This window comes from Cognatiyoonia sp. IB215446 (genome assembly GCF_033963825.1).
Lineage (GTDB): Bacteria > Pseudomonadota > Alphaproteobacteria > Rhodobacterales > Rhodobacteraceae > Yoonia.
In genome coordinates this window covers 618,401-674,258 of record NZ_JAXBMD010000002.1, presented here as the reverse complement: position 1 = coordinate 674,258, position 55,858 = coordinate 618,401, and the positions used below count along the sequence as shown (strand labels likewise).

The following is a 55,858-nucleotide window of genomic DNA, read 5'->3' as shown; positions in this document are numbered from 1 at the left end:
CTGGGCAGCGGCAAAGTCAGGCGCAGGCGCGGGAGGCGGGCTGAGCCGCTCTAGCGCCTCTGCGATCCGTTCGGCGGTCTTCTTTTTCACGTCTTGGTGCCCGCCTCATCGGTCACATCCGCGGCGACTTCATCATCTACATCGACGTCAAACAGGCTCTCATCCTCGCCAATCACACCTTCTGCGCGGGCGACGCGGTCTTTCTTGCGCTCGACCGCTGCGACCAGATGGATCGACACCTCATAAAGGCCATAGACGACCACAAACAGGATCAGCTGCGTGGTGACATCAGGTGGGGTCACAAGGGCCGCGACAACCAGAATGCCGACAATCGCGTATTTGCGTGTCCCCCGCAGACCGCGCGAACTGGCAAGGCCTGCAGTGCCCAGCAAGGTCAACAGAACGGGCAGTTGGAAGCAAAGACCAAAGGCCACGATCATTTTGAGCGTGATATCGAGCGTCTCATTCACCTTCCCATTAAAGACGATATCGACGCCGGTATCCGGCAGGGCAACCCCACCAGCCGCGCTCGGCAAAAGCGACGCGCCCACATCATCAGGGGCAAAATCAGCCATCAGCGCCGAGACGTATGAGGGCAGATCGGCGAAGCCCAGAAAGAATGCCATCGCCAAAGGCACGACGATGTAATGGGCGAAAGATGCGCCGAGGATAAAGAGAAACGGCGACGCGATGATAAAGGGCAGAAACGCGTTCTTTTCATTGCGATAAAGACCAGGCGCGACAAAGCGCCAAAGCTGGTAGGCGATGATTGGAAAGGCCAGTGTCAGACCGCCCACGACCGAGATGCGGATCAGTGTGAAAAAGTATTCCTGCGGCGCGGTGTACTGCATAACCGGGTTTGGGTCGCCCAGATCACGCATCGTGCGTTCAATCGGGCTCAGTAGGAAATCCAGCAGCATGCCGCCAAAGGAAAAGCAGAAAATCATTGCGACCAGAAAGGCCGAGACCGAATAGATCAGCCGCTGGCGCAGCTCGATCAGGTGCTCCATCAGTGGGGCAGAGCTATCGTCAATCTCGTCTGCGGCGCTCATTCTTCAGCCTTTGGTATTTTGGGTGGCGGCGGTGGCGGCGGGGCGCCTGCGGCAATTGCGGCGTCCTCGGCCTCGCGCGCCTTGCGCTCAATGGCGGCGTTGGCCATCGCCTCGCTCAGCTTTTCCTTTTGCGCCTGGCGTTCCGCCGATAACGCCTGTGTCGCGGGGCCCTTGGTTGCACCCGCCGCTTCCTTGATCTTGTCGACGCCGAATTGCTGCGGGTTGGCGGCGGCCTTCAGCGTGTTGGAGACGTCTTTGACCCCGGATTCATTGGCCGCCTGCTCCATCGCACGCGAAAACTCGCGCGCCATCATCCGCGCCTTTCCTGTGAACTGACCGATGGAACGAAAAAGGCCCGGCAGATCCTTTGGCCCGATCACGATCAGTGCCACGATGCCAATCACCAACATCTCGCTCCAGCCAAGGCCAAACATCGCGCGCGTCCGCCCTGATCAGACTTTGTCTTTGTCTTCTTCGGGCGTCACATCGCGCGCCTCGGCCATGCTGTCTTCCAGCTCTTTCTTGCCATCATCCACGCCCTTCTTGAACGCGGTGATGCCTTTGCCCACCTCGCCCATCAGGCCGGAAATCTTACCGCGCCCGAACAGGACAAGCACGACGACTGCGATCAAAAGAAGGCCGGGAAGGCCGATATTGTTGAGCATGATAGTCTCCTCTGCCAGGCATCATCTGCCCGATACGTCATTAACTTGCTCAGGACAAATAGGCTGCGTTCGCGCACAAGGGAAGCGTCTAAGGCGGTTTTTCATGTCCATGAAGGCCTATTTTTCAAAGGTTTTTCCAATTTTGTGACAATTAATTGTCAGTTGTCAAAAAATTGGCAAAATGAACCAGACTAAAGGAGGAAACCCATGCGCCGCGCCGACAGATTGATGCAACTCGTTCAGATCCTGCGAGACGGCACCCTGCACCGTGCGGGTGACCTTGCGGCAGCGACCAATGTGTCACTGCGAACCATTTATCGCGATATGGAGACCCTGGCCGCCTCTGGCGTGCCAATCGAAGGTGAGCGCGGGATCGGTTACCGCGTGACGGCGGCGATCACCCTGCCCCCGCTGAATCTAACCATGACCGAACTTGAGGCGCTGCATCTTGGATTGCTCGCCGTCGGTCAGGGCCAAGATGCAGAACTGTCCGCAGCGGCTGAAACTTTGTCAAACAAGCTTGATGCGGTCATGCCCGAAGATCGCAGCAGCGCACCTCCGGGATACAGCTTTGCCGTTTACCCATTTGCGGATGCTGCGCGCGGTTTTCAGTATTTGCCACAAATGCGACAAGCGATCCGCACGCGCCAAAAGCTTGCACTAATTCTGGATGATGAAGAGCGGATCGTGCGGCCATTGCAACTGGACTATTGGGGGCGACTTTGGACTTGCGTTGTCTGGTGTGAGACGGGCAAAGACTTCGATGCGCTACGCGTGGATCAGATTACCGATCTGCGCGTGCTGCCGAGCCTTTTTGTTGATGAAGCCGACAAATCGCTCAGCGCTTTCAATGCGCAACGTCACAGCCAGTCAGAAAATGCGACTAGCGGTCGGAAGTAAGCAATCATGCGCGGACGGGTTTCTGCGCTCTCACCCCAGGGCGCGACCCCGTGCAGCAAATGGCGATGGAGCAGGATCACCTCACCCGGCTGCGCGCGGATTGGTATGCGAGGACACCTTTCGAAGATGTCGCGGCGAGCTGCCTGATAGATTGACGTGACATCCTCATCGGCCCATCTGTCCACCGGAAGACCTGCAAAAGCCTTAACAAATGTCGCCCCGATCATGAGATGGCTGCCCGGCCAAACCACCAGGGGGCTAGCGTCAACATCATCCAATGGGATCCCCGCGACAAACCCGTGTGGCTCGCGCAGATGGCGATGTCTGCGCCGACCTTCGGGCAGCAATCCGTCCACATGAGCAGCATCCCGGTCGCGCCGAAACCGATGCGATGCCGCGCTTTCATCAGAACCCTCGCGCGGATAGCCCGGATAAATGATGGAAAGCTGCGCACGATGCCAACGCGTCGGTGCTGAAACAAGGTCGCGGCAAGCGCCGTCCAAAAGCGCGCCAGAGATACTTCCGTCATGGTCGTTAGGCAAAGCATCGACGCCAACAAACCATGTATTGCCATGACGTCGTTCAGGGTTTTGCGCAACAATGTTGGCCGCAATGGGGTTCGCCGCACTGGCCCAAGCAAGGACCGACGGATCGTTTGGTACAATCACATAGCCATCTCGGGCCAGCGCCAGCGAGCGCGCTCTTGATGCGATCATCCCGGACGCGACTTACGCAACACGCGCGACGACATGGTCAAGTGCAGCCAAAACAATCTCCGGACCGGCACCTTCTATATGCGCATTTTCCGACAAATGCCGCCGCCAACCTCGCGCGCCGGGCCGTCCCTGAAAAAGGCCCAACATGTGACGTGTCACCTGCCCCAGCTTGCCCCCTGTTCGGATATGCGCCTCAATGTAAGACAGCATCGCCATCACAACATCTTCCGCGCTGCGTGTATGCCCATCGCGAAAGATGCGCGCATCCGCGTCTAACAAAATGTCGCTCGGATTGTGGTAAGCCGCACGCCCGATCATGACGCCATCCAAGCCCTGCTCAAGGAAGTGCTCGGCCTGGTCCAGGCTTTCAATTCCTCCATTGATTGATATGTGCAGATGCGGAAATTCCGCTTTCATCTTCAGAACCAGATCGTAGTCAAGCGGGGGCACATCGCGGTTCTCTTTCGGACTGAGCCCTTGGAGCCACGCTTTGCGCGCGTGGATCGCAAAGCGTTCTACTCCGGCGGCGGAAACACGCTCCAGAAAGTCAGGCAAAACTTCAGATGGCTCTTGATCGTCCACACCGATCCGGCATTTGACCGTGACCGGTACATCAACTGCTTCGCGCATCGCGGCAACGCATTTGGCCACCAGTTGTGGATCCTCCATCAATACAGCTCCAAAGCGACCGGATTGGACACGGTCGGACGGGCAACCACAGTTAAGGTTGATTTCATCATAGCAATCGGCGGCTGCAATACGCGCCGCCGCGGCCAGTTCAGCCGGATCCGAGCCGCCCAATTGCAAAGCCACCGGATGTTCAGCCTCGTCAAAGCCCAGCAGCCGATCCCGATCACCATGAATAATCGCGGGTGCCGTCACCATCTCGGTGTATAACAGGGCATGCCACGACATCTGCCGATGCAGATACCGGCAATGGCGGTCTGTCCAATCCATCATAGGCGCGACAGACAATCTAGCGTTTTGGTTTATTTCCATTTTTTCAACTTCAAACTGTTGACGGCAGTTACTTCTGCGTTGGAATACGCCGCAAAATCCTTGAATTTATCCTCTACGACGACTCATTGCGCACACAGCACACACGAAAATGGCCTCCGCCACAAAGCTTACTTACGGCCTTTGGACTGAGATAAGACGAAAGGCCACTACACGAACGAGATGTTACTTCACCGTAACGACGCCCATCGCTGGGCTCGTCAGGCGGTGATGCGGCGGATCATGGGTTAGTGCCTAACAAGTCTTTCCGTCTCCCGCCTCAAGACCTTTAGTAACATCATCGATCTTCATATAGCCATCATAGGCGAGGTAGGGAAACCGCAGCGGCGCAGCAAGGTCGCGACGCTGACCACGATCAAGCATAGTCTCTGCAAACAACGGGTCGGCCACCTCTAATGGTCACTTAGTACGCCCCATTCCCGTCCGGGAACCTTGCGGTCGACTGATCAGAGGGTCAGAGGGCCGCCGTCCGGGCCCGTAATGTGTTTTGAGGTCGAGAGAGTGGCTCCCGGCCGCCCATCGCCGCGGTTTCTCCATGAACACCAAAACCAAAGATGTCGGGCGATACACTATGAGACCCTCTGCCGCCAATGCAACATAAGGCAAGCGTCCTCGCGATCAACTGCTTGGCGACTACTGACGAACGAATTCGAACAGGTCTTCGTCAGGACAATCAAACTGCCCGTTACCGAAGTCCGGAACCTGGCGACGCACCCGCTAAGGCATAGGAGTTTTGGCTGTCGGCGCCTAGGACGCCTTCACAATTGCGAAAAGACTGTAACTCCTTCAATCTGCGCATAGCTCATTACGCCAACTGCTGAGCTTGCCCATAGAGTTCATTCGTGGCTCAGCAACAAGAATAATCTCGGAAGGCCTCGCTACGGGCTCCAGATCACTATTTATTCGCGAGCGTATTGCTTCTTGTAGATGTTGCGGCTCTGTCGTTGCACTTTGTGGCACAACGAAAGCAACAATACGCCCATCACAAAGTCTTACATGGGCCTGCTTCACGCCCACGACATCACTGATCTTGCCGGATATGTAAGCTAGTGATACATTAACTCCGGCAATCTGCACCACTTTATCAAGTCGACCTCGACATTGAAAAGTTCTTTTCGCTGTCCAATCAAGTCGGTCCTGCAAATTGAGATATGAACGCTCAGAAGTAAGACGCCTCACATGAGAACCGTCTCGAACAAGGTGTGGCAGTAACTCAAAGTCGTCGTAGACAGACTTGCGGTATCCAATTCCACCAGTTTCGGTAGCGCCGAATACTTCAGTTAACGACGCCAAATCCATTTTTTCAATAACGGACCAGGTTTCGAGAGAGGAGGGGCCCGCGGCAGTTACACCATGTACCCCTGCCAACTGTTCCTGCGATAAGCGCGCGAATTCGTTCCAGTGAAACGGCGTGGCAACTATTACATCGCCCATACTTGCATAGCGCAGTACGCTTGTGATTGGCTTGTAATGCAAATCAATCACATCCAAATCCACTGTTGACGGCAACAAACAGGAGAAAATAAATCCATAAATGTGATGTGGGGGGACCAGAGTTAAAATATGCGAAGGCCGTTCCAATGAGACAACTTCACCACTTAGAATTGATTCAACTTCAGACTGAAGTTCAGTAGATTCGTGATTGATCAGCTTTGGATCTCCCGTTGAACCAGAAGTTTGAAACGAAAAAGTGGCGCTGCGCCCGCTTAGCTCAAAATGATGTGAAATACATTTAACCCATTCACCTAGGGTCCGATATATAAGTAAATAGTCATCGATACCCGTTTTGTGCAGGTTGAAAAAAGTGCTTACCTTCGACACCAAATCTAAACGCGAAAGGCTATCAAATCCCAAACCGGCTTCATCTATCAAAAGTTCGTCCAGTTCAGGAATAGTCATCGCAGTGCGATAGCGTGCAACAGCGACATTACTTCCAACAACGCCCTTGTTAATCAGATGACCTTGGGCCATAGAGAAAAAACTTAGAAGCAGTCGCCTAATAGAGTCTTGATTTAGAATCTGTGACTTAGGTCTTTCCATTTCCTAAACTACTAATTGTTGTAAGACTAGCTTTCATTTTCAAGATCGTAGAGGAACTCACCAACTAGGCTTTTGAAGTGATGGCGGGAATCCTCAATTTGAGCACAAAGCTGCATCCCAAGAGTCGCGACTTCGGCGGCATGTGCATTTAACTTCTGAAAATCAAAACTTAACGGAACATCGACAGACGCGTCATACGCCAATAGTAGATCGATAGCATCCTCCAGCGAGCCTACTTCCCAAGCTTGCGTAGTATCTAGCACATCTTCGGACTGATGAAAACGCCGAATGGCAACAACAAATGATTGATGATTTGTCCGGTAAATATTGATTTCATACCAGTAAGGGATATTGGGCGTGAAACTCATCGCCATTGCCAACTCTATACCCTGAAATCTCAGGGGTCGAGCTCCCGTACGTTTAATCTGAAATGGCGTGTCATTGGGTGTCAATTGGGTAACGCCAGCCTGTAGAGCTGCATCACCGTGCGGCACTTCCATAATAGTGGTCATTTGCTTTCCCTTTATGTGCTAGAATTGCGCACTGCGCAACGTATGTTTAGACAAGCCTACAAGCTCATCGTATATCTCTGTAGAAGATGGCCCACCTAAGCCACCATATAGTGAAGTTCCGATCTTCAAAGATAAGTCCCTTAACCACATTTCGAACTTCGACCTAATTGCGGCGACATCCACTGCACATGCACGATACCATGATCGGATTGGCGTCCCGGAAAGAGCACTTGACCGCATGGCAAAATAGAATTCGCCATTTTCGTCTATATACAATGCCATATCTAGCTCATATCTTAGATCTCCAAGCATGGCTTCCCCGCGGAATGCGATCACCTCTTCACCAAAAAGAGAAATTGGTCTATTACCATCCCGCCGAAGTCTGACGTGCTTGCAGTCAAGCCTACGTGAACTATCTATATGGCGCTGTTCTGCCGGTCTCGGCTCACTTAAGCGAAGGTCAACTTTATGATATTCCCGCTGACGGCTACGGCCAGCGAAGATGCCTCGCATTTCCGATGCAATTGCGATGCTCGCATCAATATCCGCGGTCCAAGTCATTGCTATTTCGCCTGAAAGTGCCTAGGTACGTTTCACAAACATCCAGCAGTTCTGTCCGTCTGGCTGTGCTTTGAGATGAATCTTCACTCCAACGTCAGTACCTTTGTAGGCGAACTTATAGTCGAACATGACATTTAGCTGACCTGTTCGATTGAACTTCAGAAATTCCCCATGAAAACGTTTTCCTTTTGCACACGGTGCAACTTCATTGAAGAAGTCCTTACCTATCATTTCTTCAGGTGTTCGGCTTGCGATTAGACCCTCCGCCTTATTATATTTTACAATTTTGCCATTGCGATCCAACATGACGGCGCCAAACGGCAGATATTCGGCACGTTGCGGCTCTCGGTTAAGAATATTGTCCAGGTCTTGGCTGCCGAAGGGGATGATTTCCATTATATTGTCCTTGCTTTAGACTGATGTTTCATTGCTCGTGTCTATGCCGCCTTCGTTCGTGAGGAACGTATCAGAGCGGGTCAAAGACATGTCGTGAACGCGCTTAAGTGCTTGACTGCCAAACTCATCTTGTTTCTTGGCCCGACCTTCAGGCGCAGCCCATTTGTAGTCCATCTTGCCCACTGTCACGATGCATTGCGGGATCAGCTCAAATCGCTCTTTCATTGCGTACTTTGCTGAGTCGACTTCAATTGGCTCCACGACCTCAAATTCAACCATGGCATTTAGTTCCTCAACGACGCTCTCCGCTTCGAGACGCGCCGTATTTCCAATGACTTCTGCGGCAGCCATCAGGACCCACTCCGGATGTTCACCTCGAATGATGAGGCCACGGCTTGGGTCACGGAATTCGTACTGCCCATCCGTCTCATTCAGGCATCCAACTTCACTCATATGCTTTGCTCCTTTCGCTGCCATTCGGCCATGTGTACGGCGATGCATTGCAGATGAAGTTCTGGATCGACTCGAATGATGAAGATTTCGCAAATTCGTTCGAGAAAAAACTCAGCATTTTTCATTGCCGTTAACAGATGGGTAAGACGTTACGCAGTAATCCTCTTTCATGCTGCAGATCCGACATGTATCATGGTAGAAGACTCTCCCGATGGCGCAATGAGGCATATGGGTGATCTTTGGGAGATCGTCTCGCTGACTCGATGCAAGGGCCCACCCCTTCGATTTCGTGGACGGCGCATCGCGCACCATCAGCGGGAAGTTACAAGCGAGACAGCTATTTTTGTGGACGTTTGGGCACGACGGAAGGGTGACTACGTTGTAGCACACAGTAATCTGCGGTCCAACGCGGCACCGTCCGATGCTTATGTTATGACTGAAATTGATGATGTGTATGAGTATCTCGAAAGCCGCTGCAGAGAGTCGTATAAACTATCTGAATTGACGGATGCCGCTTCAGCTGTCGCCGGCATGCTGCGAAATTTGGCAATACGACAGCAATTTGCAATTCTTGTCGGAGAATTTCTTGATGCTTTCGAAACCTATCATGCTCGAAATGGTATGGTGAGAAATGTACAACATGAGGTATGAATGCAGGTAAAAAACTACAGAAAACGCTCTATCGATATTAGGCAAAAAGCACGATCAAACCTGATGGAAATCAGGGAAGCCAGACTTGCAAAACGCGCAAGAAATATCGAATCATTGAAAGGAAATCCACCTTCAGCTGAAGCATTGAAATTTGCGACCTCGGCGGTCGAAAGGAGCTTTCCGGCGGGCGATGATGGAAATAAAGATTATGCGACTGAACCTACTCTAGATTGTAATGCGGAAAGTTTGGAAGTAAGAGATGCGATGGGCACATCGCGTGGCGACATAACGGATCAACTGGCGTTTGAGAATGCATCGATAGCAGTGGAGCCAGAGGCCCTTGAAGAGCAGAACGCCTCAACTCCTGAAAATATTGTCCGCAGATGCTCGCGGGAAACTGATGTTCAAGACGGCGCACAAAGCGATCTGGCGGCGCTGCCAGGTGCCGGGGTGGGACTAATTTGGATGATGGAGCAGTGCGAAATATCTACTCTTCAGGATTTGGCTCGCCAAAATGCAGACGAGCTTGCTTTACGCCTTGGCGTCGTTGGCGAAATAATCGACGTTGGCCAATGGATTGCTTTTGCTCAAGCCGAAACGCAGCGGGAATCAACGCGAGAGTCGTGCTAATTGTATGCTCTTTGTTTTCGTGTTTTAGGGAGCGTTTCTCGGTTAACTTTGGTACTGAGACTTGAACTTCTGTGGTGTTACAATCATTCAAGCTCCATTCTTTCATTTCCTAAATGGTAGCGCTGCTAGAGCCTACCTGGAGACAGAACACCAAAGCTAAGCACTGCTCAATTAGTGCCTTGCACTGTGAGTGTTCCACTTTAGGAGAGGGCACTGGACTTTCGAGTCCTTTGCATCTTGAGTATCGGGTTTGGCTTTGCGTCTTCCGCAGGCAGATCATTTGCCCGACGCCATTAATGAAAATTTCACCTTAATCGCGGAACGTGATCCATAAAAGTAGCACCTCAATAGGACACCGGATAGAAATTGGTTAAACATCTGTCACCTTTGCAAGATGCCGCGATGACTTGCTCACTAAACGGCACAGAGATGCCGCACAATCCCTGGCTGGGTCTTCGCAGGAAGGACCGTTTCTTCGAAAGCGAAGAGATTTCCGCGTTAGTCCAAAGAGCTCTATTTTACGCACGTGCAGGTGTCCCGATACACTTTCAAGGGACCGCCGGCCGTGGAAAGACTGCAGTTGCGCTGGAGATTGCTACACGCATTGGTAGATCCGTGCGAGTGATAACCGGAAATGAATGGCTGGATGTCGAAGACCTCATCGGGAAACAGGTTGGACATACATCAAATTCTGTTGTTGACAAATACGTGCAACGTGTCCGCCGAAGTGAAGCGACGATCCGGTATGATTGGAAGAATTCGATACTAGCAGAAGCAATGCTGCAAGGCCATACGCTCATATATGACGAGTTCACCCGTGCCAGCGCACAGGCAAACGGAATATTGCTCAGCGTACTCGAAGAGGGTGTGCTTATAGCCACTGACCCGGTTTCAATGGGCGATCATATTCAGGCCCATCGAGACTTCAGAATCATTCTGACTTCCAATCCAGACGACTATTCCGGTGTGAATAAGATGCCGGATGCGCTGCTCGATAGAATGATCACATTTCAGATGCCACTTTACTCATTGGAAACCGAAAGCGGTGTTGTTGCAACACGAACTGGCATCTCCGCAAATCTCAGTACCCGCATTGTTCGTTTAGTCAATGAACTAACAGGACCGGAACGGGTCTGTTCAATGCGCGCATCCATAATGATCGCTCAGATCGCTGCGCTCCGCCTAAGATCCAGCAAATTATCGGACGCGCTTCTAGCGCAAATCGCGACAGACGTGCTGATGGGACGTGGCATCGCTGTTAGCGCAGCACAAGTCGCGCAATCTCTCAGTCAAATGCACAAGCAGGAAACGGTAACATGAAAAGGCCTAGGACACAGTTGCAGCGCCGCTCTAAGGCAGCGAACGGAGCGGTCGCACGTACAGCAAAAGAGGCCGCGATCCATCTGGTTCGGCTAGAATTTGACGTAGCACGCCTGAAATTGGGTATCGAACAAGCGCAAAACCGGGTCGACAGCTACGCTCACGAGCTAGCGCGCAATCAGGAGCAGCGCCAGCATCTTCTTAGTCTCCTGGATGGACGAAACGTCTAGAGGAAGTGGCGCATGAAACACGAGGCGAATGTTCAATTTAAAACGGCGCAAAAAGAGGTTGATGCGCCAAGCATGTTAGAGGCAATCTCAGCTGCAAAGTCTGCGGTCAGTTCCATGACAGGACAATCTGTCGATGCAATTGTTGAATGCAAGCGGCGTGATGGCAATGATTGGTCGGTGTCGATTGATGTAATCGAGAGCCATGCTAGATTGGGCGACAATGATCTTCTTGCAACCTATCTGGTGGAGATCGGATCGAGTGGTGAAGTTGTCGGATTCTGCCGCCTGCGCCGCTATCACCGCGAGGATCGGGACGGCTAATGGGGTACGAGATCCAGGGCCCCGCTCAAGCGGACGGGCTCGCTGACGTTTTAGAGCGCATACTTGATAAGGGAGTTGTCATCGCGGGTGATGTTTCCGTCTCACTAGTGGGGATCGAACTGCTGACGATACGTCTGCGACTCTTGATTGCCACCGTGGATAAGGCAAAGGAAATGGGTATTAACTGGTGGGAAAACGATCCGCGCCTGACCGCGCAAGCAAGTACACTCGAAGCGCAAAACTCAACTCTTTTAGAACGTATTAGTGCGTTAGAAGCCAAACTGGCTGTGCAAAAAGAAGATGAGAGGCCAGAACTAATATGAATGACCCCCGCAAAAAGGGTTTCGAACGAGCCGGAAGTAGCATTGATGACGGCCTAAACACTCTGTTCGAGACTTTGAATGATGCTTTGACAGCGATGCTCAGCCGCATTGAAGAAGGCCAAACCGGAGCCATACATCGCGACCAGGTGTTTGAGACAAGCAAGGGACCGATCCGGGCACATGCAGGGATCAAACTGCGGATGGGGGGAATGGATACAATAGATACACCCGATCAGCCACATCCGATCAATCCTGATCGAGGATCTTCAAAGCAAGATGGGCCAAAGGCCAAGCCAATTGTCTACGATGTTATGGACGATAACGATGAGTGGGTCATTACAGCCGACCTGCCTGGTGTCACCACAGAAGAGCTTAAGCTGAGCAAGGAAGACGCAACACTATGTATCGCGACGACTGGTGTGCGTTCATATAGCGGCCGGGTCGATCTCAACGGCCCTTTTTCTCTTTCGAATGTCTCGAGCGGCATACGCAACGGCATCCTGATGCTGCGGGTAAATAAAGGGTAACATTAATGATTTATCTTTACGGGCTTGCCAACGCGTCTTGCGCCTCACTGGCGGATTGCCTCAACGAGATTGATGGGCTTCAAGGGCCACTGCAACAAACTCGAATCGGTCCTTGGACGCTGGTCCACTCCGAACATGATCAGGAAGAGATCATGCCGCGAAGGCGACTGCTACTGGCCCATACCAAAGTCCTTGAAGCAATGTTGACAACAGGTACGGTATTGCCTGCCCGCTTTGGGCTGGTCGCTCACGAGATGTCCCAGATTGAGCGTTTGATTCATTCCGTTTACGACAAAATAAATGCAGAGTTCGAGAAGGTGAGTGGAGCGGTAGAGCTTGGCGTGCGCGTGTCTTTCCCACGTCAAGCGGCGCTAGCTGCAACCCTCGATGCGCATTCACTTTTGCGCCAAGAACGTGAAGCGCTTCAGAGGAAGGGCACAAAGGCCCACTTTGAGATCGCTGCTTTCGGTGGAAAGCTGGCCGAGGAAATGGACCGGCGCCGTGGTGCTGCCCAAACGACGCTTCTCAATGCGATAAGGCCGTTGGTGCGCGATCATGTGCTCCGCAAACCTGAAGATGATACCGAAGTTTTGCGGGCGGAGTTTCTAGTAGATGCTGAGGCACAGCGCAGTTTTGAGGAAGCGATCGCCAACGCGGCCGCTGCATTAGATTTTGCAGCTGGAGAAGGCCCAAAGATAAACATCATTGGCCCGGTGCCCTTATGCAACTTTGTAAACCTCAACCTCTCCTTTGACTTGGATCAGGAGGCGGCGTAATGGGCGTCCTTCGCGGCTTACTTGCGCTTCCAATTGCCGGCCCAATTAATGGGGGCATCTGGGTCGCACGGAAAATTTATGAAACTGCTGAGGCCGAATTAAATGACCCTGCCGTTCTCCGTAAAGAATTGGTCAATCTCGAACAAGAATTACTGGATGGCACTATTAGCGAAGCTGATTACGACCTTGCTGAGGCAGACATTCTGCTTCGCATTAAGGCAATACAGTGAAGATTGCATTGGCCTTGCAGCAGGGGCAATCGGCTCATCAACACCGTGCAATCGTCCGGATACCAATTGGCCGGATGCGCGCTCTTAATTTGCAGCCGGGCGACATTGTCGCCATTAGGGGGAGGCGGAAAACGCACGTTAGGGCCATGCCGTTTCCAAACAATGACGATTGGCTCGAAGCTGATGCCGAGCTTCCTGTCAACGTCGGTTGCCAGTGGGGTGATGAGGTCGAATTAACTTCCGCGCAACTGCCGACCTTACAAACAGTTGTCGTAAAGATCCGAAACGATATCGGATATGCAAATACCGATCTTGCCGAGTGTCTATACGATCTCCCGCTGACGGAGGGAGACAGACTGTCGGTTACACTACCCATGGGACGCACCGCACAGATTGAAATTGTCGCACTTGCTCCGGGTCCAGCTGGGCTTTTTCGTGAAACGACCAGTCTATCTTTGGCTGAAAACCCAGCGGCAACGCATCCTTACAATGATATTGGTGGCCTCGATGGGCAAATTGCGCGCGTGCATGAAATGGTTGCAGTCCCTTTGTTACGCCCCGAACTCTTTGAAAGGTTAGGGGTTGCCGCGCCGCGCGGTGTGCTCTTCACCGGTCCCCCCGGATCTGGCAAGACGCTTCTCGCGCGCAGCATCGCGGCAAGAACGTCCGCCGCTTTCTTTCAAATCAACGGTCCCGAAATCATCTCAAAGCACTACGGCGAAAGTGAAGCCGCCTTGCGCAAGGTTTTCCAAGCCGCGCAAAAAGAAGCGCCAGCAATTATTTTTATCGACGAGATCGACGCAATTGCACCCAAACGCGAAGCTTTGTCGGGCGAAAAACAGTTGGAACGACGAGTTGTCGCGCAGCTGCTAACACTGATGGACGGGCTCACAGAACGCGGTCGTGTCATCCTAATGGCAGCTACGAATCTGCCTGACAGTCTCGACCCAGCCCTGCGGCGACCTGGCCGTTTTGATCGCGAAATCGTGTTTGCGCCACCATCTGCAGCCCAGCGCAAAGAAATTCTACGCATTCATCTGCGCAAGGCGCCACTAGCCGAGAATATCGACTTGGCAAGAATTGCCAATGAAAGCCATGGCTATGTCGGTGCCGATCTCGCCGCCTTGGCTCGGGAGGCTTCTTTGGCGGCACTTGAGCGAACTGTCAGTGAGGCGGGCGGCGAAAAAAATGTTAAACTGGATGGCCTTTTCATTACGCAGGCGGACCTGATACGCGGCTTGGAGGCGACAAGCCCAAGCATTTTGCGCGAAACAATTGTTGAAAGCCCAACAGTGACCTTTGCGGATGTGGGTGGCCTAGACACAATCAAGGCGGCGTTGACCGAAGCTGTTATCTGGCCGCAACATCACAAAGCCACGTTCGCCAAATTGAATCTGAAACCCGTCTCAGGCGTGCTTCTTTCCGGTCCACCTGGCAGCGGCAAAACACTGATTGCACGCGCCCTCGCCACCGAAAGCGGCATGAACTTTATCCCGGTCCGCCCGGGCCGGATAATGTCGCAGTTCCTGGGCGATGCCGAACGTGCTGTAGCAGATGTATTTGCCAAGGCACGCCAAGCCGCACCATGCATCGTCTTCTTCGATGAACTTGACGCGCTTGCGCCACGCAGAACGGGAAAAGACCCTGTTGTCGACCGTGTTGTGGCACAATTACTGACAGAAATGGACGGTTTATCGCGCAATACAGATGTCGTTGTTCTGGCCGCAACAAACAGGGCGGCGACCCTTGATCCAGCGCTAACCAGACCCGGACGGTTTGATAGCGCAATCCAGATTCCCCTGCCGGGTCAAACCGGTCGTAGGGCAGTACTGGCCGTGCACACAGCAGATTTGCCGTTGTCTGACGATGTCGACCTTGACTTCATTGCCCGAACGACAGCTGGCAAATCCGGTGCAACGCTTGCAGCATTGGCTCGCGCCGCTGGACGATCTGCGATGCGTAAAGCGATCCAGAGTAAGCGGCATGATCCCCTCATCAAGCAAGACGACTTTACCGAAGCACTCACCGAACTCGAAAATGCTGACCGGTCGCTCAGCCAAGACTTTATCCAAGAACGTAGGGAAGCTTATGAAGAACTTTGAACTCTATGCTCTGACACCAAGAACCTCAAAGCTACCCAAAGTCGACGGCCTACAATACTTGCACATGTCGACTTACAGCGCCATCATGTCAGTCAAAGCACAAAAAGCGATGGCACTGCCAAAAAGCCGTCAACAGATTTTGAGCGCTGCAGCAATGCGTCAGGCACAGCTTGAAAAGTGCATGGAGGCCGACCCCCTTATTATCTGTCGACCGCAATTCTTCATCTCGCAAGAGCATCTTCCTGGACTGGTTAGCGCTAATCGCCCCTTGCTGGATCGGTTGGGCGCACGTCTCAAAGGCAAGGTGCAATATCAGATCACTGTCAACTGGAACGAGGAAGCCGTCCTAGACAAGTTTCGCGATAGTCCAGAACTCAGAGGACTTTTCAAGAAACGCCAAGTCACACCAACAACCCTCGCTCGCAGTACATCAGAGCTCAGAAAGCGACTGGTCAGTCAGATCGAGACACAACTCTCGAGATTATCTGATCAGGTGATCGACCTTCCAGCAATGCCAGACATGCTTTTCAATGCTGTGATTTTACTGGCACGTGCGCAGATTCCTGAACTCGACGCGGCGGTGGAGGCCGTAGATGATATTTGGACCGAGGGCTTCCAGATCAAACAGATCGGCCCGGCACCAGCAGCATCCTTTGCCCTGCTCGATCCCAAGCCTATAGATGCTGGAGAGATTGACGCCGCCTTAAAACATCTCGATCTACAAAGGCCCTTGGATGAAAGCACAGTTGCGCGCGCAAGGCGCGAAACCTTGCTAAATGTCCCCCAACAGGCCGATTACACAAAGCGTTGCGCAGAGATCGCCGCAGCCATGGCTAGGGCTGGAAACGGACCCCGTCTGTTCCTCTGTGACGTCAGCGCAGAAGATCAAGCCGCTTTGACAAACCTGCGAAAGGTAGCTTAACAGAATGACCTTACTTCAGTTGCACGGGTTGGTACCAAGCACGTCAGCGCGCAATGCTGATGCACCTGCGCATCGGCTTTTTCGTTGCGACAGTCTGGGGGCATTGGTTAGTGGTCTGTGCGCAGACTTCGACTTTGACAATCCTGATGACTTAGAGAGTTATGCGAAACTGCACCACAATATCCTGCTCGCCTATTGCGCGCAGGGTCCGGTCTTGCCTATGGCGATTGGCTCCGTTTTCTCGAGCGAACATGCGCTAAGCGCAGCGCTCGCACAACGCCAGCCCGAACATCTTCGCGCTCTGGATGCAATTTCCAAGATGGGAGAATACGCGGTGCAGGTCGTTCCCAAAGAGCAGTTCGTCAGCAGTAACCATGTTCCGCTCACGGGCCGCGAATTCCTAAGAGCGCGTAAGGTCAAACGTGACGAACGACGGGACCTCAAGGTAAGGCAAATCGTTTTCACACGTGACCTGATGGCCCAGCTGCAGAAGCTGTCCTTGAAAGAGTGCCCCGCTACCGCAAAACCAGGAAGACTTCTCGATCAAACCATATTGATCGGGAATGACGCTGTCTCCAAATTACGGGAATTGGCAACCGTTTCGCATCAATCAGCCTGTGATTTATCATTGGAGTTCAAGGTCACGGGCCCTTGGCCGCCGTACTCTTTTGATCCTTCGGATGTAAGCGTCATGGAGAGTCGCAGTGCCGGTTGAGATGCAGTTAGCCAGCGCCACAGAGACATTGGCCTCAAACGATAGCCGTCTGGTCGATGTGGTTGACGGACTCCTCGGCCACGGCGTTGTTGTTAGGGGCGAACTCTGGTTGACTGTGGCGGATGTCGAACTTGTGTTCTTGGGCCTCGACGTTCTGCTTGCTGCACCAGATCGCGTACGACCCAATGGTGCTGCGCAATGATCGCCTTAGGGTGGACAGCAGCGGAGAAAGTCTTGCCGGATGATGTGACATATCACGGTCGCGGCACAATCCGCACATTGGCGATGAAAGAACGGTTCAAGGTCGATGCACGCAGCAAGCTGCGGGCGCAAGTATGCTGTTTTGAGGCGGGAATTGATCTTTTACCAATCGCACCATCCCAAAACCTATCGCCAGCTGCGGCACAGATGCTTTTGGCCGAAGCCGATTTAAGGGACACTGTGATGGAATTACGGGGCAAAGCACAATTAAAACTTCTCGTTCAAATGCCAAAACAGCCAAAGGTCGATCAAACGAGTGGCCGCGCGTGGCTCGCAGCGCGACGACTTCATCTTTCGATAAAAGAGCAGCTTGTCTTGCAGTTATCCCAACTTGCGCGGCATCTTGCATTAGAAGTTGCGCCTATTCGCCAATCCGAGTGTCGCATGCAATGCGATATGCTGATACCCCGCGACAAAACCCATGAAGTGACAGAGGCGCTTATGAGAGGCTTGGATCACCTTCCTGAATTTGATGCGGCAAAACTGACGGTTACAGGTCCGTGGCCTCCTTACGGTTTTGCAATGATAAGACAGACGTCAAGGCAAGTTGCATGACACAACATCTTGAAATCACGACAGAAGGTGTACGGGAAGCTTTGTCGGGCCTGACAGGCAAAACCGGACGATTAGAAATTGATCCAGAAACGGTTGAACAGGATCTGGCGCGGCTCGTTCTCGGGCTTATCGCCTTCTTACGCCAATTGATGGAGTTGCAAGCTATTCGCCAGATTGAAAATGACAGTCTTACCGAGCAACAACAAGAACAATTAGGCACAACGCTGATGCGGGCTGAGGAAGCAATTCACAACGTGGCAGGGCAGTTTAATCTCACGCCAGAAGATCTATCGCTCGATCTCGGCCCACTCGGAAAAACGATTTGATGCACCGGTAACGTCCTGTCAATGACTGTGCGCTAACTAAAGTAAGAGATGGATAAGTGCTTCGGACGACCGGTCCCCGATGATGACGGTAAAGCAGTGCAACACGTGATGGGCAAATCGGTTCAGCTGCATATCCAACGGCTCGCGCAGGCGAAGCTTGTGACACATATTGTTAAAAACGCGGATTCTGTCGACCCGTTGTTTGCTCTGTCAAAGGTACAAGACTTTCCACAGGTGAGCTTTGCCGCAGTTTTCGAAGATGGCTCGTTGGTCTTCGGTTGCCAAGGCGAACTACCGCCAGAAATTGCACAATTTGCGCAACCACTTGCAACTTACGAGGACCCCTCACAGCATGCAATTCCTGAAAAGACTAACGCTACGACCACAGCGCTAACACAACAATATGCAGAGACTCCGACCTCGAACCAAACCAATCGGATTGCTGCGCTGCAGGCGGCAATAACCCGGCAGGCCGAAACCAGCGCATCCATTCTTGATCGTCTAACGGAGTTCGAAACGAGGATAACCGCACACCAAGAAACAATCGTTGCATGTTTACCGGAAACCACAGAACAATTGTCGCTGATACGCGAGCATCTGAAGGATGATCAAAGCGTAACAGAACTGCGCACTGCGATTGCGGCACTGCAAGATCAGCGATCGCGCGATGATGCAGCCGATTTGGCGGTCATGCGTGCAAAGATCGAGGAGATAAGCTCTCGGTCTTTGAGCGATGATCAGCGGTCTGACAAAGAAGAAGCCTACATAGCGCGGCTCTCTGAAATGCTTGCGCAAATGCAAGTCGACCTGACTACAGCGCTTTGTGATCTTCTTCCCGAAAACGAAACTTGCTCGACACAACCACAAACGCAAGCGATTTTGGCTGACATGCTGGCAAGCCTACCACAAGCTGATGAGCTTAACGAAAAGCTAGCTGGTCTCTCTAGAGAAATCATTGGCCTGGGTGAAAACGTAGTTGCCGCGAGCGCTCACCAATATGATCCCGTGGCCGACCGGCTAGATCACCTGGCCGAGCAAATCGCAGCTCTCGCAAAACGGCCCGACCCGACGCTAAACTTGACGGAGCAGAGGCAGATGATGGCGCGCTTCCAAACAGCTATGGGTCAAGTCATGACCAGGCTGGAGGCCGAAATTGCACGAATCGAGACAATTGGACATGCCGAGGAACAAAGCGAGACTGCGGTCGCAAAGCTCGACAGCTCTATGCAAACGCTCACTGCTCAGTTTGAATCCATGAATGCGATGCCTAGCCAGTTGGCCGACATTGCTACTTACATTGAAAAACTTCCGGAACATCAAAATACAATCGTAGCGGCACTGAAATCACTTAAGGATCGGCCTGCCCCAGTCAACGATCTGACTGAGCAGCGCAAGAGTCTTGCGCAATTTGCGGTAGCGATTGGTACTGCCATCAAAAGGCTCGAAGTGGTGACAAAACAAATCGGATCCAATGATACAGGGCAAGATCTCAATGAATCAATGCGGCGCATCGAAAGTTTGGTCCACAATCATTTTGCCGAAGATACGAAACACGATGACGGTCACGCAATTGCTTCGCTTCGCGATGCTGTTGGCACGTTGCAAAGCAACATATCGACACTGTTAGATCGCCCACCACCAGTTCCCGACATGAGTTTGCAGCGCGCCAGCCTTGCGCGTTTTGCGACGGCCATGAGTACGATTCTTGCCCGTTTAGAGAAGGTCGCCGATCAAATCGACCCGTCGACAAAGAAGCCTCTGGCCTCTCAAGAAGAGCCCGACACCACGCCGGACCAACTAGACGTTCCTGCCCTGATTAGCCCATTTGCAAATACGGAAGTCTCGTTCGACACTCTGCTCTTCAGCTTTGGAGAGTTCATCGCACAACAAATCATGAAAAAATCGCAGAAAGATGGAGCGAATTTGCACGTTGCACGTCAGAAAAATTCGTAGAGTTGTCCATATCTTTCTGGCAAGATCAATACATTATTATGGTCTTCCAGGTAACTATTGCTAAGGCTTCTAACCCATGGGGCTGAAATCGTTGTCAAATGATGGAGAAAAGAATGGCAATCGAAAAAAACATTGCGTCGGCCTCAATCGCTGAAGTTGTCGACCGCATCTTGGATAAAGGAATTGTAATTGATGCCTTCGTCCGAATCTCACTTGTTGGGATCGAACTCATTGCAATTGAAGTGCGCGCCGTCGTTTCTTCAGTTGAAACATGGCTAAAATATGCAGAAGCCGTCGGCCTGACGGTAGACCCTGCTACTGCGTAATTCTTGGATCACACATTGGGTGGGGCGTTGGTGGCCATCACATCTGCGATAGCTTCGATTTCCCCCCCAAGTGGCCTGTCTTTCGTCAAACGCGGGCTTCGCTGTCGCATAAAATCACGTAGCGCAATTGCATGAACTGAAAAAGCCAATTTGGGATTCTCGGAGCTACGCAAATCAATTGCCTGGGCAACTGCGAGTCCAAGAATTGCTTGGATTCGCATCAGCTTCTGCAATTTATCCCTAACAGCGCGAGCGCTGATTGTTCCCATGGAGACCACATCCTGATTAGCCCCGTTGGTAGAGATGGATTGAATACCGGCCGCTCCCACCGTCCGCATCTCAGCCAATAGCGCTGTAGCTGTCACCTGCGCGCCCATGAGACCCGAATTCAAACCGGGCGCGCCTTCATGCAGGAATGCAGGTAGACCGTTGTTGAGCGTTTCGTCAGTGAGCCGAGCGAGCTGACGCTCTGCAAGGCCTGCAAGTACACAAACTGCATTAGCCAACGCATCTGAAGCCAACCCCACATGCTGACCCATGAAGTTCCCGCCATGAAGGACCAAGACATGGTCACCTTCTTGGGGCGGAAAAATCGGGTTGTCCGTCACAGAGGACAACTCGGTCTCGACAACGCGGTCATGCCAGTCAAGCATATCCCAAACAGCGCCAATCACCTGAGGAGCGCAGCGGAGCGTGTAGGCATCCTGCCCCGCGCGCGCCTCCAAGACGTTGGCGTGCATTGTCAGCTGGCGATCAGCCAGATGCGTACGCACGATCCTGTGACTGTCTACCAGGCGTTTCAGGAGTTCACTCGCCGCGTCCGCTTGTCGCTCATGCGGGCGCAATTCCGAAAATGCTGGATGCCAAGCCTCCACCCGCGCCATTTGTGTTTCTGCCAAAGCAGCCGTTAAGGCAATTGACCAACCTATCGAGCGCGTTGTCAGATCGGCGTTGAGCACCGCAAGCCCTGTCATTGCAGAGGTCCCGTTAACCAGTGCCAGCCCGTCACGGCGCGCGAGATCAAAAGGTCGGACACCGATCCTCGTGAGCCCGGTCAAGCCGTTCAACCGATCACCAGCGCGGTTGCGAAACGCACCACGTCCTTGGAAACAAAGCACCATGTGCGCTAAGGGAGTCAGATCGCCCGATGCTCCAACCGTCCCTTGGCTTGGCAAGCAAGGCGAGAATTCGGAGTTCATAAGAGTCACGAGGCCGCTGATCACAGCCTCCGACGCCCCAGAAGCGCCTTGCAGGATCGACATCAGCCGTGCAAACACGACCGCCCTACCGCTTAACCAGTCAAATTCCGGCCCGACCCCGCTGGCCAAATGATACACTAGGTTTTGCTGCAGCGCTGCGCCATCAATCTTATCGACCAAACGATTTGCGAGCGGTCCGAAACCAGTTGTCAATCCATATACGTGCCGATCTTCGGCTATGACCTGCTGAAGCCGCGCATGCGAAGCGGCGCAGCGGGCAAGCGCTTCAGGATGCAAAGCAATTTTTGTGGCACCATCTATCACCAGCTTAGCGTCAGGCAACGATATCGTACGATCCAGAACTATATGCGCTTTTGGTGCGCTTTCAGCACGGCCCATAACTCCCCCGTCAACTATTTCGAAAGACAAGTTAGACCTTACACGGTTAAAGAATGACTAATGCGGCCTGTGAAGAAATGATCGCGACCGGCACGTGATTGGCAAGAAATCCTTAAACAAACGGGCGTAAAAGCGCTCCTAAAACAAGGGATCGCCATGACTGAACAACCGCTTAGTATTGACTCCGGAACTCCGGCTGACCTTCTAACCGAAATGATTGGCGATGTTGCAGCCAAGATGCTGGCCACGGAAATCGTTATTCTGTTTGACCGCAAAACCGGTACCTTGGTTGCCGCAAACGACGCGGCACAAACTCAGCTTGGCCTTGATCTTAGCAACGCGGTTCAACCCACGTTTTCTGAGATGGTCGGGGCTGAATTGGCCCAGAAACACTGGGACACTGTTATTGAAACGGCTGATTGCCAATGGTTAGGCGCAATCGAAGGCGCATTGGGTCTCTCGGCCGTTGGGGATGTACATGTCGCATTATGTGGCAAAACCACTGATAAGACACACGTTCTGATGAAGGTCGGCGCTGGAACGCCTGACCAGCAGAACGTTGAGACGGGTGTCTCCAATCCACTGTTTTCATGTATGAACGCAGCGGTAGGGACAATTCAATTTGACCTTGATGGCAACATCCTTGCTCTAAACGAGCGCGCTATGACTGCCATGGAGGACTATGGCGAAGAATTGGTGGGATCTAATCATGACAAGATCTGGCCTAAATCCATTTGCGAGTCTGAGGAATACTTCGACTTTTGGGAAAAGCTCCGTCAGGGAAGGACAATTGAGGGGCGCTACAAACACATCACCGCAGTTGGTACCGAGGTCTGGTTCCACAGCATCTACTCGCCGATCGAGTTAGATGGCGGGCAGCCAACTCAGATCATGCAGTGCTTGGTTGACGTGTCCGAAAGCACCTACGCATCTGAAAAAGCGATTGAACAAAGCGACGGACTTTGGCGCAATCTGCCGATGTGCGAGTTTGACAAGGACGGGCATGTCTCAACGATGAACGACCTCATGGCCAACACTCTTGGCTACAATAAAGAAGAGGCGATCGGTAGACATGACCATGACTTCTGCGACAAGGGTTTTGCGCGAGGCACCGTCTATGCAAAAGCTTGGGAGGAACTAGCAGAAGGCAAAACACAGCACCTGCGTATCCGACAAGTCTCTAAGGATCGCGCCCTGATCTGGATGTCTGCAACACTGATACCGATCGTGGACAGGTCCGGTCAGCTAGTAAAAGTGATTAAGGTCGCCGAAGACATAACGGATGAATATGAAGACTACATCGATTGCAGTACTATGCTTGCTGCATCGGAGGAAATGATCGGGCGCGCCGAATTTGATGGTTCGGGCGCGCTTTTGCGCGGTAACAAGACCTTCCGTAAGCTTTTCAAGCTTGAAGCTGATGAGCTTGATAATAAGCGTCTGATTGACTTCTTCTCTGGCGCAATGGCAGCTGAGCACAAATACCGCGGCTTCTGGGATCGTTTGCATGAAGGCAAAGCGATCAAGAAAACCGATGAAATGCAGACCAGCGAAGGTGAAACGGTCTACGTCAAATCCAATTATGTTCCACTATTCACGCCCAATGGAAGCTTCTGGAAAATGGCAATGTTCTTTGTGGACGTCACAGCCAGCACGCTTCGCGAAATGAAGCTTGATGAAAGGATGCGTGCGATTAACTTAACGCAGATGATGGTAGAATACGCCCCTGACGGAACCGTCATTGATCTCAACGACAAATTTGCGGCGGCATTCGGATTTACTGAACACGAAGCAAAGGGGCAAAAACTCAACACACTTTATGCGAGAGACACCAAGGAAAGTGAAGGGCACCGCAAAATGTGGGAGCGCGTGACGAGTGGTGACAGTCAGACTGGCGATTTCAGACATCGTGACAACAACGGTAAGGATGTTTGGCTACACGGTGCCTATAGCCCGATTCTTGATCCAAAACATAAGGTGTCTAGCATCATATTTTTTGGCAGCAATATCACAGATGACAAATTGGCGCGGCTTGCAACAAATTATAAGCTTGACGCTCTGAATGCACTTCAATCAGTAGTTGAGTATGATACTGCTGGAAATGTTCTAAGAGCCAACGACATATTCCTAAAGACATTTGGGTATTCCTTGCGCGAAATTGTTGGACAGCATCATTCGATGTTCTGTTCACCAGACTATGTTCAGACCGATGAATACAGAACGCTTTGGTTCAATCTAAGCAAAGGCGATGGCCACACCGGCCGTGTACGTCGCGTGGCACGCTTTAACCGAGACGTCCACTTACTTGCAAACTATCATCCCGTTCGTGACATCGATGGCGAAGTGACAAAAGTTATCAAATGCGCAATCGAAATCTCGCCTCTCATTAACTTGGAAAAAATTGTAAATGACGGGGGCGGTAAAATTATGTCGATGATTGCTGATGGCTGTAGCGCTAATCATAAAATCAAGCAGCAAGCCGAAAAACTCTCAAACGTAACTGTATCATCGCGAGAAGTTAACGAGCAAAATGAATCGAATATCGAAACGACTCTAGATAAGCTGGCATGTGTTTCATCTGAAGTCTCTGAATTGGCAGAGATCGTAGAAGTCGTCGGAGAAATCGCCGTACAAACAAATCTCTTGGCCTTCAATGCCGCAATTGAGGCAGCGCGGGCGGGTGAACACGGAGTGGGATTCTCAATCGTTGCTGATGAGGTTCGTAAACTGGCAGAGCGGAACGGAGAAGCTGCCCGTGGTATTAGCCGACATGTAGAACAGGCCGTCAGCCATATCAAAGCCGGTACTGACAATGCACATACGATTTTGGGAGATCTTAATGGACAGAGGCAAATGCTGACAAACAGCGCTGAACTCATCGCGACAATTCTGTCCGATAGCCAGCACCAAACCGAGCAGATGCAAGCGGCGGTCGAAGTCGCTAAAGGTCTGCAAAGCATAACAACAGACTAGGCACTGGTTCTTGGTCAACATGGTAAAGACTTCATGCACGCAATTCGGCGTCATTCAGATTGGAGCGGCATTGATCGCGGTCCCGATCCAAAATCTTTCAGAAGTTTTACATATCCAAAAGCAGGAGCCACTGGCACAAAATGGTGCTTTGCTGCGCGGAGGCATAGCTCTACGCGGAAAAATTGTCCCCGTCCTTGACATACAGTCATTGGCAGGTTTGCCTGAACCCGTTTCCACAACAAAGCTAGGTGTCGTTTTGGAGCACCAAGCTCATCAGATCGCAGTCTTCGCCGACCGTATTATCGGCATCGCTAGCGTTGCGTCAGATGACATTCATGAAATCACAGAAACCGCCAGCAGCCGGTCTTCGCTATTCTCCAAACTCTTTTCCTATGATGGCTCCTTTGCATCAGTATTGAATGTGCCAGCGACATTCGAGACACCCAACATTTTTACAGCAAGACGTTCAGATAAGTTGAAAACCGGCGTCCTGCGATCACAGGTTCCAATGCTTACCTTTGAAGCAGGAACGGTTCGCTTTTCCGTGCCCGCCATAGAAGTCTATGCAGCGATCCCACGTCAAAAAATTGATAGGACGGCTATTGCTATTGGGCCGGTATTAGGTGAGATCGCCTATCATGGTCGCCGCATTCCAGTAGTTTGTGCGTCAAGCATTCTAGGTTTGGGTAATGGAGAAAGACCATCACGCCCAGAAATTGTAGCCTTGCGCTTCCCGGGCGATTTGGTTTTGGGGTTCGCAGTGGACGCAATCCATCAAATCGGAACTTTCTTTGGTGTTAAGGAAACAACGATACCTCTGTGGCAATCCGGGCGAAACTTCATTGACAAAGTTATGATCGGCGAGGATCAATTGCAAACCTATGTTCTAGATCTCGATGGGCTGCATCGGGCTGAAGATCTCCTTAAAATAGCAGAACTCTCCAAAACAGAAGAAGACGTAAAGGTGCAATCAAAACCCGAAACTACAAAAGAGCGCAACGTGAGCCGAAAAAGGCAACGTTATCTTGTAGTGGACGCCGACGTCCGGTTTGCAATCCCTCTGTCACAGGTGAACCGTATCGTTGAACCACCAGCACGCCTAGCCTGCACGACTGTTTCAATACCCGGATTTCGAGGATACTTCTCACGATTTGACGAAAGTATTGCACTTTTTGATCTGGCTACTTGCCGCGGCGGCAAATCCAGCCCTGAGTCGAAAGGAAAGGTGTTGCTCACAGGACCTACCGGGCGTCAAATCGGGTTTAGTGTTGAGAATGTAGTCAGCATCGAAATGTCCGAATGGTGCGAAAAACCAACGAATCCCGTTCAGCGAGGATCTACAACACTGGTTCAATTGGGAGATGGAGAACATGCAAAGGTGCTGCCAGCACTAGATTTGAACGAAGCGATCAGCGCAACTTTTGACGCGGAAAGTCAGAATTGAGATAGGCACCTTATGACCATCAAAAGCTCGACAAACGGGGCAAGTTCAGACTGAAGTGGGGCCACCGCGACCTTTTCCTAGTGTGAGGATACATAGCCATAAAACGACGATTTCGGTTGGAGCGATTGTTGAGAGGAAGACGGATGGGCATCTGCTATATCGGGCTGCGACCCGTCGCCAATCTTTAAGCCTACCGAGCAGAACCTTAGTCCTGTAGCGACACTTGTCGTATTTAACGGACTTCTTGCGTTGTTTTCAGTAAGAGATACAAGGCCTTATGCCGCCGGGTGATCTGCCCGATTTTCCCCATATCGACATGCGATCCATGTCGGGCCAAGTCCTGTAAACCGTAAAGGAGTTCGTTGCGACCGTGCGCGAGATGCCGAAACTGATGGAGTTCTGGGCAGACACAGAGAACGACATGCCGAAATCGAAGGGTTGCTGTCGTGGCCAACGCTACCGCTGCCCTGGCCCTTGCACAGGAACAACCAAGAGAAACCGGACGACTGCGTCGGATTCTACTACATTTGCTATTTGATAGTGATGGAGTGCGATGGCTCTTGCTTTGAATACATCGGCTGTTGCAACACCAACTTACCTGGTTTTGAACCTAGCTGATACCTGGCACTCAGACATTGATGTTTGGTGGATGGAGCTTTGGGAACGTCCCTTCAATCGTCCAATCGAACATAATCGCTGGCGGCACTGTCTGCTGCGTCGAACCCCGCCGCGTTTAGGCCGTAATAGGCGCCCACCGAAATCACGGCCGTGACGGCAAAGGCGGTCAGCATGACTTTCATTGCGTGCTCCTACTCTGCCGGGGTCGCGCCGGTGGGGGCCTGCGCCTCTTTGGCCTTCACCTCTTCCACCCACAGGCTGTGGTGTTCGCGGGCCCACTGTTCCTCGACCTCGCCGGTGCCCATCGCGTCATAAGCCCCCTCCATCCCGACCGAACCGATATAGATATGGGCGATGATGATGGCCATCAGAACAAAAGAGACCAAAGCGTGCCATAGCTGGGCATATTGCATCTCGGCATGGGGCGTCAGCTCGGTCGGCAAAACGCCGAAGCCAATGAACTGCGGGATGCCGGTGGCGTTAAGCGCGGCGAAGGTCTTGGCAAACATCGGCAGCTCAAACGGGAAGAGCAGCGACAGACCAGAGGCCGAAATCGAACCACCCAGAATGATGCAAGACCAAAAGATAACCTTTTGACCTGCATTGAATTTCTTGGCTGGCGGATGCACGCCTTTCTTGAAAAGGCCCCCACCCACAGCGATCCAGCGCAGGTCGGTGCGGTTCGGGATGTTCTCCAGCACCCACATGAAAAAGATCATGATCAGGCCCAGCATGAAGGCCCATGAGACGTTGTTGTGAATCCATTTCGAGGCCAGCGCGATGGTCGCAAAACTCTCGTGCCCAAAGGTCGGGATGATCACCTTGCGCCCGAAAAGTGTGATCAGACCGGTGATGCCAAGCAGGATAAACGAGCCTGCCATCAGCCAATGACCAAAGCGTTCGATGGCCTTGAACCGCGTGATCGTGCGCCCGGTCTTTTCGCCATCAATGCGGATACGTCCGCGCAGCACGAAGAACAGGACTAGCAGACCCAGCGTGCCCAGCAGGATATAGGCCCCGAAGGTCATCAGCGGCCCCTGCCGGAATTCGTACCACCACATGCCGCTGTCCTGGATCAGCACCGCAGGCGCATCACCGCGGGCTTGTGTGGTCACATCCGCCGCATCAAAGCGCAGGCCACGCCACAGCTCGCTATCAGAGAGCCCGCCGCGCGCGCCCAGATCATCCGTCAGCGGCGCAGCGGCGTCCGGATTGCCCAGCGCCTCACTGCGGAAACTATCATCGATCTGAAGCTGCTGCTGCCGCGCCATGATATCTTCCAGCGTCTGCGCCCCACCCGTCGCCGTACGATCAGGCGCAGGTGCTTCCTGCGCCACAGCACTGATGGCGAATAGGCTGAACAACATCGTCGCGAAGAAGGCCCGGATCATGGACATGCCCCTTGGTGATCAGAAATGCGTCTTGAGGGACGGCAGGAGAGCCGCCCCATCGCCGGGCTTAACCGCCCTTTTGATCGTAAGCCGTACCCCAGCCCCATGCGCCAGAGCCGAAGCCACGGGCGACGACACGTTCGCGGTAGATGCTGGACACTTCGTCACCATCACCGGCGAGCAGCGCCTTGGTCGCACACATCTCGGCGCAGATGGGCAGCTTGCCCTCGGCGATCCGGTTGCGCCCATATTTGGCGAATTCGGCGGTCGAATGGTTCTCTTCCGGGCCACCGGCGCAGAAGGTACATTTGTCCATCTTGCCGCGTGAGCCGAAGTTGCCCGCCTGCGGGAACTGCGGCGCACCGAAGGGGCACGCATAGAAGCAATAGCCGCAGCCGATGCACAGGTCCTTCGAATGCAGCACTATCCCTTCTTCGTTCTGATAGAAGCAATCGACCGGACAGACGGCCATACATGGCGCGTCCGAACAATGCATGCAGGCGACCGAGATCGAGCGCTCACCGGGCTTACCGTCATTGATCGTCACCACCTTGCGGCGGTTGATGCCCCAAGGCACTTCGTGTTCGTTTTTGCAGGCCGTGACACAGGCATTGCATTCAATGCAGCGTTCGGCGTCGACAAGAAATTTAGCTCTTGCACCCATTTTTCATCTCCTCCTTACGCTACCGAGATTTTGCAGAGCGTGGCTTTCGTCTCTTGCATCTGGGTCACTGAATCATAGCCGTAGGTCTGTGCGGTGTTGGTACTTTCGCCCAGCACATAGGGGTCGGCCCCGTCGGGGTATTTGGACCGCTGATCCACCCCTTCGAAATGCCCGCCAAAGTGGAACGGCATGAAGGCCACGCCTTCACCCACCCGGTCGGTCACCATGGCCATCACTTTGACCTTGCCACCCTCTGGCCCCTCGACCCAGACCTGCGCACCGTCGCGCACGCCCAGATTGTTGGCGTCCCGCACATTCATTTCCACGAACATGTCCTGCTGCAATTCAGCGAGCCATGGATTCGACCGGGTTTCATCCCCGCCGCCCTCATATTCGACCAGACGACCAGAGGTCAGGATGATCGGATACTCGGTTGAGAAATCCTTGGCCTGGATGGACGCATACATGGTCGGCAGACGGTAGAATTTCCGGTCCTCGTAAGTCGGATAATCAGCCACCAGATCGCGCCGGTTGGTGTAAAGCGGCTCGCGGTGGATCGGTACTGGGTCAGGGAAAGTCCAGACCACGGCCCGTGCCTTTGCGTTGCCAAATGGCGCGCATTCATGCTTGATCGCCACCCGCTGGATGCCGCCCGAAAGGTCGGTTTTCCAGTTGGTGCCCGGACCGGCCACCGCATCAATCGCTGCGCGTTCGTCGGCAGTCAGGTCGCTGTCCCAGCCCAGATCCATCAGCATCTGCATGGTGAATTCGGGATAGCCATCCTGAATTTCGGACCCTGCGGAATAGACTCCTTCGGCCAGCAGGTTATCACCGTCACGTTCCACCCCGAACCGGGCACGGAATGTCAGGCCACCCTGGCTGACAGGTTTCGACATGTCATAAAGGTTCGGCGTACCGGGGTGACGCATTTCCGGCGTACCCCAGCAAGGCCATGGCATACCGTAATAGTCACCATCTGCAGGGCCGCCCACGGCCTGCAGCGTCGTTTTGTCAAACGTGTGCTGGTTGGCCATATGCAGTTTCAGCCGCTCCGGGCTTTGCCCGGTATAGCCGACCGTCCACATGCCGCTGTTGAACTCGCGCGTCACGCTTTCGATGTTTGGCGTCTCGGCATCATCCATCTCGATATTGCGGAAGAACCGGTCGGCAAAACCAAACTTGTTGGCAAATTTCGCAATGATGACATGATCCGGCAGGCTTTCGAACAGCGGCTCAACCACCTGATCGCGCCACTGGATCGACCGGTTCGATGCGGTGACCGAGCCGTAGGTTTCGAACTGCGTGGACGCGGGCAAGAGGTAGACGCCATCGGTCCGGTCATGCAGCACAGCGGAAACTGTTGGATACGGGTCGATCACGACCAGCATATCCAGCTTTTCCATCGCCGTTTTCATTTCCTTCATCCGGGTCTGGGAGTTCGGGGCATGGCCCCAAAGCACCATCGCCCGCACCGCGTTCGGCTGATCGGTGTTTTCGGGGTCCTCAAGTACCCCGTCGATCCAGCGCGACACCGGAATGCCCGTCTTGTTCATGAGCGAGGCATCGTTGCCATCGGCATCCTTGATCCCTTGGAACCGTGCAGCGAGCCATTCAGGGTCTTCGCCCCAGACCCGGCCCCAATGGGCCCAGGCGCCTGCGGACAGGCCGTAGTAGCCTGGCAAGGTGTGAGACAGCACGCCAAGGTCGGTTGCACCCTGCACGTTGTCATGGCCGCGGAAGATGTTCGTGCCGCCACCGGACGTGCCCATATTGCCCAGCGCCAACTGCAACACACAATAAGCGCGGGTGTTGTTGTTACCGTTCGTGTGCTGCGTACCACCCATACACCAGACGACGGTGCCGGGGCGGTTATTGGCCAGCGTAAAGGCCACGCGGCGCAGTTGCGATCCGGGTGTGCCGGTCACACGCTCCACCTCTTCCGGTGTCCAGCGCGCGACCTCATCACGGATCTGGTCCATGCCCCAGACACGGGTGCGGATGAATTCCTCATCCTCCCAGCCGTTTTCAAAGATGTGCCAGAGGATGCCCCAGACGAGCGCCACATCAGTACCAGGACGGAAGCGCACATACTCGTCAGCATGGGCCGCCGTGCGGGTAAAGCGTGGGTCGCACACGATCACGGGCGCGTTGTTCTGTTCCTTGGCTTTCAGGATATGCAGTAGGGACACAGGATGCGCCTCTGCCGGGTTACCGCCGATGATAAAGATCGCGCGGCTGTTGTGCATATCGTTGTAGCTGTTGGTCATCGCACCATAGCCCCAGGTGTTTGCAACACCCGCAACAGTGGTGGAGTGACAAATCCGCGCCTGGTGGTCCACGTTATTGGTGCCCCAATAGGCGGCGAATTTCCGGAAGAGATAGGCCTGTTCGTTGTTGTGCTTGGCCGAGCCGAGCCAGTAGACGCTGTCAGGTCCGCTTTCCTCGCGGATATTCATCATGCCGTCGCCGATTTCATCAATCGCCTGTTCCCAGCTGATGCGGACCCACTCACCGTTTTCTTTCTTCATCGGGTATTTCAGGCGCCGCTCACCATGAGCATGCTCGCGCACGGCAGCGCCTTTGGCGCAATGGGCACCCAGGTTGAACGGGCTGTCCCAGCCAGGCTCTTGCCCGGTCCAGACGCCATTGTCGACCTCCGCCACAACGGTACAACCAACCGAGCAGTGGGTGCAGACGGATTTGATGTTCTGCACAGCATTGGCAATCGCCCCTTGGGCATTTGCGGCTGTGACGGTGCCGCCGGTCGCGGCGATGGCGGTCAGCCCGCCGATTGTCAGGCCAGAGCCGCGCAGGAATGTGCGCCGGTCAATCGTGCCACCTGATTGTTGGGTTTCGATGCTGGCACGGCGCGCAGCACCTGTCGTCTTTCTCTTGAGCATGTCTTTCTCCCTGGCATTTGCGAGGCTTCCGCCCTGCTGGCTGGGTTAATTGGGTGCGTCGCGTCAGAAACGGGCGCTGGCCAGATAGGCGCGGGTATGCGCGGTATCCTGCATCTTGTCAGATTGCAGATCGACTGGCTGGGCCGATGCTGCTGTACCAGATGCTGCGACAGCTGCCGCGGCCGGGGCGGCAACCCCTAATTTCAGAAAATCACGGCGGTTGGTGCCGTCATCCTTGCCTTGTTTCATGGGACGTCTCCCCTTTCGTTTTGGCGGACGCGACCGCCTGTTTTGTGCGGATCACTCCGCAATCATCCGAAACGCTTCGCGTTCGATATCCATAAACTCGCGGCCCACAGCGCCGACTGAAGCGTAAAGAACCGAGTTCTTGGCCGCCTCCAGATCGCTGAAGAAATGCCCCGCCCAAGGGCCGATATGCTTGCTGAAAAAGGCCTTTTGCGTCGCGAGGTCCGCAGGTCCACCCGCAAACCGCCCGACGATCAGCCCCCCCATCATCTCCATCAATGAGGCGATGTTGTCTTCGGGCTCATAGACATTCGCGGCACGGGCAATGCCGTTGGCGACCATGTCACCGCGCAGAACCGCCAACGGCTTTTCATTGAGGAACCCCGTCAGATAGTAGCTCGCGAAAGGCAAAAGTTCACCGCGACCGAGCCCGATGAACAGCGCGTTGAATTCGCGTGTCACCGTCTTTGGCTTGCTGACCTTGGCCACATTCGCCAGTTGCGTGATGGCCTGACCGAGCCTCGTGTCATCCCCGCTCAGCCCCGCCGTTTGCGAAAGCACCAACTCATCGGGTGGCCCGGACAGCAGAAAGCCCAAGAAATTGTAAAGATCGGCGCGCAGCCGATCCTCTTGCGCGATGGTGTTCATGTCTTCGGCAACACTCATGCTGGCATCGTCTCGCTTCCATAGCTGAACCGCATCCGACGGCGCGGTTCTGGCTGGGCCTCTTCCTCAATTTCCGACGGTTCCTCTGCAGCAGCAACTACGACCTTCGTCGTATCCTCAACCTCTGGCGCGTCCTCTTCGGCTTCGACAACCTCTTCCACCAAGGCCTCTGCCTGGCGCGCCATTTCCTGCACATGAGCAAACATACCCTTACCGACCTGATAGGCAGTTTGCATGCCTTCGATCACCGTCGCACTGTCGGTGAAATCCTCACCGTAATCGACAAGCCCGTCCACATTGGCGAGTATCGGATTGAGGCGCCATAGCCGCCGCAATGCCTTGCGGCGCAGATGATCCGGCACCGCCTTGGCCATAAAACCCCTGATATCATCACCAAGCTCAAGAGTGTCAGGATCAGGCAGATCAAGCGCGGCCAGCACCTCTTCATCGCTTAGCTCAGCAGTTGGTTCTGCCGGTTGCTCTACCTCGGCAAGAGCCTCTTCGGCAACTTTCGCCTTACGGCGCGACCAGAAATCCATCCCCGTCTCCGTCACGCTGTGGGCTCCTTGCGTCTGGGCGCGCGGTACACATCGCTGATCTGGGATATACGGGCGTCGCCAATGCCATCTTCAACGATATCGACACGTTTCTTGTCGCGACGCCGTTTGACAAAGGTCTCTTCCTCGTAAAAGCGCTCAGTGAAATCATTCACCCAGGCGATCAATCCGTCGGGCATTGGCACTTTCTCGACCAAATCCTCACCATTGTCGGAGTAGTCCTGCCCCTCGTATGGGGATGCGGTCGCCAGCAATACGTCAAAGGAGCGTTCAGTATCATCAGTACTGCGCAAAACGACATATACGGAGGGCACAGCATCTGCCAAACCGGTGCGATAGGCCTCACACTCCGCGCCGTGCAATTCCAACGGTACAGTAGCCACGTGGTAATCCCGGACATCACCAGTTTCGCGGATTGTGTTCCAAGAAGCAGGACCCGCACCAGGCAAAACATCTGCCACGCGCCAGGACCATTTAGCCCATGCCGTCACGCCCGGTGACCGACGCAGAACAATTCCCAGCGACATCGATTGGTATTGGTGCGGATTGCGGACCACCGCCCCTCCCTAGTGTGATGTATACGGCTGTCGACATGCTGGACCAAAAAAGTGATCAAAAAAAGCACTTTTTTGGAACGATTGTTTCTGCAACGCAGCATGTCCAGGGTGCATTTTTCCCGTTTGCCCGCGATTTGATCTGTCGATAGTCTGTCCGCGTTGCGGTGACGCAAAACCGGGGAGGACAATCAATGAGCAGCCAGCGTGATTCACGCAAGCAACTGATTTTATGCGATTGTTCCGGCACCCAGGCACTTGATCCAGCCGCACTTGAAACAGCAACCGGTTTGGGGTGCAGCACCGTCCATACCGCATTGTGCACGCGCGAAATCGACAAGGCCGAAAGCTATTTGCAGGATGGAACGGTCGTGATCGCATGCAAGCAACAGCGACACATCTTTGAAGAACTTGCGCAGCAAATTCAGGCGGATATGCCCGATTTTGTCGATCTGCGCGACCGTGCTGGCTGGTCAGATGACCCTGCGTCAAAAAGCCCCAAGATGGCTGCACTTGCAGTAGAGGCGCTTTTACCTAGCCCCGCGCCCAAAGTGCGTGATGTGATCTCGCAGGGAACGTGCCTGATTTTTGGGCAGGACGACGTGTGTTTAGAGGCTGCCACCCAACTCTCTGAAACACTCAGCGTCACCGTGCTGATCACGGGTGACGAGCCGCCTGAACCACCGCAGGATTTCGACATCATCAGGGGCCAATTACGCGGCGCGACAGGCAGTCTGGGGCAGTTCAACCTGCGTTTTGATGCCTTACAGGAAATCGTGCCCGGCGGCCGCGGTCCGGTGCAGTTCACAACGCCACAAGATGGCGCACGCTCAACCTGCGACATCCTGCTCGACCTGTCAGGGCAGCCACCCCTCTTCCCCGCGCCCGAAAAGCGCGATGGGTATCTGCGCGCCGATCCGAAACATCCGCCTTCCGTTGCGCGCGCCATCTTTGACGCGGCCCAGATGGTCGGCACCTTTGAGAAACCGCTTTACGTGCGGATGGAACCTGCGCTTTGCGCACATTCCCGCGCGGGAAAACCCGCCTGTTCGAATTGTCTGAATGCCTGCCCCACCGGCGCCATCACGTCTGCTGGCGACTACGTCAGCGTTGATCCGATGATCTGCGCGGGGTGCGGGGCATGCGCATCACTCTGCCCGTCCGGTGCGATCAGCTATGATGCTCCACCGACAGACGATGCGTTCCGCCGCCTGCAAACACTTGCAAGCACTTATCGCAAGGCGGGCGGGCAAAGTCCAAGGCTCCTGGTCCATGATGCAAGCCACGGGGCCGAGATGATCCGCCTTGCCGCGCGTTACGGGCGTGGCCTGCCAGCCGATGTCATCCCGTTGTCAGTCGAAGCGCTCGCCAGCTTCGGCCATGCGGAGATGCTGGCCGCATTCGGGGCCGGTTTCGGTGCAGTCAGTCTGATCCTCGCGCCGACCTCTGATCGCGATACGCTGACGCGCGAGGCGGAACTTGCCAGCGTCATTGCCGGGCGTGACGTGGCATTGCTCGACCCAGCCGACCCCGATGTACTGACCGAGACGCTTTATGGCGCGTCGGAAGCCGCCGATATCGCGACGCCCATTCTACCGATTGGAACCCGGCGACAAGTGGCGCGCACGGCAGCCAAAACCTTGCGGTCGGATGATCTGATCCCGTTGCCTAAAACGGCCCCTTATGGAGCCGTCGTTGTGGATACGGAAGCCTGCACATTGTGCCTGGCCTGTGTGTCACTTTGCCCGTCCGGCGCGCTGGCGGATAATGAGGACCTGCCGCAACTACGCTTTCAGGAAGACGCCTGTCTGCAGTGCGGGCTGTGCAGCAATGTCTGCCCGGAAAGCGCGATCACGTTAGAGCCGCGGCTGAACCTGACGGATGCCGCACTGACACAAATTGTCCTCAACGAGGAAGAGCCCTTTGCCTGCGTCGAATGCGGTGCCCTTTTCGGTGTGAAATCCACAATTGAGAAGATCAGCGAAAAGCTGGCAGGAAGCCATGCGATGTTCGCCAACCCAGAGGCTGCACGCATGATCCAGATGTGCGACAATTGCCGCATTCAGGCGCAGTATCATTCCGAGAACAACCCCTTTGCGGGCGGTGAGCGCCCTCGCGTGCGCACCACGGATGACTACTTTTCCGACAGAAAGGATCACTAGGATGAGCGATGATTTCAACATGTCCATGCGCAAGTTCCTCAAGCAGGTTGGCGTGACATCACAGCAAGCCATTGAAGAGGCGATGCGCAAGAACGGTGCGGCAGGAAAATCATTTGAAGCCAAGGTAGTACTGACCGTTCCTGAACTGGAACTGGAACATGTCGTGACCGGCACGATCACCGGACAGGACGCCTGAATTGACCATCACACGTGACGCCGTCATCGCGATCCTCAAGACGATCAAAGACCCCGCCTCGGGCGATGATATCATGTCCGCCGGGCTGGTCCGGGCCCTGTCGGTCGAAGATGGCAATGTCCGTTTCGTCTTTGAAGTCGCCCCTTCCATTGCTCCGCAGATGGAGCCGGTGCGGGCCGCAGCTGAAACCGCCTTGAAGGCTATGCCAGGCATCAGCAGCGTCTCGGCGGTGATGACAGCGCATAGCACCCCTGCAGCGCCACCCGATCTGAAACCGCAGCGCGCAGCAGAGCCGAAGGGCCCGCAAAAGGTCCCCGGCGTGGACCGGATTGTCGCCATTGCCTCTGGCAAGGGTGGCGTGGGCAAGTCCACGGTCTCAGCCAACCTCGCCTGTGCTTTGGCGGCAGAGGGGCGGCGTGTGGGGCTTCTGGACGCGGATGTCTACGGCCCCTCGCAGCCGCGCATGCTGGGCGTCTCTGGTCGCCCCGCCTCACCCGATGGCAAGACGATCCTGCCGATGCGCAATCATGGCGTGACGATGATGTCCATCGGCCTGATGCAGAACGATGATCAGGCGGTTGTCTGGCGCGGACCGATGCTGATGGGCGCGCTGCAGCAGATGATGAACCAGGTGCAATGGGGTGCACTGGACGTGTTGCTCGTCGACCTGCCCCCCGGCACCGGTGATGTGCAGATGACGCTGACGCAGAAATTCGCGGTCGATGGCGCCATTGTCGTCTCCACGCCGCAGGATGTGGCGCTGATCGATGCGCGCAAGGGGATCGACATGTTCAACCAGTTGGGCACGCCGATCATCGGTTTGATCGAGAACATGAGTACGCATATCTGCTCAAACTGCGGCCACGAAGAGCATACATTCGGGCACGGCGGCGTTGCGGCAGAGGCCGAGAAGATGGGCGTCCCGCTCCTCGCGGAACTGCCGTTGCATCTGGATATTCGTCTGGCCGCCGACGGCGGCGCGCCGATTGTGGTGTCTAGGCCGGAAAGCCCTCAAGCCGAGAGCTTTCGCACCGTCGCCCGCCAATTGATCGCTGACGGGAACGCATGACCGCCCCCAGCTTTCCGCCTTTGATGACCGGTCAGGCGACGGTGGATGACCCAACGGATGTTGCGGCGCAAATGGCCGCCGTGGGCTGTGATGCGGGAACAATCGTCCACAACCTCGGCACGGATGACCTTCGCGCGGCGATGATCTTTGCCCCCGATATCCCGCTTGCCGATGCGATGATCATGCTGCCGATTTGCGGCATCGGGTTTCAGAATGCGTTGGGCGCCATCGCGCCGCCTGAAATAGCCGTGCTTTTAGAGTGGGACGGGACGATCCGCGTGAATGATGCTGTCTGTGGCGCGCTCAGTGTGAAATCCTCTTCACCACAGAAGGACAACGTCCCCGACTGGCTAATTGTCGGCCTGCAGGTGTCGATCCGCAACAGCACACAGAACCCCGGTGATACGCCGGATGTCACAACGCTTTATGAGGAAGGCTGCGGCGATCTGGGCGCCGCGCAGTTGCTGGAAGGCTGGGCGCGGCACACGCTGGTCTGGATCAACCGTTGGACGGATGACGGCCCCCGCCCCATACATGCCGAGTATGAAGGGCTGCTCCATCGCGGTGACGATGAAATCGGCGTTGACGAGCGTTTCGGCCTGTTGCGCAAATCGTGCGAGACCACCACACTAACCCCGTTGACCGCCCTGTTGGAGCAAGCATGACCGACCGCTACCTCGCCCGCGCGATCCATTTCGACGAAAGCGATATGAATATCTTTCATACGCCCGCCCGCACGGGCGAATGGTGCATCTCGGGCGGGTTCGAGTTTTCGAACTGGTCCGAGGGCGACCTGACCGGCAAGGCCAAGCAGGCCTTTACCAATGGCTGGCTGGGGCTTGAGACATTCGGGCGCGTATCCGTTGTCGCCATCACCAAGATCGAAGATCACGAGGTCGAGGCGCTGACCGCCGCACTGGCGGCGCATTTTGTCAGTCATTACGGCGCGCCGGATATTGCGGCGGCAAGCGGCGTGGCCAGCGATGAAATCGCCCAGATGTCGGAGCTTTGCGCGGGTCAGGACCCCAACACATTGCTGATGGTCACCCGCGCCCTCACGGATGCGGGCCTCAAGGAAAGCTACCGCATCATCGAGCCCCAATCTGCGGGGCTCGACCAGTTTGCGATCCATGGGTCGCTGGATGATTAAGACGGGTTCACGGCGTTAAACGTAAACAGCGTCTCGCCATTAATCGTGTAGCCGTCGATCAGTTCTTTGGCGCGGTCCGACGTCAGCCAATCTTCCAAAGCGATGGCAAAATCAGCTTTGACATGGGCATGCCGGTCCGGGTTCACGGGGATATAGGCATATTGGTTGAAGAGCGCCGGATCACCGGCAAACAAAAGATCAAGCCGCGCCTTGTTCCCGAAATTCAGCCAGCTTGCCCGGTCTGCCAGGATATAGGCGTCCATGCCTGCCGCCGTATTCAGGGACGCGCCCATGCCCGCACCAACGGGGCGATACCAGTCGCCGCCACGCGACGCACCCGATGCCTCCCAAAGTGACAGCTCCTTCTTGTGAGTACCGCTGTCATCACCACGACTGACGAAGACTGCCTGCGCTTCGGCGATACGGGTCAGCGCATCCGCGGCATTCTGCGCCTCGGCAATGCCCGCCGGATCACCTGCCGGGCCGATGAAGACGAAATCATTATACATGATCTCACGCCGATGCGTGCCGTAACCGGCGGCAACAAAGGCATCCTCTGCAGTACGCGAATGAACAAGGATCGCGTCCACATCCCCCGCTTCACCAAGTCGCAGGGCCTGACCGGTGCCGACCACGAGCAATTGCACTTCAACATCGATGTCTTCCTTGATCGCGGGCAGCAGGATGTCCGAAAGGCCCGAATTATGAAACGAGGTTGTTACGGCGAGCTTCAGGCTCTCAGCCCAAGCACCAGATCCCAAAAACATGAAAACAAACGCAAAAATCCGTATCATTCTACGATATCTCCCTGTAGCAGCGCCGTGGCTTGCGGCGTTGAGGGGCCTGCAAAGAACTGATCTGCTGACCCTTCTTCGATGATACGGCCATGCATCAGAAAGACAACATCATCAGCCAATCGTTTGGCCTGCCCCACATCATGAGTGGACATGACGATGCGCGTGCCACCTTCTTGCGCCTCTTTGAGGATCGCCTCAATCTCCCGGATGGCGCGCCCGTCGAGATTGGCGCAAGGCTCATCCAGAAACACAATCTCGGGCGCGCGGATCAGCGCGCGGGCGAGTGCCAGTTTCTGCCGCTCCCCGCCCGACAGTTGAGGTGCCGGCCTGTCGAGCGCGTCAGCAAGCCCCACCCTCTCGGCCCAGTTTTGGGCAGTCTGATACGCCTCTGCCTTCCCCATCCCATGCACCATCAGCGGATAGGCGAGGTTCTCGCGCACGGAACGGCGCATGATGATGGGCGTCTGAAACACAAAGGCCTGCCGCGTCCGTGCATCCGTCACGGGTACCTGCCAGCTTGTGTTGCCGGACGATAGACGCTCCAGCCCGTGCAGCACTCGCAAAAGCGTGGTTTTCCCGGATCCGTTGGGCCCCATGACGATGGTGCAGCCGGTCGTTGAAATCTTCAGATCTACTGGGCCAAGCAGCGTTTTGCCTTTCCGCTGCACAAGCGCCTGCGACACGGTCAGGGGCAGGATGGAACTCACCATTTCCCCTCGCTCTCCGTTTTACCGATTGTGTGGATGGCGAGGTTCACCGCGATGGCCAGGCCAATCAGGACAAAGCCAAGACCCAAAGCAAGGGCAAAGTCCCCTTTGCCCGTCTCCAAGGCAATGGCCGTCGTCAGCACGCGCGTGGCATTGTCGATATTGCCGCCCACGATCATGATCGCACCGACCTCGCCAATCCCGCGCCCGAATCCGGCGAGCGATGCGGTGATCAATGCGCGTCTGCCGTCCCATAGAAGGGTCTTGATCCGCTGGCGCTTCGTCGTAGAGAGCGAGATCAGCAGGTCATGATACTCCGCCCAAAGATCGCGGATCGCCTGATGCGCGATAGAAGCTATCAGTGGCGTGATGATGATGACCTGCGCGATGATCATGGCCGTGGGCGTAAAAAGGAGCCCAAGCACACCAAATGGGCCAGAGCGTGAAAGCAGAAGATAGACGATCAGGCCAACAACAACCGGCGGCAGCCCCATGAGCGCGTTCAGCACCGCAATCGTTGCGCGCCTGTGCCGAAACCGGCGGATTGCCAGAAATGCGCCAAACGGCAAACCGATGGCCGAGCCAATCACGACAGCCGTCAGCGTCACGTAAAGCGACCGCAACGTGATCTCGACCAGATCAGCGTCCAGCGTGATCACCAGCCAAAACCCGGCTGTCAGCCCTTCCCAGATTTCACCCATTGAGCGTGCCTGCCCTGTTCTTGTCGGCGCAGGGTTTCATGGCCTGCATTGCTCTTCAATGGTAATCTGACGCGAATTCCTTTGTGCTGCGCGCGCGCAAATTGGCGCGCAGAAATGCTGTGATGAACAGTAAGGTCATCACGAGAATGATTGTCGGTGCCGGTGCGCTGTCGAGAAAGAAGCTCAGATACGCTCCTGCTATGCCTGACAAGAGTGTGATGAGCACCGAGAGGGGCAACATGACCTCAAACCGTTTTGTCAGCAAAAAGGCAATCGCACCCGGTGCGATCAAAAGCCCGATGGACAGAATGATGCCAACTGCCGACAAAGTGGCAATAATTGTCAGCGAAATCATCGCCAGCAGCCCGTAATGCAGCCAGCCGACACGCAGCCCCACGGCGCGCGCCTGCACAGGGTCAAAGGCGTGCAGCGTGAACTCACGGCGTTTCGCAATGATGATCGCGGCGACAAGTGCGGCGATCCCACTGGCAGTCCATAAATCCGCCCCATCCACGCCCAGCATGTTGCCAAACAGGATATGGTCAAGATGCACATCCGTTGTGATCTTGGTGTACAGGATCAGGCCCAGACCAAACATGCCTGAAAACACCACCCCCATCACCGTGTCCTGTTTCACGCGGCTGTTTTCGGCCAAAAAACCAGTGGCGAGCGCGCAGCACATCCCGGCACAAAAGGCCCCGATCAGCAGCGGAATGTTCAGGATATAGGCAAGAACAATGCCCGGCAGAACGGCGTGGCTGATGGCATCACCCATCAGCGACCAGCCTTTCAACACCAGATAGCAGGAGAGCAGACTGGTCGGCACGGCAATAATCGCCATGATCAGAAAGGCGTTGTTCATGAACGCGAACTGAAACGGGAAGAGCAGCGTTTCCATCACACGGTTCCCCCCGCAGCAGAGGACCTTCGGCGCGCCGCCAGGTATCCGTGTTTGGGTGCGAAGAAGAACGCCGCCAGAAATAGCAGGGTCTGCAGGGTCACGATGATCCCCCCTGTCGCACCGTCGAGAAAATAGCTGAGATAGGCGCCGACAAAGCTGGTTGTCGTCCCCAATGCCACGCTCAGTACCAAAAGCCGAGGGAAGCGGTCGGTCAGCAAATAGGCGGTGGCGCCCGGTGTGACCACCATGGCAATGACCAAAAATGCGCCCACGGTTTGCAACGCTGCGACGCAGGACGCCGCCAGCAACGTAAAGAACACCACACGCAGCAAGTCGGGGCGCAGGCCAATTGAGCGCGCATGGTTTTCATCAAAGAAGGTGACCATGAAGTCTTTCCACTTGGCTGTGAGGATTGCCAAAGTGACAAAACCGATGATGGCCAATTGCAGCGTGTCCGACGGCGTGATGGCCAGGATATTGCCAAGCATGATTGTCTGCACACTGACCGAAGTTGGCGACAGCGACACCATGAAAAGGCCCAGCCCGAAAAAGGACGTGAAGATCAACCCAATGATCGTGTCCTCCTTCAAGCCCGTGCGCTGATTGAGAAACAACATCGCCCCTGCCGCAAGCCCGCCTGCTGCAAAGGCGCCCAGCGCAAAGGGCAGGCCCAGCATATAGGCTCCAGCCACGCCGGGCACGATCGAGTGGCTCAGCGCGTCACCAATCAACGACCAGCCCTTGAGCATCAGATAGGCTGACAGAAACCCGCAAATGGACCCCACGAGCGCGCTGACCCACATCGCGTTGAACATGTAGGCGTAGCTAAAGGGCTCCAGCAGCGCCATTATTCGCCACTCGCCCGTTGATCTTCGCCATAGACCACAAAGGGACGCTCATCATCGGTGATCACCCGGATCTCGCGGCTGTCATCGTCATCATGCAGATCGGACCCGCCAAGGACGAAATGGCGTAGAACCCCGCCAAACGCCAGTTCCAGGTTCTCGCGGGTGAAGGTTGCTGATGTCTCACCAAAGGCGAGCACGGTCTGTTTAACCAGGATCGTCCTGTCACAAAACTCCGGCACCGAGCCGAGGTTATGGGTTGAGACGAGCATCACGCGTCCCTCATCCCGCATCTCACTCAGCAAGGCGATGATCGCTTCTTCAGTCTTCACATCGACGCCGGTAAAGGGCTCATCCAGCAGGATCACCTGCCCCTCTTGCGCCAGCGCGCGGGCGAGGAAGACGCGTTTGCGCTGCCCGCCGGAAAGCTCGCCAATTTGACGATGCCGATAATCCAGCATGTTCACGCGGTCCAAAGCATCCGTCACGGCCTTGTGGTCAGCCGATTTTGGCCGCCGGAAAAAGCCCATATGGCCGTAGCGCCCCATCATCACCACGTCTTCGACCAGTACCGGAAAACTCCAATCCACCTCTTCGGATTGCGGCACGTAGGCGACGATGTTGCGGCGCAACGCCTCTGCCACCGGCAAACCCAAGACCGAGATCTGGCCCTTGGCAGCAGGCACAAACCCCATGATCGCCTTGAAGAGGGTCGATTTGCCCGCACCGTTAACCCCCACAAGTGCGGTGATCGTCCCGGTCGGGATATCAAAAGTCGCATCGTGCAAAGCAGTGTGACCGTTACGGTAAGTAACGGTCACATCCTGTGCAGCAATGCCGGGGCTTTGGTTCATTCGGTGAGACCTGTAGCAATCGTTTCCGTGGTGACGCGTAAGAGGTCCAGATAGGTCGGCACCGGCCCATCCGCCTCTGTCAAACTGTCCACATAAAGGACACCGGCGTAACTTGCATCCGTTTCCCGCGCGATCTGTTCGGCGGGCGCTTGTGAGACGGTGCTTTCGCAAAACACCGCCGAGATATCGTTGTCGCGCACCGTATCGATCACGCGGCGCACTTGCTGCGGTGTGCCCTGCTGGTCGGCATTCATGGGCCAGATATAGAGTTCCTGCATCTCAAAGTCGCGGATCAGATAGCTGAACGCCCCCTCGCACGTGACAAGCCAGCGCTGCTCTGCCGGGAGAGCGAGGATCGTTTCGCGCAAGGGGCCAATCGCATCTGTGATCTCCTGTTTATAGGCTTCGGCATTGGCGGTGTAGATTTCGGCATTGTCCGGGTCATGCGCGATGAAGGCGTCGCGGATGTTGTCAATATAGACCAGGGCGTTGTTCAGACCCATCCATGCATGGGGATTGGGTTTGCCGGTATAGTCACCCGACGCGATGCTGATCGGGTCAATGCCATCGGTTAGAATGGCGCTTGGCACATCCGACAGGTTGGCGAAGAATTGTTCGAACCACAATTCCAGGTTCAGACCGTTCCAAAGGATCAGGTCCGCATCCTGTGCGCGGATCAGGTCGCGCGGCGTTGGCTGGTAGCCGTGTATCTCGGCACCGGGCCGCGTGATGCTTTCGACAATCGCGGCGTTACCCGCCACGTTTTGCGCCATATCAGCAATCACCGTAAAGGTTGTCACCGCCTTGAAACGATCATCCTGTGCCCAGGCGGTTGTTGCAAACACAATACTCATGACTGCCGCAAACAAGAGTCTGAAGGTCGCCATCAAATTCTCCCCTTTTTGAGCGCCGCAGCTTCTGAAGACGCGTTTATGAGAATCGTTCGCAACTGTAAATAGGAATGATAACCATTCGCAAGAACTTCATATTGGTACAGTTAGACCTGCCCGCAATTTGGGCAAGATATCAGAAGTGCGGCAGAAAGACCGGCGTTTGCGATTGCAAATTTGGCGAGCGCCCGTTTTAGTACCCCCGACGGGACGCGCTCTTGGGGAGATCGGTTTGCTGCAGACAGCCAATGATGCTGCATTTGTTGAGTTTGAACGCGTTCAGAAAAGCTATGACGGCGAAAGTCTGGTCGTCAAAGACCTCAACCTTTCCATGCCAAAGGGTGAGTTTCTGACGATGCTTGGGCCCTCCGGGTCGGGCAAAACCACCTGCCTCATGATGCTTGCCGGGTTTGAGACCGCGACCCACGGGGAAATCCGGCTGGATGGCGTGTCGATCAACAATATTCCACCGCACAAACGCGGGATCGGGATGGTGTTTCAGAACTACGCCCTCTTCCCGCATATGAGCGTGGCCGAGAACCTTTCTTTCCCGCTGGAAGTCCGCAAAATGGACAAGTCCCTGCGCGAAGAAAAGATCATGCGCGCGCTCGGTATGGTGCAGATGCAGGATTTCGCGGGCCGTCGGCCAGCCCAGCTTTCGGGTGGTCAGCAACAGCGTATCGCGCTGGCCCGCGCCCTGGTGTTTGAGCCGGAATTGGTGCTGATGGACGAACCGCTTGGCGCGCTTGACAAGCAGTTGCGCGAAAGCCTGCAGTTTGAGATCACGAACCTTGCGCATGAATTGGGCATCACCGTCGTCTACGTCACCCATGACCAGACTGAGGCGCTGACAATGTCGGACCGCGTGGCGGTTTTTGACGACGGGCGCATCCAGCAACTTGCCCCACCAGATGCACTCTACGAGACGCCGCAGAACAGCTTCGTCGCGCAATTTATCGGTGAAAACAACACGCTCGAAGGTGTTGTGGAAGAGATTTCGCAGGAGAGCTGCACCGTGAAACTCGATAGTGGAGACATTATCGACGCGGTGCCGGTTAATGTGTCTCAAGCCGGGGAACGGACGCGAGTCTCAATCCGGCCGGAGCGTGTGGAGTTTAACAAGTCCCGCCTCAAGCCTGGCGCGCATACGTTGCAGGCAGAAGTGCTGGAATTCATCTATATGGGTGACATCTTCAGAACGCGCCTGCGGGTGGCGGGGAATGATGACTTTGTGATCAAGACACGGAACGCGCCCGATCAGGTGCGTCTCGAACCGGGCAGTCAGATCGAAATCGGCTGGCTGGCATCCGATTGCCGTGCGCTGGATGCGTAGCGGCTGAACCAAAGAGGCCACCATCGCCCGGCAGGCGGCCTCCACCAAAACCAAACGGGCATATGACAACGGGAGAATGTGATGAAAATGATCAAAACACTTCAGGCAACAACAGCACTGACGCTGATCGCCAGTGGCGCGATTGCCGATGGCCATATGGCCGACGAGATGACAATCGTCAGCTGGGGCGGCGCCTATAGCGCCTCACAGCAGGCCGCTTACCACGACCCCTACATGGAAATGACCGGCGTCACGATCATCAATGATGAAAGCTCGTCAGAGGCTGTCGCCAAACTGCGCGCGATGAACGAGGCGGGCAACATCACCTGGGACCTCGTTGATGTCGAAGCCGCCGACGCGATCCGGCTCTGCGATGAGGGGCTCGCGATGGAAATCGACCCCGACGAAATCCTTGCCCCCGGCGATGATGGCTCATCCGCGTCGGACGATTTCGGTGACATGCTGGTGTCGGACTGCTTCATCCCGCAGATCGTCTTTTCGACGACGTTCGGCTACCGTACCGACATGGTGCCTGCCGGGGTTGAACCACCCACCGGTGCCTGTGACGTCTTCGATCTGGAGACCTATCCCGGCAAACGCGCGCTAAACCGCAACCCGATTGCAAACATGGAATGGGCGCTTCTTTGTGACGGCGTCGCCTACGAAGATGTCTACGACGTTCTTGAGACTGACGAAGGACAGGCGCAGGCTTTCGCCAAGCTCGACACGATCAAGAGCGAGACAATCTGGTGGACCGCAGGCGCGGAAACACCCCAGCTCCTTGCCGATGGTGAGATTTTCATGGGCTCCACCTATAACGGGCGGCTCTTCAGCCTGATTGCCGAGCAGGGCCAACCGGTTGAAATGGCCTGGAACTGGCAGATGTTCGACCTCGATGGCTGGGTCATCCCGACGGGCCTGTCAGAGGATCGTCTGGCACGCGTGCTGGATTACGTGCGTTTCGCGACCGATACGCAGCGCCTCGCCGATCAGGCCAAGTATATCTCCTACGGACCCGCACGCGCCTCTTCGGCACCTCTGGTCAGCACCCATGCAACGTTGGGGATCGACATGGCGCCACATATGCCAACCGACCCCAACAACGCCGAGAACACATTCGTGAACAACTACGAATGGTGGGCGGATTATCGGGACGATCTGGACGCCAAGTTCCAAAGCTGGCTCGCCCAGTAGATGAAAAAGGCGCAAGACGGCCACCGTCTTGCGCCAATTGCCGACAGGGGATCATGCCATGCCAAAAGGCTATATCATCGGGCACATCACTGTGAACGACCCGGAAGCCTATAAGGAATACATTGTCCGTGACACGCCCCTGATCGAAGCTGCGGGTGGCAAACCGTTGGTACGGGGTGGTGAGGCTGACAGTGCCGAAGGCCCGGAATTCGCACGGCATGTGATCTTTGAATTTCCAGATTTTGAAAGCGCGAAGGCGCTTTATTACCCTGAAGAATATCAAGATGTTGCACGGATCAGGCGCGAGAATGCGACCAGCATGATCGTTCTGGTCGAGGGGGTGTAGCCGGTGGCCGAACAGATGCTGGCCGCCGATGGCCGCCCTCTGAAAGCCAGCCTGAACCGCGCATTGCGGCGTCAGAAGATGCGCGCGCTGATGCTGATCGCACCGCTTCTCATCTTCATCCTGATCACCTTCATCATTCCCATCGGGCAGATGCTGTTTCGGTCCGTCGAGAACCAGATCGTGAGCGACACGATCCCCCGCACGGTGGATGCCGTCGCTGACTGGGACGCGGATGCAGGAGACGCACCAAGCGAGGCGGTGTTCAGAGCGCTCGCCATGGATCTGATGATCGCGGTTGAGGAAAAGAAGCACACGCGCCTTGGCAGCCGCCTGAACTACGAAACCTCTGGTATCTCATCCCTTTTCCGCAAATCCGGGCGGCGCGTGGATGATATTGGAGAGGTCTATGCCGATCAATTCATCGCACTGGATGAGGCATGGGAAGAGCCTGCCACCTGGGTCACGCTCTTGGCCGATCCCGATTGGATCGCAGAGCAAGCGGCTTGGAATGGCGAGGGTATTGAACCTGCTTTTGTCGTGGCAGAGCAAGCGCGTGACGCGCTGCCGCAGACCGCTGCGATCTATGCAGATTTCGCCGCGACCATTCGCGATGTTGATGGCGACAGCCCGATTGAGGAAGAGCCTTGGAACGTCGTCTATCTTGCTCTGCATGAAGACCTGACTGCAAATCCGCAGGTTGAGATTGACGGCCCTCTTACTGGTCTGGTGTCCAACGCCGCACGCGAGGCGCAGAGTTTCGAACGCGAAGATGTGCGTGCTGCGTTCGCGCATATTGACGATGATTGGCTGGATGTGGAGGTCTGGCAGACGATCCAGACCTATAGCCCCGCCTTCACGTCGGGCTACTTCCTGAACGCCGTCGATCTGCAGAAATCCCCTGACGGCCCGGTCTGGCAGCCAGAGAACGAGCAGATCTACCTCACCCTGTTTTGGCGAACTCTGGTGATGTCGCTCACGATCACTTTTGTCTGTGTGCTGCTTGGTTATCCGGTGGCCTGGCTGCTGGCCAACCTGCCCGCCCGCAAAGCGAACCTCTTGATGATCCTCGTACTGCTGCCGTTCTGGACATCGCTTCTGGTGCGCACCTCCGCCTGGAAAGTGTTGCTACAACAGCAGGGCGTGATCAATGACACGCTCGTCTGGATTGGGCTCGTGGTTGATGACAACCGGCTGGCATTGATCAACAACGCCACAGGCACAATCATCGCGATGACGCATATCCTTTTGCCCTTCATGATCCTACCGCTTTATTCGGTGATGAAGACGATCCCGCCCAGCTACCTGCGCGCGGCCAAATCGCTGGGAGCGACCAACTGGACAGCCTTCTGGCGGGTCTATTTCCCGCAATCCGTGCCGGGGATCGGGGCGGGCTGCATCCTCGTGTTCATCCTTGCCATCGGTTACTACATCACGCCCGAAATCGTGGGCGGGACGCGCGGTGTCTTTATCTCGAACCGGATCGCCTATCACATTTCGACCTCGCTCAACTGGGGGCTGGCGGCAGCACTTGGCGCCATTCTGCTCGCGGTCGTGCTGATCCTTTACTGGGCCTATGACAGGATCGTGGGCATCGACAACGTGAAGCTGGGGGGCTGATCAGATGAGCGCGCTTCCCCCCTATGCAACAACCGGCCAACGAGTCTGGTACTACAGTTTCCGTGCGATCGTCGGCCTGATCCTGTTCTTTCTGGTCGCCCCGATCATCATCATCATCCCGCTATCGTTTAACGCGCAGGACTTCTTTACCTTCACGCCTGAAATGCTAGCGCTCGACCCTGAGGGCTATTCGCTCAAACACTACCGCGACTTCTTCACCAATCAGGATTGGATCAGGCCGCTGCAGAATTCACTGATCATCGCGCCCTTTGCGACGATCATCTCGGTCTCGCTCGGCACGCTGGCGGCGATTGGCCTGTCGCAATCCCATGTCCCGTTCCGGCGCGGGATCATGGCGCTTTTGATCTCACCCATGATCGTGCCACTGATCATCTCGGCCACGGGCATGTTCTTTTTCTACAGCCAGATGGGGCTGTGGATGGAAGAGAATTTGGGGATGTCGAAGTCCCTGACCGGTTACATCAAGGTCATTCTGGCGCATGCGGCCCTTGGCATTCCGTTTGTGATCATCACGGTCACGGCAACGTTGGTGGGGTTTGACCGGTCGCTCACGCGCGCTGCGGCCAATCTCGGCGCCTCACCGACCACGACATTCTTTCGCATCCAGATGCCGTTGATCCTGCCGGGTGTGATCTCGGGCGGGCTTTTCGCCTTTATCACTTCGTTTGATGAGGTGGTCGTCGTGCTGTTTGTCGGGGCCGCCGCGCAAAAGACGCTGCCTTGGCAGATGTTCACCGGCCTGCGCGAACAAATCAGCCCCACTATCCTTGCCGCGGCCACCGTCCTGGTCACCGTTTCGATCATATTGCTTGCGACAGTGGAACTGCTCCGCCGCAGGTCAGAGCGACTACGGGGTCTTTCGCCGTCCTAAGGCAACACCGCAAGCCACAGCCACACCGTCAGGATCGACAGCCCCGTGCCCATGAGTACGGACGAGGCGGCGACGCGCCGCGCGCTGCCGTACATGTTGGCAAAGACGTATGTATTGATGCCCGGCGCCATCGCAGCGGTGAGCATGGCAGAGCGTGTCGCCTCGACCGACAGGGCGTTGAGGTCTGCCAGCACCCAGACAATCGCAGGATGCAGGATCAGTGACACAGCCACGACGAAGAGGATCGTGCGTAAGTCCCCCTCCGGCCTGTAGCGGTAGAGGACACCGCCAAGGCCAAACAAGGCGGCAGGTAGGGCCGCGCGCACCATCAGGTCGAGCGCATCGGTGACCACGCCCGGCACAGGCAAATTGCCCAGATTGACCACCGCACCAAGCGTGATCCCAAGGATCAGCGCATTGCGAAACATCGCGCGCAGCACCTTACCCGGAAGGGTCGTCATGCTGGCCCCGCGATTGCGCACGATCTCCATAGCGGTGATCCCAACCGCGTAGCAAAAGGGTGAATGGAGCGCGATGATAGCGTAGTTGGCCTCAAGCGCGGAAGGCCCATAGGCGCGCTCAGTGATTGGCAGACCCAGAAGAAGCGAGTTTGAGAAAAGACAGCAAAAGCCGATGGCAATGCTGTCCTCCCACCCACGTCCGAAGAGATAGCGGGCACCGATGACGCCGGTCGCAAACCCCGCCAGCGCCCCGATATAGAAGCTGCCCAGGAGGGCGAGATCGAAATTCTGCTGCAGGTCCAGCGTGGAAATCGCGCGAAAAAGAAGACATGGGATCGCGAAGTTCTGGGTGAATGACATCAGCCCGTCGACGCCCGCATCACTGAAGAGCCCGCGCCAGACCACGACATAGCCGAAGCCGATGACAAGGAAGACTGGCAGGATAACGTCGATCAGTGCGGCCATGTGTGATCCAGATGCGCGGCTACGCCGCAAGTCATTTTTTGGTGCCTCCGGCGGAGGTATTTATGAACGAGAGAAGTCAGTCGATGGGGAATTCCAGCGTCATGCCGTCATATGCGGGTTGGATATGGTCGGGTGTTTCGGCGGCCACTGTCGCATAATCCAGATCATTGTGCATATTGGTCAGCACCGCTTGTTTCGGTCGGGCCTGTGCGATCCATTCAAGCGTTTTGGCCAGATGCGCATGGGTCGGATGCGGATCGCGTCGCAAGGCATCGACAATCCAGCAATCGAGGTTCTGGAGCTGCGGCCAGGCGGGTTCCGGAATGTCCGAGACATCCGGCAGATAAGCCACATCTCCCACGCGAAAGCCGAGTGCTTCGATTGATCCATGCTCGACCTCAAATGGGGTCAGCGTGATCAGGCCCCCTGCCCCGTTCACCATGATATCTCCGTCTATCGCATTGAGTTCGAGGATCGGTGGATAAGGTGAGCCTTTCGGTTGCACGAAGGCATAGCCAAACCGGCCCAGAAGGTCGTTTGAGGTATCGCCATCGGCCCAGACCTGCAGACGCTCGCGCATGTTGAACACGATCATGCGCAGGTCATCGAGGCCGTGGACGTGGTCGGCGTGGGCATGCGTGTAGACGACGGCATCCAGTGTGCCGACGCCCGCCTCCAAAAGCTGGCTGCGCATGTCAGGGCTGGTGTCGACGAGGACGCGGGTTTCGCCGTCCGCCCCGCTGCGTGTGATCAGCATCGAACAGCGGCGGCGTATGTTCTTGGGGTTGTCCGGATCGCAAGCACCCCAGAGGCCGCCCAGACGCGGCACGCCACCCGACGAGCCACAGCCCAGAATGCGAAACGCGATCCGGTCGGTCATGCGGCGGCCTTCCAGAACAGCCGGTCAAAATTCGCGGTGGTTTGGGCAGCGAAGTCTTCGTATCTGACGCCAAAGATCTCGGCCCCGACCTTGGCGGTATGGGCCGTGTAGGCAGGTTCATTCCGTTTGCCGCGATAGGGCGGTGGTGCCAGATAGGGGCTGTCGGTCTCGACCAAAATGCGATCAAGTGGCGCGCTGGCGAAGATATCGCGCAGGTCCTGACTTTTGGGGAAAGCCGCGATGCCGGACATGGAGAGATAGAAGCCCAGATCAAGTGCCGCCTTGGCAAGCTCCGCTCCGCTCGAAAAACAATGCATCACGCAGGTATAGGCACCGTTTTCGTATTCCTCTCGCAGGATACGCGCCATATCGTCATCCGCCGCGCGCGCGTGGATAATCAGGGGCAGTTTCGTTTCGCGCGCGGCGGCGATATGGGTGCGCAGAGAGGTTTGCTGGGCGTCGGCGCTTTCCGAGGTGTAGTGATAATCGAGCCCCGTCTCGCCGATGCCGACGAATTTGGGATGTGCGGATAGGCGGATGAGGTCATCAATAGCCGCCATCGGCTCATCCGCCACGCTCATCGGGTGGGTGCCTGCGGCGTAAAAGACAGGCTCATGTTCTTCAGCGATCGCGCGAACTTGCGGTTCCAGCCGCAGCTTGGTGCAGATCGTGACCATGCGTTCCACACCCGCCTCCACAGCGCGGGCAACGACGGCTGGCAATTCGGCATCGAAATCGGGAAAATCCAGATGACAATGGCTGTCAACGATGCTGGCTTGGGGCATGGGGCCGCTTTCACGCTGCGGCGACACCTTGCGCCGTTTCTTCGATCTTGAAGATCATATCAAGGATCAATGCCGCAGGGTCAAGGTTGACAGCGCGCCCGTGGCGCGACCGGTTTGAGAGGTCCTGCTGGAGCGTGGCCCAGCGCCGTGCTGCCCGATCATCAGGCGATATGCGGGCGAGCAACCGCGCCTCACCCGCTGCGCCCTGGCTATGCGGTTCACCCATCAGCCCCGTCCGGGCGGCCCGTGCCAGAAACACATCCATCAGGTCGAGCGTCATGGCAAACCGCGTCTCAGCCCCCCGCCCCGCGCAGCTTTCGGCGAGTTTCAGCGCCGCCTGGCGGTTGATCTGCGGCAGGCCTTCCAAGGTTTTGACGATGTCTTCGTAAAGCGCCATGCCATCATGGTTGATCAACCGGATCGCATCGCCCGCCGATCCCCCCGCCAATGTCGCCAGCGCCTCGCTATTTTGGGCCTGGTGGCCGGCCTGCTCCAAAGCCGCCTGCAGATCGTCAGCACCAAGTGGTGCACAACGCAATTCGCGACAGCGCGAGCGGATTGTGGGCAAGAGGCGCGAGGGCTGGTGCGCAATCAGGAGGATCGTTGTCTCTGCGGGCGGCTCTTCCAGCTCTTTCAGGATTGCATTGGCCGCGTTCCGGTTGAGCTCATCGGCGGCATCCACGATCACCACACGCCTACCGCCGTCGGCGGCGGACATGTGAAAGAAGGTCTTGAGGCTGCGTACCGCATCCACCGTGATCTCCGCGCGGAGCCGCTTGGTCTTGTCGTCCCATGGTCGCCGGATCACGGTCAGGCGCGGATGGGCGCCCGCTTGGATGAGCCGTGCTTCGGGGTCGTTCGGGTCCACCTGGAGTGTCGGATCACCAAAGAGGCCCGTCTCAGGCGCGGCCAAAAGATAAGTTGCGATTTTCCAGGCCAGCGTCGCCTTGCCGACGCCGCGCGGTCCGGTGATCAGCCAGCCTGAATGCAAACGGCCAGAGGCAAACGCACCCAGAAAGGTCTGTTGCGCCTGATCCTGCCCAAAGAGCGTGATTGTCTCGCGCGGATGCGGCGCGCCCTCAATCCGGTCGGGTTCGGGGATGACCTCATCGCTCATGCGTAGGCTGCAATCTCGGACGCGATCTGATCTGCCGTGCGGTTCCCGTCGATCAGAACACAGCGCTGTGGGTTTGCATGAGCCAGAGCGAGAAAGCCGTGGCGCAGAGTTTCCTGAAAGGACAGTCCAAACTCCTCAAACCGGTTCTCAGGTAGTGAGTAACCTGCCAGCGCGTTTTTAGTTTCCGCTTGCGACGTGTCCAAAAGAGCGTTCTTTGTTTGCTTGGCGTCATCGACGCCTAACAGCGCATTGCGACTTGGTCCGGAAGACATATCCTGCAGTGCATTTTTTTGTGTTGAGCGATCCGTTGCGCCAACAGTGTTCTGAAGTGCATTTGTGGGAGTCGTAGAACCGAGCCGCGCTAAGCTTCGGGATAGAGCAACTTCGGGATCCATGTCTATGATGAACGTGAGATCTGGTTCACGCTTAATCACCAACTTATGGAGTTGATCAACCATCGCCCGCAGATCGCCCCGTGTCGCGCCTTGATAGACGCGTGTGCTATCCGCAAATCGGTCGGAGACCACATGGCGCCCGGCAGCAAGCGCAGGTTCAATCGTCTTTTCCAGATGATCCCGGCGCGATGCGGTAAACAGCAGAATCTCGGTCTCTGCCGACCAGCGATCAGGATCGCCAGTCAAGACCAGCTGACGGATTTCCTCGGCCCCTGCACTGCCGCCCGGCTCGCGCGTCAGAACAACATCAACGCCCTGCCCGCGCAAATGGTCGGCAAAGCGGCGGGCCTGTGTGGACTTCCCGGAACCATCGATACCTTCAAAGGTAATAAATCGCGGGGATGTCATGCGCCCTCGGCTGCGTCATCACCTTGCGGTCCGTACTTCTGCCACAACACCAGTGCCGCCGTACGCAGCCGCGTGGTGAAGCCGCCCCGCAGAACATCGCTTTCGGCGACCAAGGGCAGGCGCTTTTCAGGTAGCCCGTCAAGCTGGACCACCATTTCGGCCAGTTGATCGCCCGCATTGATCGGAGCCTCAATTGGACCGGTGTAAACGACTTCGGCCTCAATTTTATCATCAGCCCGAATGGGAACGAGGAGCGAGACATCTTCGGCTACTGTGAGGCCAACAATGGGGCTCTCGCCCATCCAGACATCAGCCTCAGCCACGCGTGTTCCGGCGCTGATTACGTCGCGTTCGGCAAATTGCCGGAACGCCCAATCGACGATCTTGCGGCTTTCCTGAGACCGTTCTGCCACCGTATCAAGGCCCGTGATCACAAATATGACGCGCCGGTCGCCCTGTTTGGCGGAGCCGACAAGACCATATCCGGCCTCTTGGGTATGGCCGGTCTTCAGCCCATCCGCGCCAATACCCATGGTCAGAACCGGATTGCGGTTGCGCGAATTCGATGGCACGCGTCCATCAAAGGCGAACTCCGTCTCCGCAAAAAGTGGATAGAAGGTCGGGAAATCCGTGATGAGGCGATTGGCAAGGATGCCGAGATCTTCCATCGACATCCGATGGCCAGCCGCTGGCCAGCCACTGGCATTCGTGAAATTCGAGCTGTTCATACCGAGTTCACGCGCGCGTTCGGTCATCAAACGGGCAAAACCGCTTTCGGTCCCGTCCGGCGACAACGCCTCGGCAAGCACCACGCTTGCATCATTACCGGACAAGACGATGACGCCACGCAACAAATCCTCCACCCGGACGCGATCCGTTGTGTCCAGAAACATTGACGAACCACCATAGGCCGCCGCCTCGGTTGACACAGCCAGGGTTTCGTCAATGTCCAAATGGCCGTCGGCAATCGCCTCAAACGCCATGTAGAGCGTCATCAGCTTGGACATGGAGGCAGGTGGCAAAGGATCTTGTGCATTCTTCGCCAGGAGAACCGTGCCGGTGGTGTGATCCAACACGTAGGCAGCTTGGGCTTCCGTCTCGAACGCATATGCGGAACTACCAAGCGCGCCCGCAACACAGGCCAAGCTGATCAGGTGGTTAAGCCATGCTTTCATGAGGTCTCTCCAGCCTTAGCCATCAGTGTTCTCGACCAGAAACGCGTCAGGAAAGCCTTGTTCGGCAATCTGGGCAATTGTCTCCTCGGCATCCTCATCAATCGGTGACGCAACCAGCCGCCACACGTCTCGTCCGCCGGCTTGCTGAATCTCGACCGAGGCAGGTATGCCTGCAGCGCGCAACCGGTCTGCAGCACCGGTTGCGTTTGCCTCAACGCTAAAGACCCCGATCTGGATCAGGTCACCCGACAAATCAGCCTCACCGGCAGCGTCGAGTGCTGGCTGGACTTGGGGCGCCTCAGTTTCTGTCGTCGTATCCTCCGTTGCGGCAGGCAATGCGACAGGAACGGCAGTTGTTGCCTCCGCGGCTGCCTCACCCGCATCCTCGGCTGCGTCAATGGCCGCCGCCGCTCCTGCAATCGGATCA

Annotated in this window: 62 protein-coding genes and 2 pseudogenes (2 of these 64 cut by a window edge); 29 read left to right on the top strand and 35 right to left on the bottom strand. The window is 55.7% G+C overall.

Annotation, left to right across the window (positions count from 1 at the left end):
• The 4 genes in view from SLH49_RS10870 to SLH49_RS10855 are tightly spaced (at most 18 nt apart) and all read right to left on the bottom strand, a layout consistent with a single transcriptional unit that may run on beyond the window.
• Positions 1–90: the beginning of an ATP-binding protein gene (locus SLH49_RS10870; RefSeq protein WP_320269171.1), read on the bottom strand. Its footprint begins 774 nt before the window's first position; the window shows 90 of its 864 coding nt (coding positions 1–90); its start codon is at positions 88–90; its stop codon lies beyond the left edge, outside the window.
• A complete protein-coding gene (gene tatC / locus SLH49_RS10865; RefSeq protein WP_320269170.1) occupies positions 87–1,052 on the bottom strand; it encodes a twin-arginine translocase subunit TatC in 966 nt (321 codons plus the stop codon). The genes SLH49_RS10870 and tatC overlap by 4 nt, the downstream gene beginning before the upstream one ends.
• The gene (gene tatB, locus SLH49_RS10860) at positions 1,049–1,486 is read right to left on the bottom strand and encodes a Sec-independent protein translocase protein TatB (RefSeq protein ID WP_320269169.1); all 438 of its coding nucleotides are present in this window, start codon (positions 1,484–1,486) and stop codon (positions 1,049–1,051) included. The genes tatC and tatB overlap by 4 nt, the downstream gene beginning before the upstream one ends.
• An 18-nt stretch (positions 1,487–1,504) precedes the next feature.
• Positions 1,505–1,717, bottom strand: a complete 213-nt coding sequence (locus SLH49_RS10855; RefSeq protein WP_320269168.1) for a twin-arginine translocase TatA/TatE family subunit — start codon at positions 1,715–1,717, stop codon at positions 1,505–1,507.
• 207 nt (positions 1,718–1,924) lie between these two features.
• On the opposite strand from SLH49_RS10855, the gene SLH49_RS10850 reads away from it, so the two are divergent.
• Positions 1,925–2,617, top strand: coding sequence for a YafY family protein (locus SLH49_RS10850; RefSeq protein ID WP_320269167.1), 693 nt, complete (start codon positions 1,925–1,927; stop codon positions 2,615–2,617).
• Here the strand turns inward: SLH49_RS10850 and SLH49_RS10845 are convergent.
• From SLH49_RS10845 to SLH49_RS10815, 7 genes are all read right to left on the bottom strand, one after another.
• Positions 2,578–3,333, bottom strand: a complete 756-nt coding sequence (locus SLH49_RS10845) for a hypothetical protein (RefSeq protein WP_320269166.1) — start codon at positions 3,331–3,333, stop codon at positions 2,578–2,580. The two genes, SLH49_RS10850 and SLH49_RS10845, sit on opposite strands and share 40 nt — an antisense overlap.
• Before the next feature lie 12 nt (positions 3,334–3,345).
• Entirely contained in the window at positions 3,346–4,332 is a 987-nt protein-coding gene (gene dusA / locus SLH49_RS10840) for a tRNA dihydrouridine(20/20a) synthase DusA (RefSeq protein WP_320269165.1), read from the bottom strand.
• 252 nt (positions 4,333–4,584) lie between these two features.
• A complete protein-coding gene (locus SLH49_RS10835; protein WP_320269164.1) occupies positions 4,585–4,713 on the bottom strand; it encodes a hypothetical protein in 129 nt (42 codons plus the stop codon).
• A gap of 423 nt (positions 4,714–5,136) precedes the next feature.
• Complete coding sequence (locus SLH49_RS10830; RefSeq protein ID WP_320269163.1) at positions 5,137–6,321, bottom strand: AMP-binding protein; 1,185 nt, start codon at positions 6,319–6,321, stop codon at positions 5,137–5,139.
• 95 nt (positions 6,322–6,416) lie between these two features.
• Entirely contained in the window at positions 6,417–6,902 is a 486-nt protein-coding gene (locus SLH49_RS10825; RefSeq protein WP_320269162.1) for a hypothetical protein, read from the bottom strand.
• Between the two features lie 582 nt (positions 6,903–7,484).
• Complete coding sequence (gene pyp / locus SLH49_RS10820) at positions 7,485–7,859, bottom strand: photoactive yellow protein (RefSeq protein WP_320269161.1); 375 nt, start codon at positions 7,857–7,859, stop codon at positions 7,485–7,487.
• Between the two features lie 15 nt (positions 7,860–7,874).
• Complete coding sequence (locus tag SLH49_RS10815) at positions 7,875–8,312, bottom strand: hypothetical protein (RefSeq protein WP_320269160.1); 438 nt, start codon at positions 8,310–8,312, stop codon at positions 7,875–7,877.
• Positions 8,313–8,387: 75 nt separating this feature from the next.
• On the opposite strand from SLH49_RS10815, the gene SLH49_RS10810 reads away from it, so the two are divergent.
• The 16 genes and pseudogenes from SLH49_RS10810 (at position 8,388) to gvpA (ending at position 20,480) form a co-directional block, all read left to right on the top strand.
• Complete coding sequence (locus tag SLH49_RS10810; RefSeq protein ID WP_320269159.1) at positions 8,388–8,963, top strand: hypothetical protein; 576 nt, start codon at positions 8,388–8,390, stop codon at positions 8,961–8,963.
• Positions 8,964–9,593 (top strand): hypothetical protein, encoded by a 630-nt coding sequence (locus SLH49_RS10805; RefSeq protein WP_320269158.1) that lies wholly within the window; start codon positions 8,964–8,966, stop codon positions 9,591–9,593. It abuts the gene before it with no gap.
• A 366-nt stretch (positions 9,594–9,959) separates the two neighbouring features.
• Complete coding sequence (locus tag SLH49_RS10800) at positions 9,960–10,913, top strand: MoxR family ATPase (protein ID WP_320269157.1); 954 nt, start codon at positions 9,960–9,962, stop codon at positions 10,911–10,913.
• Positions 10,914–11,155: 242 nt separating this feature from the next.
• Positions 11,156–11,464 carry a gas vesicle protein GvpO gene (gene gvpO, locus SLH49_RS10795; RefSeq protein ID WP_320269156.1) on the top strand — a complete coding sequence of 103 codons (309 nt, stop codon included), beginning with the start codon at positions 11,156–11,158 and terminating at the stop codon, positions 11,462–11,464.
• Positions 11,464–11,625: pseudogene (gvpJ, locus tag SLH49_RS22350) on the top strand (gas vesicle protein GvpJ); the annotation flags it as partial. The gene gvpO and the pseudogene gvpJ, both read left to right, overlap by 1 nt.
• 158 nt (positions 11,626–11,783) lie before the next feature.
• Positions 11,784–12,314: an Hsp20/alpha crystallin family protein gene (locus SLH49_RS10785; RefSeq protein WP_320269154.1), complete on the top strand. Its 531-nt coding sequence runs from the start codon at positions 11,784–11,786 to the stop codon at positions 12,312–12,314.
• Positions 12,315–12,319: 5 nt separating this feature from the next.
• Positions 12,320–13,090: a GvpL/GvpF family gas vesicle protein gene (locus SLH49_RS10780; RefSeq protein ID WP_320269153.1), complete on the top strand. Its 771-nt coding sequence runs from the start codon at positions 12,320–12,322 to the stop codon at positions 13,088–13,090.
• Complete coding sequence (locus tag SLH49_RS10775) at positions 13,090–13,320, top strand: gas vesicle protein GvpG (RefSeq protein WP_320269152.1); 231 nt, start codon at positions 13,090–13,092, stop codon at positions 13,318–13,320. The genes SLH49_RS10780 and SLH49_RS10775 overlap by 1 nt, the downstream gene beginning before the upstream one ends.
• A gap of 146 nt (positions 13,321–13,466) precedes the next feature.
• Entirely contained in the window at positions 13,467–15,422 is a 1,956-nt protein-coding gene (locus SLH49_RS10770; protein WP_320269151.1) for an AAA family ATPase, read from the top strand.
• Positions 15,409–16,344, top strand: coding sequence for a GvpL/GvpF family gas vesicle protein (locus tag SLH49_RS10765; protein WP_320269150.1), 936 nt, complete (start codon positions 15,409–15,411; stop codon positions 16,342–16,344). The genes SLH49_RS10770 and SLH49_RS10765 overlap by 14 nt, the downstream gene beginning before the upstream one ends.
• Positions 16,345–16,348: 4 nt before the next feature.
• The gene (locus SLH49_RS10760) at positions 16,349–17,059 is read left to right on the top strand and encodes a GvpL/GvpF family gas vesicle protein (RefSeq protein WP_320269149.1); all 711 of its coding nucleotides are present in this window, start codon (positions 16,349–16,351) and stop codon (positions 17,057–17,059) included.
• The gene (locus SLH49_RS10755; protein WP_320269148.1) at positions 17,049–17,261 is read left to right on the top strand and encodes a gas vesicle protein; all 213 of its coding nucleotides are present in this window, start codon (positions 17,049–17,051) and stop codon (positions 17,259–17,261) included. Before SLH49_RS10760 ends, SLH49_RS10755 begins: the two co-directional genes overlap by 11 nt.
• Positions 17,258–17,875 carry a GvpL/GvpF family gas vesicle protein gene (locus SLH49_RS10750; protein ID WP_320269147.1) on the top strand — a complete coding sequence of 206 codons (618 nt, stop codon included), beginning with the start codon at positions 17,258–17,260 and terminating at the stop codon, positions 17,873–17,875. Before SLH49_RS10755 ends, SLH49_RS10750 begins: the two co-directional genes overlap by 4 nt.
• Positions 17,872–18,201 (top strand): gas vesicle protein K, encoded by a 330-nt coding sequence (locus tag SLH49_RS10745; protein WP_320269146.1) that lies wholly within the window; start codon positions 17,872–17,874, stop codon positions 18,199–18,201. Before SLH49_RS10750 ends, SLH49_RS10745 begins: the two co-directional genes overlap by 4 nt.
• A 105-nt stretch (positions 18,202–18,306) precedes the next feature.
• The gene (locus tag SLH49_RS10740; RefSeq protein ID WP_320269145.1) at positions 18,307–20,154 is read left to right on the top strand and encodes a hypothetical protein; all 1,848 of its coding nucleotides are present in this window, start codon (positions 18,307–18,309) and stop codon (positions 20,152–20,154) included.
• Positions 20,155–20,267: 113 nt separating this feature from the next.
• Positions 20,268–20,480 (top strand): gas vesicle structural protein GvpA, encoded by a 213-nt coding sequence (gvpA, locus tag SLH49_RS10735; protein ID WP_100366348.1) that lies wholly within the window; start codon positions 20,268–20,270, stop codon positions 20,478–20,480.
• An 8-nt stretch (positions 20,481–20,488) separates the two neighbouring features.
• Here gvpA and SLH49_RS10730 read toward each other — a convergent pair whose 3' ends face one another.
• Positions 20,489–22,078: an aromatic amino acid ammonia-lyase gene (locus tag SLH49_RS10730; RefSeq protein WP_320269144.1), complete on the bottom strand. Its 1,590-nt coding sequence runs from the start codon at positions 22,076–22,078 to the stop codon at positions 20,489–20,491.
• A gap of 156 nt (positions 22,079–22,234) precedes the next feature.
• Between SLH49_RS10730 and SLH49_RS10725 the strand changes: the two genes are divergently transcribed.
• Both SLH49_RS10725 and SLH49_RS10720 read left to right on the top strand, forming a co-directional pair.
• Positions 22,235–25,051, top strand: a complete 2,817-nt coding sequence (locus SLH49_RS10725) for a PAS domain-containing methyl-accepting chemotaxis protein (RefSeq protein ID WP_320269143.1) — start codon at positions 22,235–22,237, stop codon at positions 25,049–25,051.
• 19 nt (positions 25,052–25,070) lie between these two features.
• Complete coding sequence (locus SLH49_RS10720) at positions 25,071–26,495, top strand: chemotaxis protein CheW (RefSeq protein ID WP_320269792.1); 1,425 nt, start codon at positions 25,071–25,073, stop codon at positions 26,493–26,495.
• 45 nt (positions 26,496–26,540) lie between these two features.
• On the opposite strand, the pseudogene SLH49_RS10715 reads toward SLH49_RS10720, so the two are convergent.
• The 9 genes and pseudogenes from SLH49_RS10715 to SLH49_RS10675 all read right to left on the bottom strand — a co-directional run.
• Positions 26,541–26,750 (bottom strand): annotated as a pseudogene (locus tag SLH49_RS10715) (hypothetical protein); the annotation flags it as partial.
• A 416-nt stretch (positions 26,751–27,166) separates the two neighbouring features.
• Positions 27,167–27,295, bottom strand: coding sequence for a hypothetical protein (locus tag SLH49_RS10710; protein ID WP_320269142.1), 129 nt, complete (start codon positions 27,293–27,295; stop codon positions 27,167–27,169).
• Between the two features lie 9 nt (positions 27,296–27,304).
• The gene (locus tag SLH49_RS10705; RefSeq protein WP_320269141.1) at positions 27,305–28,504 is read right to left on the bottom strand and encodes a formate dehydrogenase subunit gamma; all 1,200 of its coding nucleotides are present in this window, start codon (positions 28,502–28,504) and stop codon (positions 27,305–27,307) included.
• A gap of 67 nt (positions 28,505–28,571) precedes the next feature.
• Positions 28,572–29,168, bottom strand: coding sequence for a formate dehydrogenase FDH3 subunit beta (fdh3B, locus tag SLH49_RS10700; RefSeq protein ID WP_320239047.1), 597 nt, complete (start codon positions 29,166–29,168; stop codon positions 28,572–28,574).
• A gap of 14 nt (positions 29,169–29,182) precedes the next feature.
• On the bottom strand, positions 29,183–32,068 hold the full coding sequence (locus SLH49_RS10695) for a formate dehydrogenase subunit alpha (protein WP_320269140.1): 2,886 nt from the start codon (positions 32,066–32,068) through the stop codon (positions 29,183–29,185).
• 63 nt (positions 32,069–32,131) lie between these two features.
• Complete coding sequence (locus SLH49_RS10690) at positions 32,132–32,317, bottom strand: twin-arginine translocation signal domain-containing protein (protein WP_320269139.1); 186 nt, start codon at positions 32,315–32,317, stop codon at positions 32,132–32,134.
• Positions 32,318–32,368: 51 nt separating this feature from the next.
• Positions 32,369–32,980, bottom strand: a complete 612-nt coding sequence (locus SLH49_RS10685) for a molecular chaperone TorD family protein (RefSeq protein WP_320269138.1) — start codon at positions 32,978–32,980, stop codon at positions 32,369–32,371.
• Positions 32,977–33,534 (bottom strand): DUF3306 domain-containing protein, encoded by a 558-nt coding sequence (locus SLH49_RS10680; protein ID WP_320269137.1) that lies wholly within the window; start codon positions 33,532–33,534, stop codon positions 32,977–32,979. The genes SLH49_RS10685 and SLH49_RS10680 overlap by 4 nt, the downstream gene beginning before the upstream one ends.
• Positions 33,531–34,094, bottom strand: coding sequence for a DUF3305 domain-containing protein (locus SLH49_RS10675; RefSeq protein WP_320269136.1), 564 nt, complete (start codon positions 34,092–34,094; stop codon positions 33,531–33,533). The genes SLH49_RS10680 and SLH49_RS10675 overlap by 4 nt, the downstream gene beginning before the upstream one ends.
• Before the next feature lie 191 nt (positions 34,095–34,285).
• On the opposite strand from SLH49_RS10675, the gene SLH49_RS10670 reads away from it, so the two are divergent.
• Genes SLH49_RS10670 through SLH49_RS10650 form a run of 5 tightly spaced genes read left to right on the top strand, consistent with a single transcriptional unit; the run spans position 34,286 to position 38,668 of the window.
• Positions 34,286–36,253 (top strand): 4Fe-4S binding protein, encoded by a 1,968-nt coding sequence (locus tag SLH49_RS10670; protein ID WP_320269135.1) that lies wholly within the window; start codon positions 34,286–34,288, stop codon positions 36,251–36,253.
• A gap of 1 nt (position 36,254) precedes the next feature.
• Positions 36,255–36,449 (top strand): DUF6494 family protein, encoded by a 195-nt coding sequence (locus SLH49_RS10665; protein WP_320269134.1) that lies wholly within the window; start codon positions 36,255–36,257, stop codon positions 36,447–36,449.
• A 1-nt stretch (position 36,450) separates the two neighbouring features.
• Positions 36,451–37,518 (top strand): Mrp/NBP35 family ATP-binding protein, encoded by a 1,068-nt coding sequence (locus SLH49_RS10660; RefSeq protein WP_320269133.1) that lies wholly within the window; start codon positions 36,451–36,453, stop codon positions 37,516–37,518.
• A complete protein-coding gene (locus tag SLH49_RS10655; RefSeq protein ID WP_320269132.1) occupies positions 37,515–38,183 on the top strand; it encodes a biotin/lipoate--protein ligase family protein in 669 nt (222 codons plus the stop codon). The genes SLH49_RS10660 and SLH49_RS10655 overlap by 4 nt, the downstream gene beginning before the upstream one ends.
• Complete coding sequence (locus tag SLH49_RS10650; RefSeq protein ID WP_320269131.1) at positions 38,180–38,668, top strand: DUF6505 family protein; 489 nt, start codon at positions 38,180–38,182, stop codon at positions 38,666–38,668. Before SLH49_RS10655 ends, SLH49_RS10650 begins: the two co-directional genes overlap by 4 nt.
• On the opposite strand, the gene SLH49_RS10645 is transcribed toward SLH49_RS10650, so the two are convergent.
• The 7 genes from SLH49_RS10645 to SLH49_RS10615 are packed head-to-tail and all read right to left on the bottom strand — an operon-like array spanning position 38,665 to position 44,360.
• Positions 38,665–39,462, bottom strand: a complete 798-nt coding sequence (locus SLH49_RS10645) for a substrate-binding domain-containing protein (protein WP_320269130.1) — start codon at positions 39,460–39,462, stop codon at positions 38,665–38,667. The two genes, SLH49_RS10650 and SLH49_RS10645, sit on opposite strands and share 4 nt — an antisense overlap.
• Entirely contained in the window at positions 39,459–40,175 is a 717-nt protein-coding gene (locus SLH49_RS10640) for an ATP-binding cassette domain-containing protein (protein WP_320269129.1), read from the bottom strand. The genes SLH49_RS10645 and SLH49_RS10640 overlap by 4 nt, the downstream gene beginning before the upstream one ends.
• The gene (locus SLH49_RS10635) at positions 40,169–40,873 is read right to left on the bottom strand and encodes an ABC transporter permease (RefSeq protein ID WP_320269128.1); all 705 of its coding nucleotides are present in this window, start codon (positions 40,871–40,873) and stop codon (positions 40,169–40,171) included. Before SLH49_RS10635 ends, SLH49_RS10640 begins: the two co-directional genes overlap by 7 nt.
• 55 nt (positions 40,874–40,928) lie before the next feature.
• Entirely contained in the window at positions 40,929–41,771 is an 843-nt protein-coding gene (locus SLH49_RS10630) for a metal ABC transporter permease (RefSeq protein WP_320269127.1), read from the bottom strand.
• A complete protein-coding gene (locus SLH49_RS10625; RefSeq protein ID WP_320269126.1) occupies positions 41,771–42,622 on the bottom strand; it encodes a metal ABC transporter permease in 852 nt (283 codons plus the stop codon). The genes SLH49_RS10630 and SLH49_RS10625 overlap by 1 nt, the downstream gene beginning before the upstream one ends.
• Entirely contained in the window at positions 42,622–43,473 is an 852-nt protein-coding gene (locus SLH49_RS10620) for a manganese/iron ABC transporter ATP-binding protein (RefSeq protein ID WP_320269125.1), read from the bottom strand. Before SLH49_RS10620 ends, SLH49_RS10625 begins: the two co-directional genes overlap by 1 nt.
• Positions 43,470–44,360, bottom strand: coding sequence for a metal ABC transporter substrate-binding protein (locus SLH49_RS10615; protein ID WP_413785281.1), 891 nt, complete (start codon positions 44,358–44,360; stop codon positions 43,470–43,472). The genes SLH49_RS10620 and SLH49_RS10615 overlap by 4 nt, the downstream gene beginning before the upstream one ends.
• Before the next feature lie 235 nt (positions 44,361–44,595).
• Between SLH49_RS10615 and SLH49_RS10610 the strand changes: the two genes are divergently transcribed.
• From SLH49_RS10610 to SLH49_RS10590, 5 genes are all read left to right on the top strand, one after another.
• Positions 44,596–45,696, top strand: a complete 1,101-nt coding sequence (locus SLH49_RS10610) for an ABC transporter ATP-binding protein (RefSeq protein ID WP_320269124.1) — start codon at positions 44,596–44,598, stop codon at positions 45,694–45,696.
• A gap of 81 nt (positions 45,697–45,777) precedes the next feature.
• Positions 45,778–46,890 (top strand): extracellular solute-binding protein, encoded by a 1,113-nt coding sequence (locus tag SLH49_RS10605; protein ID WP_320269123.1) that lies wholly within the window; start codon positions 45,778–45,780, stop codon positions 46,888–46,890.
• Positions 46,891–46,948: 58 nt separating this feature from the next.
• Entirely contained in the window at positions 46,949–47,236 is a 288-nt protein-coding gene (locus SLH49_RS10600; protein ID WP_320269122.1) for a DUF1330 domain-containing protein, read from the top strand.
• A gap of 15 nt (positions 47,237–47,251) precedes the next feature.
• On the top strand, positions 47,252–48,853 hold the full coding sequence (locus SLH49_RS10595; RefSeq protein ID WP_320269790.1) for an ABC transporter permease: 1,602 nt from the start codon (positions 47,252–47,254) through the stop codon (positions 48,851–48,853).
• Positions 48,854–48,857: 4 nt separating this feature from the next.
• Positions 48,858–49,745, top strand: coding sequence for an ABC transporter permease (locus SLH49_RS10590; RefSeq protein ID WP_320269121.1), 888 nt, complete (start codon positions 48,858–48,860; stop codon positions 49,743–49,745).
• Here the strand turns inward: SLH49_RS10590 and SLH49_RS10585 are convergent.
• The 7 genes from SLH49_RS10585 to SLH49_RS10555 all read right to left on the bottom strand — a co-directional run.
• Positions 49,742–50,671 carry an AEC family transporter gene (locus tag SLH49_RS10585; protein WP_320269120.1) on the bottom strand — a complete coding sequence of 310 codons (930 nt, stop codon included), beginning with the start codon at positions 50,669–50,671 and terminating at the stop codon, positions 49,742–49,744. The genes SLH49_RS10590 and SLH49_RS10585 overlap by 4 nt on opposite strands.
• Before the next feature lie 76 nt (positions 50,672–50,747).
• Complete coding sequence (locus SLH49_RS10580; protein WP_320269119.1) at positions 50,748–51,551, bottom strand: MBL fold metallo-hydrolase; 804 nt, start codon at positions 51,549–51,551, stop codon at positions 50,748–50,750.
• Positions 51,548–52,336, bottom strand: coding sequence for a TatD family hydrolase (locus SLH49_RS10575; RefSeq protein WP_320269118.1), 789 nt, complete (start codon positions 52,334–52,336; stop codon positions 51,548–51,550). Before SLH49_RS10575 ends, SLH49_RS10580 begins: the two co-directional genes overlap by 4 nt.
• 10 nt (positions 52,337–52,346) lie before the next feature.
• Entirely contained in the window at positions 52,347–53,453 is a 1,107-nt protein-coding gene (locus tag SLH49_RS10570; protein ID WP_320269117.1) for a DNA polymerase III subunit delta', read from the bottom strand.
• Positions 53,450–54,256, bottom strand: coding sequence for a dTMP kinase (gene tmk, locus SLH49_RS22345; RefSeq protein WP_413785280.1), 807 nt, complete (start codon positions 54,254–54,256; stop codon positions 53,450–53,452). Before tmk ends, SLH49_RS10570 begins: the two co-directional genes overlap by 4 nt.
• Positions 54,253–55,431 (bottom strand): D-alanyl-D-alanine carboxypeptidase family protein, encoded by a 1,179-nt coding sequence (locus tag SLH49_RS10560; protein ID WP_320269116.1) that lies wholly within the window; start codon positions 55,429–55,431, stop codon positions 54,253–54,255. Before SLH49_RS10560 ends, tmk begins: the two co-directional genes overlap by 4 nt.
• A gap of 15 nt (positions 55,432–55,446) precedes the next feature.
• A protein-coding gene (locus tag SLH49_RS10555) for an SPOR domain-containing protein (RefSeq protein WP_320269115.1) crosses the window boundary here: on the bottom strand, positions 55,447–55,858 show its 3' end. 548 nt of this gene lie beyond the right edge of the window; 412 of the gene's 960 nt are visible here — the last part of the coding sequence; the start codon falls outside the window, past its right edge; its stop codon occupies positions 55,447–55,449.

Coding starts and splice junctions, on each gene's coding strand:
- SLH49_RS10650 (WP_320269131.1), top strand. CDS start 38,180: ATGACCGACCGCTACCTCGCCCGCGCGATCCATTTCGACGAAAGCGAT.
- SLH49_RS10810 (WP_320269159.1), top strand. CDS start 8,388: ATGATGAAGATTTCGCAAATTCGTTCGAGAAAAAACTCAGCATTTTTC.
- gvpA (WP_100366348.1), top strand. CDS start 20,268: ATGGCAATCGAAAAAAACATTGCGTCGGCCTCAATCGCTGAAGTTGTC.
- SLH49_RS10605 (WP_320269123.1), top strand. CDS start 45,778: ATGAAAATGATCAAAACACTTCAGGCAACAACAGCACTGACGCTGATC.
- SLH49_RS10690 (WP_320269139.1), bottom strand. CDS start 32,317: ATGAAACAAGGCAAGGATGACGGCACCAACCGCCGTGATTTTCTGAAA.
- SLH49_RS10575 (WP_320269118.1), bottom strand. CDS start 52,336: ATGCCCCAAGCCAGCATCGTTGACAGCCATTGTCATCTGGATTTTCCC.
- SLH49_RS10585 (WP_320269120.1), bottom strand. CDS start 50,671: ATGGCCGCACTGATCGACGTTATCCTGCCAGTCTTCCTTGTCATCGGC.
- SLH49_RS10725 (WP_320269143.1), top strand. CDS start 22,235: ATGACTGAACAACCGCTTAGTATTGACTCCGGAACTCCGGCTGACCTT.
- SLH49_RS10805 (WP_320269158.1), top strand. CDS start 8,964: ATGCAGGTAAAAAACTACAGAAAACGCTCTATCGATATTAGGCAAAAA.
- SLH49_RS10835 (WP_320269164.1), bottom strand. CDS start 4,713: ATGCTTGATCGTGGTCAGCGTCGCGACCTTGCTGCGCCGCTGCGGTTT.
- SLH49_RS10705 (WP_320269141.1), bottom strand. CDS start 28,504: ATGATCCGGGCCTTCTTCGCGACGATGTTGTTCAGCCTATTCGCCATC.
- gvpO (WP_320269156.1), top strand. CDS start 11,156: ATGAAACACGAGGCGAATGTTCAATTTAAAACGGCGCAAAAAGAGGTT.
- SLH49_RS10670 (WP_320269135.1), top strand. CDS start 34,286: ATGAGCAGCCAGCGTGATTCACGCAAGCAACTGATTTTATGCGATTGT.
- SLH49_RS10825 (WP_320269162.1), bottom strand. CDS start 6,902: ATGACCACTATTATGGAAGTGCCGCACGGTGATGCAGCTCTACAGGCT.
- SLH49_RS10695 (WP_320269140.1), bottom strand. CDS start 32,068: ATGCTCAAGAGAAAGACGACAGGTGCTGCGCGCCGTGCCAGCATCGAA.
- SLH49_RS10595 (WP_320269790.1), top strand. CDS start 47,252: ATGCTGGCCGCCGATGGCCGCCCTCTGAAAGCCAGCCTGAACCGCGCA.
- SLH49_RS10720 (WP_320269792.1), top strand. CDS start 25,071: ATGGTAAAGACTTCATGCACGCAATTCGGCGTCATTCAGATTGGAGCG.
- SLH49_RS10600 (WP_320269122.1), top strand. CDS start 46,949: ATGCCAAAAGGCTATATCATCGGGCACATCACTGTGAACGACCCGGAA.
- SLH49_RS10855 (WP_320269168.1), bottom strand. CDS start 1,717: ATGCTCAACAATATCGGCCTTCCCGGCCTTCTTTTGATCGCAGTCGTC.
- SLH49_RS10665 (WP_320269134.1), top strand. CDS start 36,255: ATGAGCGATGATTTCAACATGTCCATGCGCAAGTTCCTCAAGCAGGTT.
- SLH49_RS10645 (WP_320269130.1), bottom strand. CDS start 39,462: ATGATACGGATTTTTGCGTTTGTTTTCATGTTTTTGGGATCTGGTGCT.
- SLH49_RS10765 (WP_320269150.1), top strand. CDS start 15,409: ATGAAGAACTTTGAACTCTATGCTCTGACACCAAGAACCTCAAAGCTA.
- SLH49_RS10615 (WP_413785281.1), bottom strand. CDS start 44,360: ATGGCGACCTTCAGACTCTTGTTTGCGGCAGTCATGAGTATTGTGTTT.
- tatB (WP_320269169.1), bottom strand. CDS start 1,486: ATGTTTGGCCTTGGCTGGAGCGAGATGTTGGTGATTGGCATCGTGGCA.
- SLH49_RS10630 (WP_320269127.1), bottom strand. CDS start 41,771: ATGGAAACGCTGCTCTTCCCGTTTCAGTTCGCGTTCATGAACAACGCC.
- SLH49_RS10745 (WP_320269146.1), top strand. CDS start 17,872: ATGACACAACATCTTGAAATCACGACAGAAGGTGTACGGGAAGCTTTG.
- SLH49_RS10590 (WP_320269121.1), top strand. CDS start 48,858: ATGAGCGCGCTTCCCCCCTATGCAACAACCGGCCAACGAGTCTGGTAC.
- SLH49_RS10710 (WP_320269142.1), bottom strand. CDS start 27,295: ATGAAAGTCATGCTGACCGCCTTTGCCGTCACGGCCGTGATTTCGGTG.
- SLH49_RS10580 (WP_320269119.1), bottom strand. CDS start 51,551: ATGACCGACCGGATCGCGTTTCGCATTCTGGGCTGTGGCTCGTCGGGT.
- SLH49_RS10640 (WP_320269129.1), bottom strand. CDS start 40,175: ATGGTGAGTTCCATCCTGCCCCTGACCGTGTCGCAGGCGCTTGTGCAG.
- fdh3B (WP_320239047.1), bottom strand. CDS start 29,168: ATGGGTGCAAGAGCTAAATTTCTTGTCGACGCCGAACGCTGCATTGAA.
- SLH49_RS10685 (WP_320269138.1), bottom strand. CDS start 32,980: ATGAGTGTTGCCGAAGACATGAACACCATCGCGCAAGAGGATCGGCTG.
- SLH49_RS10620 (WP_320269125.1), bottom strand. CDS start 43,473: ATGAACCAAAGCCCCGGCATTGCTGCACAGGATGTGACCGTTACTTAC.
- SLH49_RS10655 (WP_320269132.1), top strand. CDS start 37,515: ATGACCGCCCCCAGCTTTCCGCCTTTGATGACCGGTCAGGCGACGGTG.
- SLH49_RS10625 (WP_320269126.1), bottom strand. CDS start 42,622: ATGGCGCTGCTGGAGCCCTTTAGCTACGCCTACATGTTCAACGCGATG.
- SLH49_RS10815 (WP_320269160.1), bottom strand. CDS start 8,312: ATGAGTGAAGTTGGATGCCTGAATGAGACGGATGGGCAGTACGAATTC.
- SLH49_RS10560 (WP_320269116.1), bottom strand. CDS start 55,431: ATGAAAGCATGGCTTAACCACCTGATCAGCTTGGCCTGTGTTGCGGGC.
- SLH49_RS10570 (WP_320269117.1), bottom strand. CDS start 53,453: ATGAGCGATGAGGTCATCCCCGAACCCGACCGGATTGAGGGCGCGCCG.
- SLH49_RS10850 (WP_320269167.1), top strand. CDS start 1,925: ATGCGCCGCGCCGACAGATTGATGCAACTCGTTCAGATCCTGCGAGAC.
- SLH49_RS10845 (WP_320269166.1), bottom strand. CDS start 3,333: ATGATCGCATCAAGAGCGCGCTCGCTGGCGCTGGCCCGAGATGGCTAT.
- SLH49_RS10780 (WP_320269153.1), top strand. CDS start 12,320: ATGATTTATCTTTACGGGCTTGCCAACGCGTCTTGCGCCTCACTGGCG.
- SLH49_RS10730 (WP_320269144.1), bottom strand. CDS start 22,078: ATGGGCCGTGCTGAAAGCGCACCAAAAGCGCATATAGTTCTGGATCGT.
- SLH49_RS10830 (WP_320269163.1), bottom strand. CDS start 6,321: ATGGCCCAAGGTCATCTGATTAACAAGGGCGTTGTTGGAAGTAATGTC.
- SLH49_RS10775 (WP_320269152.1), top strand. CDS start 13,090: ATGGGCGTCCTTCGCGGCTTACTTGCGCTTCCAATTGCCGGCCCAATT.
- dusA (WP_320269165.1), bottom strand. CDS start 4,332: ATGGAAATAAACCAAAACGCTAGATTGTCTGTCGCGCCTATGATGGAT.
- SLH49_RS10760 (WP_320269149.1), top strand. CDS start 16,349: ATGACCTTACTTCAGTTGCACGGGTTGGTACCAAGCACGTCAGCGCGC.
- pyp (WP_320269161.1), bottom strand. CDS start 7,859: ATGGAAATCATCCCCTTCGGCAGCCAAGACCTGGACAATATTCTTAAC.
- SLH49_RS10635 (WP_320269128.1), bottom strand. CDS start 40,873: ATGGGTGAAATCTGGGAAGGGCTGACAGCCGGGTTTTGGCTGGTGATC.
- tatC (WP_320269170.1), bottom strand. CDS start 1,052: ATGAGCGCCGCAGACGAGATTGACGATAGCTCTGCCCCACTGATGGAG.
- tmk (WP_413785280.1), bottom strand. CDS start 54,256: ATGACATCCCCGCGATTTATTACCTTTGAAGGTATCGATGGTTCCGGG.
- SLH49_RS10770 (WP_320269151.1), top strand. CDS start 13,467: ATGCCGTTTCCAAACAATGACGATTGGCTCGAAGCTGATGCCGAGCTT.
- SLH49_RS10785 (WP_320269154.1), top strand. CDS start 11,784: ATGAATGACCCCCGCAAAAAGGGTTTCGAACGAGCCGGAAGTAGCATT.
- SLH49_RS10750 (WP_320269147.1), top strand. CDS start 17,258: ATGATCGCCTTAGGGTGGACAGCAGCGGAGAAAGTCTTGCCGGATGAT.